General features: G+C 39.9%; 44 protein-coding genes and 1 pseudogene (1 of these 45 running past the window's edge). 26 read left to right on the top strand and 19 right to left on the bottom strand.

What is annotated here, in order from left to right:
• Positions 1–1,084: the 5' end (the start) of a nitrate reductase subunit alpha gene (locus IEW93_RS05455; protein WP_188737753.1), read on the bottom strand. 2,642 nt of this gene lie to the left of the window's left edge; the window shows 1,084 of its 3,726 coding nt (coding positions 1–1,084); the start codon lies at positions 1,082–1,084; its stop codon lies off the left edge, out of view.
• 288 nt (positions 1,085–1,372) lie between these two features.
• Here IEW93_RS05455 and IEW93_RS05450 point away from each other — a divergent pair, with 288 nt between their 5' ends.
• Positions 1,373–3,187, top strand: a complete 1,815-nt coding sequence (locus IEW93_RS05450) for an ATP-binding protein (RefSeq protein ID WP_188737751.1) — start codon at positions 1,373–1,375, stop codon at positions 3,185–3,187.
• 201 nt (positions 3,188–3,388) lie between these two features.
• Here the strand turns inward: IEW93_RS05450 and narL are convergent, their stop codons facing one another.
• Positions 3,389–4,036: a two-component system response regulator NarL gene (gene narL / locus IEW93_RS05445; RefSeq protein ID WP_188737749.1), complete on the bottom strand. Its 648-nt coding sequence runs from the start codon at positions 4,034–4,036 to the stop codon at positions 3,389–3,391.
• 306 nt (positions 4,037–4,342) lie between these two features.
• Here narL and IEW93_RS05440 point away from each other — a divergent pair, with 306 nt between their 5' ends.
• Both IEW93_RS05440 and IEW93_RS05435 read left to right on the top strand, forming a co-directional pair.
• On the top strand, positions 4,343–5,956 hold the full coding sequence (locus IEW93_RS05440; RefSeq protein ID WP_188737747.1) for an MFS transporter: 1,614 nt from the start codon (positions 4,343–4,345) through the stop codon (positions 5,954–5,956).
• Between the two features lie 82 nt (positions 5,957–6,038).
• The gene (locus tag IEW93_RS05435; protein ID WP_188737745.1) at positions 6,039–6,410 is read left to right on the top strand and encodes a ribonucleotide reductase subunit alpha; all 372 of its coding nucleotides are present in this window, start codon (positions 6,039–6,041) and stop codon (positions 6,408–6,410) included.
• Between the two features lie 402 nt (positions 6,411–6,812).
• On the opposite strand, the gene IEW93_RS05430 is transcribed toward IEW93_RS05435, so the two are convergent.
• Both IEW93_RS05430 and IEW93_RS05425 read right to left on the bottom strand, forming a co-directional pair.
• Positions 6,813–7,319: a hypothetical protein gene (locus IEW93_RS05430; protein ID WP_188737744.1), complete on the bottom strand. Its 507-nt coding sequence runs from the start codon at positions 7,317–7,319 to the stop codon at positions 6,813–6,815.
• A gap of 27 nt (positions 7,320–7,346) precedes the next feature.
• Positions 7,347–9,068: a bifunctional protein-serine/threonine kinase/phosphatase gene (locus IEW93_RS05425; protein ID WP_229706615.1), complete on the bottom strand. Its 1,722-nt coding sequence runs from the start codon at positions 9,066–9,068 to the stop codon at positions 7,347–7,349.
• Between the two features lie 309 nt (positions 9,069–9,377).
• On the opposite strand from IEW93_RS05425, the gene IEW93_RS05420 reads away from it, so the two are divergent.
• The 3 genes from IEW93_RS05420 (at position 9,378) to IEW93_RS05410 (ending at position 12,946) form a co-directional block, all read left to right on the top strand.
• Positions 9,378–10,664: an MFS transporter gene (locus IEW93_RS05420; protein ID WP_188737740.1), complete on the top strand. Its 1,287-nt coding sequence runs from the start codon at positions 9,378–9,380 to the stop codon at positions 10,662–10,664.
• Positions 10,661–11,035: a putative zinc-binding protein gene (locus IEW93_RS05415; protein WP_188737738.1), complete on the top strand. Its 375-nt coding sequence runs from the start codon at positions 10,661–10,663 to the stop codon at positions 11,033–11,035. Before IEW93_RS05420 ends, IEW93_RS05415 begins: the two co-directional genes overlap by 4 nt.
• A 435-nt stretch (positions 11,036–11,470) precedes the next feature.
• Positions 11,471–12,946 (top strand): NarK family nitrate/nitrite MFS transporter, encoded by a 1,476-nt coding sequence (locus IEW93_RS05410; RefSeq protein ID WP_188737735.1) that lies wholly within the window; start codon positions 11,471–11,473, stop codon positions 12,944–12,946.
• 92 nt (positions 12,947–13,038) lie between these two features.
• On the opposite strand, the gene IEW93_RS05405 is transcribed toward IEW93_RS05410, so the two are convergent.
• The 7 genes from IEW93_RS05405 to IEW93_RS05375 form a co-directional block, all read right to left on the bottom strand.
• Positions 13,039–13,995 carry a Gfo/Idh/MocA family protein gene (locus tag IEW93_RS05405; RefSeq protein WP_188737733.1) on the bottom strand — a complete coding sequence of 319 codons (957 nt, stop codon included), beginning with the start codon at positions 13,993–13,995 and terminating at the stop codon, positions 13,039–13,041.
• 90 nt (positions 13,996–14,085) lie between these two features.
• Complete coding sequence (locus tag IEW93_RS05400) at positions 14,086–16,179, bottom strand: two-component system response regulator (RefSeq protein ID WP_188737731.1); 2,094 nt, start codon at positions 16,177–16,179, stop codon at positions 14,086–14,088.
• A complete protein-coding gene (locus IEW93_RS05395) occupies positions 16,179–18,530 on the bottom strand; it encodes an ATP-binding protein (protein ID WP_188737729.1) in 2,352 nt (783 codons plus the stop codon). The genes IEW93_RS05400 and IEW93_RS05395 overlap by 1 nt, the downstream gene beginning before the upstream one ends.
• On the bottom strand, positions 18,527–18,985 hold the full coding sequence (locus tag IEW93_RS05390) for a YfiR family protein (protein ID WP_223417405.1): 459 nt from the start codon (positions 18,983–18,985) through the stop codon (positions 18,527–18,529). Before IEW93_RS05390 ends, IEW93_RS05395 begins: the two co-directional genes overlap by 4 nt.
• A gap of 81 nt (positions 18,986–19,066) precedes the next feature.
• Positions 19,067–21,103: a TonB-dependent receptor plug domain-containing protein gene (locus IEW93_RS05385; protein WP_188737725.1), complete on the bottom strand. Its 2,037-nt coding sequence runs from the start codon at positions 21,101–21,103 to the stop codon at positions 19,067–19,069.
• A gap of 608 nt (positions 21,104–21,711) precedes the next feature.
• Entirely contained in the window at positions 21,712–23,136 is a 1,425-nt protein-coding gene (locus IEW93_RS05380; RefSeq protein ID WP_188737723.1) for a LysM peptidoglycan-binding domain-containing protein, read from the bottom strand.
• A 144-nt stretch (positions 23,137–23,280) separates the two neighbouring features.
• On the bottom strand, positions 23,281–24,645 hold the full coding sequence (locus IEW93_RS05375; RefSeq protein ID WP_223417406.1) for an MATE family efflux transporter: 1,365 nt from the start codon (positions 24,643–24,645) through the stop codon (positions 23,281–23,283).
• Positions 24,646–25,146: 501 nt separating this feature from the next.
• On the opposite strand from IEW93_RS05375, the gene IEW93_RS05370 reads away from it, so the two are divergent.
• The 3 genes from IEW93_RS05370 (at position 25,147) to IEW93_RS05360 (ending at position 28,779) form a co-directional block, all read left to right on the top strand.
• Positions 25,147–25,860 carry a FadR/GntR family transcriptional regulator gene (locus tag IEW93_RS05370; RefSeq protein ID WP_188737721.1) on the top strand — a complete coding sequence of 238 codons (714 nt, stop codon included), beginning with the start codon at positions 25,147–25,149 and terminating at the stop codon, positions 25,858–25,860.
• A 340-nt stretch (positions 25,861–26,200) separates the two neighbouring features.
• Positions 26,201–28,066: a putative nucleotidyltransferase substrate binding domain-containing protein gene (locus tag IEW93_RS05365; protein WP_188737719.1), complete on the top strand. Its 1,866-nt coding sequence runs from the start codon at positions 26,201–26,203 to the stop codon at positions 28,064–28,066.
• The gene (locus IEW93_RS05360) at positions 28,066–28,779 is read left to right on the top strand and encodes a 3'-5' exonuclease (protein ID WP_188737717.1); all 714 of its coding nucleotides are present in this window, start codon (positions 28,066–28,068) and stop codon (positions 28,777–28,779) included. Before IEW93_RS05365 ends, IEW93_RS05360 begins: the two co-directional genes overlap by 1 nt.
• Before the next feature lie 143 nt (positions 28,780–28,922).
• Here IEW93_RS05360 and IEW93_RS05355 read toward each other — a convergent pair whose 3' ends face one another.
• The 3 genes from IEW93_RS05355 to IEW93_RS05345 form a co-directional block, all read right to left on the bottom strand.
• Positions 28,923–29,327: a PaaI family thioesterase gene (locus tag IEW93_RS05355; RefSeq protein ID WP_188737715.1), complete on the bottom strand. Its 405-nt coding sequence runs from the start codon at positions 29,325–29,327 to the stop codon at positions 28,923–28,925.
• Positions 29,328–29,451: 124 nt separating this feature from the next.
• Positions 29,452–31,602, bottom strand: a complete 2,151-nt coding sequence (locus tag IEW93_RS05350) for a heparinase II/III domain-containing protein (RefSeq protein WP_188737713.1) — start codon at positions 31,600–31,602, stop codon at positions 29,452–29,454.
• A gap of 1 nt (position 31,603) precedes the next feature.
• On the bottom strand, positions 31,604–33,757 hold the full coding sequence (locus IEW93_RS05345; protein ID WP_188737711.1) for a heparinase II/III domain-containing protein: 2,154 nt from the start codon (positions 33,755–33,757) through the stop codon (positions 31,604–31,606).
• Positions 33,758–34,059: 302 nt separating this feature from the next.
• Between IEW93_RS05345 and IEW93_RS05340 the strand changes: the two genes are divergently transcribed.
• The 7 genes from IEW93_RS05340 to IEW93_RS05310 all read left to right on the top strand — a co-directional run bounded on the left by IEW93_RS05340 (position 34,060) and on the right by IEW93_RS05310 (position 42,984).
• A complete protein-coding gene (locus tag IEW93_RS05340; RefSeq protein ID WP_188737709.1) occupies positions 34,060–34,395 on the top strand; it encodes a cupin domain-containing protein in 336 nt (111 codons plus the stop codon).
• Between the two features lie 25 nt (positions 34,396–34,420).
• Positions 34,421–35,353, top strand: a complete 933-nt coding sequence (gene kdgK / locus IEW93_RS05335) for a 2-dehydro-3-deoxygluconokinase (RefSeq protein ID WP_188737707.1) — start codon at positions 34,421–34,423, stop codon at positions 35,351–35,353.
• Positions 35,354–35,370: 17 nt separating this feature from the next.
• On the top strand, positions 35,371–36,000 hold the full coding sequence (locus IEW93_RS05330; RefSeq protein WP_188737704.1) for a bifunctional 4-hydroxy-2-oxoglutarate aldolase/2-dehydro-3-deoxy-phosphogluconate aldolase: 630 nt from the start codon (positions 35,371–35,373) through the stop codon (positions 35,998–36,000).
• Positions 36,001–36,097: 97 nt separating this feature from the next.
• Positions 36,098–37,533 (top strand): IS66 family transposase gene (gene tnpC / locus IEW93_RS05325; protein ID WP_188737702.1). Its coding sequence is split into 2 segments (ribosomal slippage): positions 36,098–36,290 and positions 36,290–37,533, totalling 1,437 coding nucleotides; the frame shifts between segments, so codons are not numbered across the junction.
• A 130-nt stretch (positions 37,534–37,663) separates the two neighbouring features.
• A complete protein-coding gene (locus IEW93_RS05320; protein WP_188737700.1) occupies positions 37,664–39,436 on the top strand; it encodes a sodium:solute symporter family transporter in 1,773 nt (590 codons plus the stop codon).
• A gap of 308 nt (positions 39,437–39,744) precedes the next feature.
• On the top strand, positions 39,745–41,820 hold the full coding sequence (locus IEW93_RS05315; protein ID WP_188737698.1) for a M13 family metallopeptidase: 2,076 nt from the start codon (positions 39,745–39,747) through the stop codon (positions 41,818–41,820).
• A 261-nt stretch (positions 41,821–42,081) separates the two neighbouring features.
• Complete coding sequence (locus tag IEW93_RS05310; RefSeq protein WP_188737696.1) at positions 42,082–42,984, top strand: homocysteine S-methyltransferase family protein; 903 nt, start codon at positions 42,082–42,084, stop codon at positions 42,982–42,984.
• A gap of 79 nt (positions 42,985–43,063) precedes the next feature.
• Here IEW93_RS05310 and IEW93_RS05305 read toward each other — a convergent pair whose 3' ends face one another.
• Positions 43,064–43,426 (bottom strand): hypothetical protein, encoded by a 363-nt coding sequence (locus IEW93_RS05305; protein WP_188737694.1) that lies wholly within the window; start codon positions 43,424–43,426, stop codon positions 43,064–43,066.
• Positions 43,427–43,862: 436 nt separating this feature from the next.
• Between IEW93_RS05305 and IEW93_RS05300 the strand changes: the two genes are divergently transcribed.
• From IEW93_RS05300 to IEW93_RS05285, 4 genes are read left to right on the top strand one after another with little or no spacing between them, the layout of a single operon-like run.
• Entirely contained in the window at positions 43,863–44,504 is a 642-nt protein-coding gene (locus IEW93_RS05300) for a peroxiredoxin (protein ID WP_188737692.1), read from the top strand.
• A gap of 59 nt (positions 44,505–44,563) precedes the next feature.
• A complete protein-coding gene (locus tag IEW93_RS05295; RefSeq protein WP_188737690.1) occupies positions 44,564–45,433 on the top strand; it encodes an MBL fold metallo-hydrolase in 870 nt (289 codons plus the stop codon).
• Between the two features lie 16 nt (positions 45,434–45,449).
• Complete coding sequence (locus IEW93_RS05290; protein WP_188737688.1) at positions 45,450–46,199, top strand: sulfite exporter TauE/SafE family protein; 750 nt, start codon at positions 45,450–45,452, stop codon at positions 46,197–46,199.
• A gap of 15 nt (positions 46,200–46,214) precedes the next feature.
• Entirely contained in the window at positions 46,215–46,619 is a 405-nt protein-coding gene (locus tag IEW93_RS05285; RefSeq protein ID WP_188737686.1) for a rhodanese-like domain-containing protein, read from the top strand.
• Positions 46,620–46,810: 191 nt separating this feature from the next.
• Here IEW93_RS05285 and IEW93_RS05280 read toward each other — a convergent pair whose 3' ends face one another.
• The 3 genes from IEW93_RS05280 to IEW93_RS05270 all read right to left on the bottom strand — a co-directional run bounded on the left by IEW93_RS05280 (position 46,811) and on the right by IEW93_RS05270 (position 49,821).
• Positions 46,811–47,677 carry an MBL fold metallo-hydrolase gene (locus tag IEW93_RS05280; RefSeq protein WP_188737684.1) on the bottom strand — a complete coding sequence of 289 codons (867 nt, stop codon included), beginning with the start codon at positions 47,675–47,677 and terminating at the stop codon, positions 46,811–46,813.
• Between the two features lie 225 nt (positions 47,678–47,902).
• Complete coding sequence (locus tag IEW93_RS05275; RefSeq protein ID WP_188737682.1) at positions 47,903–48,538, bottom strand: Tll0287-like domain-containing protein; 636 nt, start codon at positions 48,536–48,538, stop codon at positions 47,903–47,905.
• The gene (locus IEW93_RS05270) at positions 48,535–49,821 is read right to left on the bottom strand and encodes an NAD(P)/FAD-dependent oxidoreductase (RefSeq protein WP_188737680.1); all 1,287 of its coding nucleotides are present in this window, start codon (positions 49,819–49,821) and stop codon (positions 48,535–48,537) included. The genes IEW93_RS05275 and IEW93_RS05270 overlap by 4 nt, the downstream gene beginning before the upstream one ends.
• A gap of 240 nt (positions 49,822–50,061) precedes the next feature.
• On the opposite strand from IEW93_RS05270, the gene IEW93_RS05265 reads away from it, so the two are divergent.
• Entirely contained in the window at positions 50,062–51,384 is a 1,323-nt protein-coding gene (locus IEW93_RS05265; protein ID WP_223417410.1) for a sigma-54 interaction domain-containing protein, read from the top strand.
• On the opposite strand, the gene IEW93_RS05260 is transcribed toward IEW93_RS05265, so the two are convergent.
• Positions 51,381–51,905: a NifB/NifX family molybdenum-iron cluster-binding protein gene (locus IEW93_RS05260; protein ID WP_188737678.1), complete on the bottom strand. Its 525-nt coding sequence runs from the start codon at positions 51,903–51,905 to the stop codon at positions 51,381–51,383. The genes IEW93_RS05265 and IEW93_RS05260 overlap by 4 nt on opposite strands.
• Before the next feature lie 551 nt (positions 51,906–52,456).
• Here IEW93_RS05260 and betI point away from each other — a divergent pair.
• From betI to IEW93_RS05235, 5 genes and pseudogenes are all read left to right on the top strand, one after another.
• Positions 52,457–53,053 (top strand): transcriptional regulator BetI, encoded by a 597-nt coding sequence (gene betI / locus IEW93_RS05255; RefSeq protein WP_188737676.1) that lies wholly within the window; start codon positions 52,457–52,459, stop codon positions 53,051–53,053.
• On the top strand, positions 53,053–54,519 hold the full coding sequence (gene betB, locus IEW93_RS05250; RefSeq protein WP_188737674.1) for a betaine-aldehyde dehydrogenase: 1,467 nt from the start codon (positions 53,053–53,055) through the stop codon (positions 54,517–54,519). Before betI ends, betB begins: the two co-directional genes overlap by 1 nt.
• Before the next feature lie 14 nt (positions 54,520–54,533).
• The gene (gene betA / locus IEW93_RS05245; RefSeq protein ID WP_188737672.1) at positions 54,534–56,216 is read left to right on the top strand and encodes a choline dehydrogenase; all 1,683 of its coding nucleotides are present in this window, start codon (positions 54,534–54,536) and stop codon (positions 56,214–56,216) included.
• Between the two features lie 214 nt (positions 56,217–56,430).
• Positions 56,431–57,393, top strand: a pseudogene (locus tag IEW93_RS05240) (BCCT family transporter); the annotation flags it as partial.
• Between the two features lie 76 nt (positions 57,394–57,469).
• Positions 57,470–57,671: transposase family protein (locus IEW93_RS05235; RefSeq protein ID WP_188737669.1), on the top strand; the 202-nt coding region annotated here is incomplete at its 3' end.

Here is a 57,671-nt window from a genome sequence, read left to right as displayed (position 1 = left end):
CTAAATCAGATGCACGTAAAAAGGCACCTTGGACTAAACCAGTGTCATTTTTATCTAACTTAACCAACATTGGCATATCGGTATAAGTGCGCACATAGTCAGCAAAATATTCACTCGGTTTTTCAATGTGAAATTCTTTTAAAATGACATGGCCAAAAGCCATCGCGAGTGCAGCGTCGGTTCCCTGCTTTGGTGATAACCAAATGTCAGACAATTTAGAACATTCAGAATAATCTGATGTGATAACGACAGTTTTAGTGCCTTTGTAACGCACTTCAGTAAAGAAGTGGGCGTCAGGTGTACGAGTTTGAGGTACGTTTGACCCCCAAGCAATAATGTAGTTTGAGTTATACCAGTCTGCCGATTCTGGTACGTCTGTTTGTTCGCCCCATACTTGAGGAGATGACGGTGGTAAATCACAATACCAGTCATAGAAACTTAAACAGTTACCACCGATTAGCGATAGATAACGAGAACCTGCGGCGTAACTCACCATACTCATGGCCGGAATAGGAGAAAATCCCATAATACGGTCTGGACCATATTCTTTAGCCGTATAAATATTTGATGCTGCAATAATTTCGTTTACTTCATCCCATTCAGAACGAATAAAACCGCCTAAACCGCGCTTCGTTTTATAGCTTTTAGCCTTAATTGGGTCATTAACAATTGAAGCCCATGCATCAACAGGATCGCTAAATTGAGTTTTAGCTTCACGCCAAAGTTTTAATAAGGCTTGACGTACTTTAGGGTATTTTAAGCGATTGGCACTATAGATGTACCAAGAGTAACTTGCACCACGTGGACAACCTCTAGGCTCGTGGTTTGGTAAATCTGGGCGAGTTCTTGGATAGTCAGTTTGTTGTGTTTCCCATGTGACTAACCCATCTTTAACATATATTTTCCAGCTACACGAACCTGTACAGTTTACACCGTGTGTTGAACGTACAATTTTATCATGTTGCCAACGACGACGATATCCATCTTCCCACTCGCGACTTTCATCAGTAGTCACGCCATGTTCATTGGAAAACGATTGCTTATTTGTCTTAAAGAAGCGCATTTTATTTAAGAAATGGCTCATGTTTACATCTCCTCACCTACTCGGTAGTTGGCCTGTTACTCTTTTTTCTTATGCCAAAACAAGTTTGTATTATGCTCAGCGATAATCTGTAATATATGATTACAAAGCAGACTTTAATTTGACTCAGATCACGTCAAAATCAGTAATAAAAGTGATGCAGAACAAGAAAATACCCTCTTGTGAGTATATTCTGGATAGTGTTTTTTTGCGGCAATACAGGCTTGTGTAACCGAATGTGGCTATTGATATGTCACATTATTGAGTAATCAATTCTTTGTGGGTAATTAGATGAAAAAACGTTTTATGGGTTCAGTGATGCTTTACATCACCCTGTCGTTAACCAGCATTATCGCTATTGCAATAATGACGATGTTTGCGTCTTATTGGATAACAGAACAAGCCGACATTGATGCATATGCTATCAATATTGGTGGTTCACTCAGGATGCAAACATACCAGATAGGATTTTATACCAATGCAGGGCTAACAGAAGAAACTAAACAAACAGTATCCTTATTTGAAGCAAAATTAGATTCACCAATCTTCAACAAGTTAAGACAATCACCGGATGTGATAACTGTATTACAAGATTTATCAGTATTTTGGTATCAAAAAGTCAAACCTAATCTTGTTGCCAATAATCCTCAGTTAACACAACTTCTCGCTACTCAGGTAGAAAAAGCTAACCAGATCGTGAGCCTTTTGCAAAAAAACGCCGAACATAGAATTGTTTTATTGAGAACAATACAACTTGTTGCCGTATTTATTACCCTAATATTAGGTGTGTTAATTATATATTTGATGAAATTATGGGTACAAATACCAATGGCACAACTCACCAAGGCAGCACATGCAATAGGTAAAGGAGATTTTACGCAGAGAGTACAAATAAAAGGAGACGACGAATTAGCCTTGCTTGCTGCTACATTAAACCATACTTGCGATGCAATAGCGGCAATGTATGGACAGCTTGAAAAAAGAGTCATTGAACAAACACAAGAACTAAAAAGAAATAATAAAGCGTTGATGTTTTTGTTCACCACGGTAAGGACAATGTTAGAAAAACAAGAGCATAAAATTGACTATCAAAAACTACTCGATGAACTAGCCGATTTAATTAACGTTGATAATATTGAACTGTGTTTGATGACTGCCCAAGGGGATAATCCCTATTTACAGGTTCAAAACCATCAATTAACCAGTCACTTATGCACGACAAAAAACTGTAATAAATGCCATGGAGATGCAGTATTTATAAATATTTCAGAACCTCAAAATACTCTGTACCCTCTAGTCTACAATGATATAAACTATGGGGTGTTAGTCGTAACAAACGATTTAACCATGAGCCCGCATAGTTGGCAAAATCAGTTAATTCAATCTGTGGCAGATCAAGTCGCTCTATCTCTTAATCTAGCGGACCAACACAATAAAGAAAGACGTATAGCCCTTCTGCAAGAGCGTACTGTGATTGCCAGAGAATTGCATGATTCGTTAGCTCAAGCCCTTTCGTATTTAAAGATTCAAGTTACGCGTTTAGATTTTAGTCAAAAAAGACTGCAATACGAGCAACAGCAACCGATTATTGACGAGCTACGATTAGGGTTAGACTCCGCCTATCGACAATTACGAGAACTGCTCACGACATTCAGATTAAAAGTACTTGATGAGGGCTTACACCCTGCGTTGAACAAAACATTGGAATTACTGACAGAGCAAAGTGAAATGCAATTCTATTTACATTTTGCTATTCAGCAAGTTCCTTTGTCACCCATGGAAGAAATTCATTTATTGCAAATTGCACGAGAAGCATGTCAAAACACTGTTCATCATAGTCAGGGGAAACACGTTTGGATAGACATAAAACAATCAGAAAATAACAAGATAGTATTGACGGTTAGCGATGATGGTATTGGTATCACTCAGTCTGCCAAACTTAATCATTATGGCATGGCTATTATGCAAGAGCGATCAAAACAATTAAACGGTGAACTGAAAATAAGAGACCGTTTAGGTGGCGGTACAGAAGTGGAGCTAACATTTATGCCACAAAGTACGTTATCGCAAACCAGCGTAAAAGCTAATAATAATGATGCGGAATAAATAGCATCTTTGAATTATAGGATTTGATATAGAGTAGATCTGATTTACATTTGTACTTAAGTTACAGTTAATGATGTATTACTCATTAAATATCATCATTAACTGTACACAGTAACGTAATTCAGCATTTGATTGTTAATTAACTTATGTAAAACCAACCGATTGCAAAAAATTAAACGTATAATTAGTAGATATTTTTATTTATTTTTGTTGGTGCAACATCCACACGGCAGCTTCAACACGAGAGCGCATTCCTAATTTTTTTAATAAATGTTTTACATGTACTTTAACAGTGCCATCGGTAATATCGAGATCTCGAGCAATTAATTTATTCGTCAAGCCTTTTGCAATAAGCTTTAATATTTCAAATTCTCTACTAGTCAGTGAATTTAACATCAACGCTTTTTGTGATACATCTGGCTTACGGATAGCTTTAGCTAATATAGCGGCCAATTTTTCAGATATAACCATCTTGCCTGTCACTGCTTGTTTAATTTTTTCTAGGATTAACACAGGATCCATATCTTTAAGTAAGTAACCATCTGCGCCAAAACTGATCGCTTGAATAACATCTTCATCATTGTCAGAAACAGTTAACATAATAATACGTGAGGTTACCCCTTCTGAACGCATAATACGTAACGTTTCGAGTCCATCAAGTCCGTGCATATTCAAGTCTAAAATAATTAAATCAGGATCTAATTCCTTCGCCAATTCAATGCCTTTAGTACCGTTATCGGCTTCCCCCACAACTTCTAAATCGTCTTCTAAGGCAATGAGTTGTATCAGGCCCTTTCGTAAAAGTGGATGATCATCAATCAAAATAATCGTCGCGATATCCTTGTTCATTTTGTAGCCCTTAAATGCATAAAAATAAAACCCAGGTCATATTAAGTAACATACCCGAAACAAAAATTGATTTACATCATGAACTGATCAGAATGTTTTCACGGCGGTATGAAGCTTAAATACTTAGCTGGAGTAAAATCAACTAACAATAAAAACTATAATTAACAGTAGATTAATGCAAACGCATACCTACTGGTAGGTACACCAATCTGTAATTTAACCTATAAAATTACCCACGAATGTGCATTGTCTATAAGACGGTCTGTCACCATAGTGATGCTAAATTTAACCCAATGGATGAGTATCATGACAGATCTAAACAAATGGGAACCAGAAAATGAGCAGTTCTGGCAAACCAGTGGCAAATCAATTGCTCGAAGAAATCTGTGGATTTCTATACCCAGCTTATTATGTGGCTTTGCCGTTTGGCTTTATTGGGGCATTCTGACCGTTCAAATGATGAATGCTGGTTTTGACTTTACTTCTGACGAACTATTTACTTTGACAGCGATTGCTGGTTTGTCAGGGGCAACCTTACGAATTCCTAGTAGTTTTTTTATTCGTTTTTGTGGTGGTCGAAACACTATCTTTTTTACAACATCATTATTGATTATCCCGGCATTTTTTACTGGGGTCGCGCTACAAAACCCGGATACACCATTATGGCAATACCAGTTACTAGCATTATTATCAGGTTTTGGCGGTGGTAACTTTGCTTCTTCGATGTCTAACATCAGTTTCTTCTTCCCTAAAAGCCAACAAGGGTTAGCATTAGGCTTAAATGCAGGGTTGGGTAACTTTGGTGTTACTTCAATGCAAATACTTATCCCATTATTTATGACCTATGGTGTCTTTGGAGCATTTGGCGGCGATCCTGTGACGTTAGTCAGTCCATCAGGTAGTTTGATTGGTAAGGTGCCTGCTGGTTCAGAGACTTGGATCCAGAATGGCGGTTACTTGTGGTTGCTCATATTAGTGCCACTATTTTTTGCGACTTGGTTTGGTATGAACAATATTCGAACTAAAGAAGTATCACCTGATGTTGGTTCTCCACTAAGCGCTATCGCTATGATTAGCGTTATGTTAAGCATAGGCTTAGTGATTGCTGCAGCAGGCCTATGGTTAATATTGCCCGAAGCGGCAAATGGCTCTGGATGGGGTATCCCCAAAGAATTAGTCTTAGTGTTAGTCGTGGCATCAACGGTATTTTGTTTAAAAATGCTACCAGGAGCAATAGGTGATAGCCTATCAAAGCAATACCAAATCTTTAATAACAAACATACTTGGGTTATGAGCGTTATCTACACTATGACATTTGGTTCATTCATTGGTTTCTCTGCTGCATTTCCATTAGCCATTAAAGTGATTTTTGGTTTTCAACATGTACTGGTTGATGGTCAAATGACACACGATACAGTTAACCCTAATGGTCCAAGTGCACTAATGTATGCTTGGATGGCACCATTTATTGGAGCCCTAATTCGCCCCGTTGGTGGTTGGATTGCAGATAAACTGGGTGGAGCTTTTGTTACTCAATTGTGCTCAGCAGTAATGGTGATTTCAAGCTTTGGTGCTGCTTATTACATGGAGCAGGCATATAATTCTGCAACTCCAGAAGAGTTTTTTATGCCGTTCTTCATCATCTTTTTAGTTCTGTTCGCTGCTACCGGAATTGGTAATGGCTCTACTTTTAGAACGATAGCAATGGTATTTCCAAAAGAACAAGCGGGTCCAGTATTAGGTTGGACTTCGGCTGTTGCTGCTTATGGCGCATTTTATATTCCTATGGTTTTTGGCCAGCAAATAAAAGCAGGTACACCTGATGTAGCCCTAATTGGCTTTGCCATATTTTATGCCGTTTGTTTACTTGTTAATTGGTGGTTTTATCTTCGTAAAGATGGAGAGTTTTACAATCCATAAATAATAGTTTGCCCCAGGCTTACTTCAATAGTGAGCCTGTAACCATATCGATTCAAAAGTTGTCTAGATAAAGAGTATTAATATGAGTGCATTAAAAGAATTAATTACCATGGCTGGCTATCAAGGTGAACCGGTAAAATTGTTATTTTTGTTCGCTAAAGCGGATTATGAGCAATTGGACAATGGTGAAAATAAAGGCCATATGATGCCTGTTATGTGTGTTGACAAATCCCCTACTGAACTCACTACTTTCACTGAGTTATGTAATGAAGCAGATAATATAAACACTGATTGGGAATTTATTTTTGTCACTAGCATGCTGGCAGATGTTGACAAAGAAGCATTAGATAATGGGTTAAAACGAATGGCAAGTGATATTGAAAATGGCGAAAATACGGCTATGTATGTTGTATTAGACAGAAAAGAAAATGTCATCCAAATGATGCGCAGTTGACCTGTATTTATCGACATTTTTACTAAAGGATTCCCACCTTATGTTAGGTCGGGTTTATCTAAACTAATCAATAATCTAGTCGGATAATTTTCTGTTAGGCAATCTCAAATTAGCGCTAATTAGCCGACTAAAAAAGTGAAGTTGTAGGTAGTAACTGAAAATTGCCGTTGCCTGCCGGGCTGAGACTAACATGGTTTATAACCCTGAAATCTCGACGTTGGCAACTATGCCCGCAATGATAGGCCTTGAGTAACACTCATTTTATCTCTCAACATAAAAAATATGCAAAGATAAACCCGCTCTAGCCTGCATTGATGATAAATTACTGGCAGATTGTAGAAGTTCACCCCGATTAATCACTAAAAGATGTTGCACAGAACACTCATACCATCGGTTTTATCATTATTTTGCTGCGGCATAATGTGCCAATGTCAAAAATAAATCTGCTATATCTTCTTGCTTCAAAGTTTCGTCAATCGTAGGAAAAAAAATACTCTCACTCTTTATATTGATCGCTTTCAACAAACTTTCTAACTCATCAAAAAAAGTGATTAAGTCAGTTACCTGTTGCTTCACATTCATTTGAGCTCCTTCATAATTTGATTGAATTAACAGGAGTATTTGCTCAAACTCTTTATTAATGTGTTCAATTAATATTCTGCAGTGTTGAAACTCTAATTGTAATGAATACGTTGGGTAAGTCTCAAACAGTGGACTATTTCTATCTTCAAATAGTGGCAATAAAACTTTTTCTTCCCAATTAATGTAAAATGATATGTCCTTTTTTACGTGATTAAAGACATGTTGTGCCTTGACGATATTTGTTGTTAGTAAGCATTTGGCATAAAAAATCATTAACAGTTGTTTGTCGTGAGTAGCAGAAAAATAATTAGTCACTAATCCATGCATTACGGTACTCCTTTAACAATCCGGGCATTATGCTGTTTGGCTGAAGAGATAGATAACAACCACCAAGGTCACAAACCAAAAGCCACTCACTAACTTCCAGAAAAAAAGACTATTAGATTGTTTTACTTCAGGTTGAGGCTTTAGAAAATTGGGATTAGGTTGAGTTAAATCGGTCATGAATTCGGAAACAGTATTATAACGTTCACTCAAATCAAACTTGACCCCTTTCTCTAATGCCTTATCAAACCATATTGGTATAACTGGATTGATATCGGATGCTGTTATGTACCTTAGTTTGTCGTAATCTCGCATGCTTTTACAATCTTCAACCTGTTTACCATAAGGCAAACAGGCTGTGAATATTTCATAACATAAGGTTGATAAACTATAAATATCACCCTGGACGCCAGGATTTTTACCTTGTAGATAGTTTGGGTCAGAATAACTCGCTGTACCTAACACGCCTTGAAATTCAATAGGACTGTAAAGTTCTGCGATACCTGCAACAAATACCGAACCAAAATCGACAATTTTGACTAAATCTTGGTCCATAATCATGATGTTCGCAGGTCTTAGATCTTGATGAACAGCATCCTGTTGATGAAATGCTTCGAGTGCCGAGGCGATCTTTTTTACTATCTGAATAGCCCTTTTAGGTGAAACAGGATAATGCTGCTCGAGCCATTTATCTAAACTTTCTCCTGGAAGCCATTCCATAAGGTAATACAACCCCGTTCTTGGCCTATGATGCTGAATAATCTTGACCACATACTCTGAATCAATACGACTACCAACCCACTGCTCTCTGATAAACCGATCAATATAATGAATGTCATCAATAAAATTCTTGGAGGGAACTTTCATTGCAAATTGTTCATGAGTCTCTTCGTCTTCAACAAGATATAAATGACTTCTGCTCGACGAAAAGACTTCCTTTATTACGCGGTATCCATCAAGTTTCATACCCGATTTTAAAATTGGGGGAAAAGGTAAACGCGTTAACTCCAGATTTAAATCATCTATATGTTGCTCAGGTAGCGATCTCAAATGCAATAAAAGGCAACTCATGTTGTCATCACTATTACCATTGACTGATGCCGAAATGAGTTGTTTGCAAATCTCAGACATGGGTATAGGTTGATTGATCAGCCTGAGTAATTCATCTTCAACGATAAAATCATGTATACCGTCTGTGCAAAGCAAAAATCGATCATCTTGTTGTAAATTGAATCGACTAAAATCAATATGCAGTTTATTGTCCATCCCAACCGCGCGAGTAAGAAAGGTTTTACCTTTTTCAATACTTGCAAAATGGTCCTGTGTTAACTGAGTTAATTTATTATCTCTAATAAGATAAATTCTGCTATCACCAACATGGAAAAAATAGCCGCTATGGCCTTTTAAGACTAAAGTGCTTAGTGTTGTGAGATAGCCTTTATGATCATTTTTATATTGATGACTTTTACGAAACAAACGCAAATTTATTGCGGAGAGAACTTGTTCGCCGCTCTTACTCACTGACCACATGTCCGGTGTTTGGTAATATTCAACTAAAAATCGTTCTACCGCAATTTGACTCGCTTCACGCCCTGCTTCAGCAGAGCTTACACCATCTGCAACAACAAAAGTGTAACCTTTAACTTGTTGTAAATACGGGTCATGAGGTAATAGAAAATCTGCGGCATCTTCGTTTATGCTTTTTATACCAGCATCTGTTTTATAGGCTACATCTATGTCAAACCCACGCATAGGCATAATAAACCTTCCAAGTAGATTTATTGAGTTAATGACAACAATAACCGACTTATTAGACTATCGATATGGTACAAAACAAGATCTACGATATATAAGCAAAACCTTTCAATTCAGATCTACCTACCCCAACCTATTATAAGCACATGTAATTATCATTAATAACAGAGACATAAATTCAGGAACACCTAAAAGTAGGTAACTAATACAACAAGAATTTATTTCAGTAGGATATTAAAGAGTAGTTTGATCATTTACCGATTAACTTGGTTAAACTCTATAAAACAAGTTAGAAAGTGAGTGGTCATGGCTGTTCTTCAATCTAAAGCTTGGCAAGCATTATTATTTGCGACATTGGCCTTTGCAGCTAACTTTTCTGTGTGGACACTGTATGCTGCCGTTGTAATCCCTTTTGCAGACCAACTCGGGTTTTCACTCACTCAGTTAGGTATATTGTTAGCATCACCAATGCTTACAGGGGCATTAAGTCGAATCCCAGCAGGTCTATTAGTTAATCAATTTAATACTAAAAATTTATTCTGTTTACAAATGCTGTTGTGCATACCTCCATTGCTATTATTACCTTTAGCTGATGATTACAATAGCTTGCTGATTATTGGTTTTTGGATTGGATTGAGCGGAAGTTCATTTACCTTCGGTATTAATTATATTAATGATTTTTTCCCTAGTAAAAACCAAGGCACAACAATGGGTATATTTGGTGTTGGTAATGCGGGAGCCGCTATCAATTTAGTGTTTGCGCCAATAATAATTGAACTTTGGGGGTGGTCCTATTTGGGGCCTGTATATGCCATCGGATTAATTATTATTACAAGTCTATTTTTTTGGTTTGCCCCAAACTCTACAGTAAAAAAACAACCCATTTCAGTTAATCTCAATATGCAATTCAATCATTTGTTTGAAACAATAAAAAACCTACATGTATGGGCTTTGGGGTTATACTACTATTTTGTATTTGGCTCCTTTCTGGCGTTATTAATGTGGTTACCTTATTACTACATGCATGCCTACCAATTAAATATTATGCGAGCTATGGCCTTTACTTTATTTTTTGTCGCTACATCATCCGTTGTTAGAGCTCTCGGCGGTTGGTTTGCAGACAAATATGGTGGAAGAACTGTTAATTGGAGCGTGTTCTGGGTCTGTTTAGTCTGCTTATTCTTTTTAAGCTATCCACCAACCACTATGACAATTCACGGTGTCCATCAAGACGTTAATTTAACTATTTCAATCAATGTATGGCTGTTTACGGCCCTACTATTCATTATCGGTGTCGCTCAAGGATTTGGGCGAGCCAGCGTATTTAAAGTTATTCACGATCAATATCCCAAAAATACAGGTGGTGTCGGTGGTGTTGTTGCGGCAATTGGTGCTTTGGGCGGTTGTACGTTACCCATTCTCTTTGGTATATCCGTGGATATTATAGGTATTTATAGTGCAAGTTTTATGGTGTTGTATGGTGTTTTAGCTCTGTGCATGATGGCGATGTATTTGGCAATCCAAGCAGAAGAACACCAAAAAAGAATTGTTGAAGCAAAAAGATATAATTTCCTAGAGGATGATAATTTATGAATCAGATAATTAATGATGGTGATTTGCCCTTAGTTTATTCATGTTCTGGTTGCTCTAATGTTGCACAATTAGCCAATGATTTAGCAATCGAACTTACTGTTTTGGGCATTGCAGAAATGTCTTGTATTTCCGGTGTAGGAGGACATGTAAGGCCTTTGGTTAAATTGGCTAAATCAGGTAGGCCTATCATCGCAATCGATGGTTGCCCATTAAGTTGTGTTGCATCATGCTTAAATCAACACAATATCAAAGCGACACATCATTTTGAGTTAACTAACACTATGAACTTACAAAAGCGTCAATATAACCAATGCACAAAAACCGACTTGCAAAGTGCTTTGGCAATGATCATCTCAAAAATAGGTGATTAATTATAAAATAAATATGCATTTGGATATTTTAAGTCAATTAAACTATATATTTATCATATTTAAAACCATCAAAACCCCTAAAAAGAGCATTTTAAATATCACACACAAAATGCTCTATTCCACCTGTTTTTCTTAGCAACCTTTAAAAGGTTTTGAATTTATTTCGTCTATAATTTGACTAAAATAGCGAACAGTTATTTTCATCCATCACAGATCTATTCCTTTAAAGTTAACTTTCACCAAATACCAAATAACACATACTCACTTGTGGATACAATATCAGTAACACCAACAGCTCAACATTATATCAAAATAAAAATAGTGAGTAGTTTATTTTTAAGGCTAAAGTAATGCTTTTGAATTAAATGACATACATCAACTTTTTTATTATTTAGTCAGCCAGAATACCTTATCACTGCATGATTGGAGTTTAATATGGCTACTGAAAAATTTAACCTTTTTGCTTTCAAAGACAAGATGAAAATTTTGCATCTTAGTTGGATGGCATTTTTTATAACCTTTTTTGTTTGGTTTAACTTCGCCCCCATGTTAATGGCAGTTAAAGAGTCGCTTGGATTAACTACGGATCAAATTAAAACGTTATTAATTTTGAATGTTGCCTTAACAATCCCCGCACGCGTGATTATTGGGATGTTGACGGACAAATATGGTCCCAAAATTGTTTATTCTGCCTTACTGATCTTTTGCTCAATTCCTTGTTTCATGTTTGCGTTAGCTGATGATTTTATCCAAGCCGCAATAGCTAGATTCTTACTAGGTTTTATAGGTGCAGGGTTTGTCATTGGTATTAGAATGGTATCCGAATGGTTTCCGCATAACGAACTGGGAACAGCTGAAGGGATTTATGGAGGTTGGGGGAACTTTGGTTCTGCTGCAGCAGCATTTACTTTACCGTCCATCGCACTGTTATTTGGCGGTGATGATGGTTGGCGTTATGCTATTGGAATTACAGGTATAATTAGTTTTTTATTTGGTTTTATATATTATTTTAATGTCACAAATACACCAAAAGGCTCTACTTATTTCCGTCCTAAAAATTCATCCGCAATGGAGGTTACTTCAGTTGGTGATTTTTATTTATTACTACTAATGAAAATCCCTATGTATGCCGCATTGTCACTACTCACCTGGAAACTATCTCCATATGGCGTAAATCTGCTGAGTCACCTTATCACTTACTTCATTTATAGTGGTTTATTTGTGCTTTATTTATTTGAAGTTTATAAAGTATGGAACGTTAACAAACATATTTTTAGAGAAAAAGTACCTGAAATACATAGATACAGTTTCAAACAAGTCGCCGTTCTCGATATTCTCTATTTTACGAATTTTGGTTCTGAGCTTGCTGTTGTTTCCATGTTACCATTGTTTTTTTCAGACATTTTTTCATTGGATCCCGTTTTAGCTGGACTGGTTGCAGGTGCGTATGCATTTATGAACCTTATGTCTCGACCTGCAGGTGGATTTATTTCAGACAGATTTGGCAGAAAATCAACACTATTAATTCTGACAGCTGGATTAGCTGTGGGTTATTTCCTGATGGGCCAAGTCGATAGTGGTTGGCCACTGTGGTTAGCTGTTGTGACAGCGATGGGTTGCTCTTTCTTTGTTCAATCTGGTGAGGGAGCTGTATTTGCTGTTGTACCATTAATTAAAAGAAGACTTACAGGGCAAATCGCTGGTATGACCGGTGCTTATGGGAATGTTGGAGCAGTAACCTTTTTGACCGTATTATCTTTCGTTGATTATAAATCGTTCTTTTTAATTATCTCAGCGACTGCTTTAGTGGGTTTTATTACGCTATTTTTTATGGAAGAACCTCGCGGCCAAATCGCTGAAATCAAGGAGGATGGAACCGTAGAATTAATCAATGTTTCTCATAAAGGTTAATTTTTATAAGCCACGAACACTATGGTGTTTGTGGCTTTCATAAACCTTAATATAGTTCAACGCCTTATAATCTTTAATTTAGAGGGTTTGGGTTAAATAAGTGCTTTTACCCTAGCTAATTGAGACTGGAACAGCAAACTGCAATTATGGGTGACAACTTGGCTTTCAATGTCACCTCGTAGTATGAGTTTGCAGGCTTCATCTGCTTCAAAATTATATCCTAGCGTTTGCCGTTTATCTGTAAAGCTATCGACAAGATCTTCAAGATGATACAAATGGCATTGTGATGCTCTAAATGCATCAGGAATAACAATATAACCTTTATCGCCGATTAAATAAGCGTTGTTACTTAATCGACATTGAAACGATGTGGCTAAACTAACCATAACGTCATCACTTTTACCAATGATAATAACATCGTCTTCAACACCGGTTTCACACACGTTAGCTTGCACGTAGAGGTTGTTGATGTCTGATGTTAAAAAGTAATCGGCTATGGCTAACGGGTAAATCCCCATGTCTAATAAGCAGCCACCTGCAAGTTGCGGGTTATATTCTCTGCCCTGTGCGTTAAAGGGAATAGGATAACCAAAATCAACTTTGACATGTTTTAGCTGGCCGATCCGCCCTTCGTCTAACCATAATTTTGCCTGCTGTATAGCCGGTAAAAAATAGGTCCACATCGCCTCCATTAGTAACAGACCTTTGCTTTTGGCTAATGTGGTTAATATTTGGCATTCATCCAGAGTGACTGTCATCGGCTTTTCACACAACACGTGTTTTCCTGCCATTAATGCAGCATAAGTTTGCTTAAAATGAAAATTATGCGGTGTTGCAATATAAACAATGTCCACTTTTGGGTCGTCAAATAATGTTTGGTAGCCTTGATAGGCTTTTTCGATCTGGTGTTGTTCTGCAAACCTGTCTGCATCGGCTTGCTTACGCGCGGCGACTGCATACAAATGACTGTGAGTAGAGTGAACTAAATCTTGGCAAAATAACGCTGCTATTCGACCTGCGCTGACTATTCCCCAATTTAACTGCGTCATTTTAATTTCCTTATTATGTTTTATACAACTGAAACTAGGCTAAAGCCATTATCAACTATGTAGAACACCTGATAATACAGACTGTGTCAATCAAAGCTTGTCAGAGGAAATGGGTTTACTGAACAGATACCCTTGAAGACCATCGCAGCCCATGGTTTTTAATAATTCATGTTGTTCTGTGTACTCTACCCCTTCGGCAATGGTACTTAAGCCTAGATTAAGTGCGAGTTGCACTATTGTACGGGCAATGGCTGCATCTTTTGGATTGTTGACGATGCCGTCAACAAATGATTTATCAATTTTCAGGGTATCAATAGGAAAGTTTTTTAAATAATTTAAAGAAGAATACCCGGTCCCAAAATCATCAATAGCAAGCTTTACACCTAACTTTTTAAGTTTGTTTAATAAAACAATTGCATCATCCACATTGTCAATAATTGCCGACTCGGTTATTTCAAGCTCGAGTAAGTGTGGTGGTAAACTTGTTTGCTCAAGTGCTGTTTTAACATGATCAAAAATGCTAGCGTGATTAAATTGTAACGCTGATAAGTTAACCGCCATTCGAGTAAAGTGTTGATGAGATACGCTTAATGTTTTAGCCTGTTTACACGCTTCAAGTAATGCCCATTCACCTATCGCAATAATTAAACCACTTGTTTCTGCAATATGAATAAAATCATATGGGGATAACATTCCTTTCGTTGGGTGTTCCCATCGCATTAATGCCTCATAACCCACAACGTCACCATGAGATGAGGATATTTGAGGTTGATAATATAATTTGAGTTGGTCGCCTAATGCTAACGCCTCTCTCAGCTCTGCTTCTATTTGCAGCCTGTGCATTAATGACTGATGCATTTCATGAGAAAAAAGCTGATAACCGTTCTTACCATTATTTTTAACTTCATACATTGCAGTGTCGGCATGTTGTAGCAATATGTCACCGGTCACACCATCGTCAGGGTAAAAAGAAATACCCACACTTGCTGAGATAAATGTTTTTTTACCCATTACAAAATATGGTTTTGCCAACTCATTAATAAGTCGCTGGGCCACATTGGCGACACAGTCAAAAGACTCAAGCTCGGTCAGTAATAAGGTAAATTCATCTCCACCTAGTCTGGCTATATGGCTATTTTCATATTCTGCGTTTTCACAGTTAATGGCCATCAAATCTGTTTGCCGTATTGTGGTTTTAATGCGATTTGCGGCTTCACACAACAGTTCATCGCCTGCTTTGTGTCCTAATGTATCGTTTATGCGCTTAAAATGGTCTAAATCTATAAAAAGTAGTGCTAATTTGTTTGCACGTCTTTTTGCGACAGCAATGGCTGTATCTAACCTATCTAAAAAGTTACGCCGGTTTGGTAGATCGGTTAATGTATCATAATAGGCATAGTAGGTTATTTCTTGTTCAGATTTTTTACGGGTAGAAATATCGTGTAAAGTGCCATTTAATATTGGTTGGCCAAAGTCTTCTGATATATCGGTTCGATCATGCAACGTAATGATCTCACCATTTTCGCGTAAAATACGGTATTCAATGTCATAACCTTGCCTTGTTTTAAGGGCGTGGGTTACAGTTTGAGATAACATTTGTCGATCATCTGGGTGAACAATTTCTATCAAATTGCTAAAGGTCAGTTCACGTTCTTTAGGTTGCATGCCTAACATGCGATACACTTCGTCTGAACAATCAAGGGTTTTATTGTTAAAGTCCCATTCCCAAGAACCTAAATGAGCAATACTTTGCGCTTTAGCAAGTTTGTTTTTACTTTTAGTTAGCTCTTTAATGGTTTTATTGGCTTTTAGTACGTAGTGGATACGGTGACTGAGTAAAGGCCACTTTACTGGTTTGGTCATAAAATCTGTAGCGCCAACATCAAAAGCCTTTTGAATATCTTGAGGTTGATCCAGAGCGGTAACCATAATAATGGCTACATTTTCACCTTCAGGTAATGCGCGAATAGCTGAGCAGCAGGCAAAACCATCCATTTTATCCATAGAGACATCTAGCAAAATTAAATCAGGTAAATACTGAGTAAAAAGTGCTATAGCTTCTTCTCCAGAGCTAGCTTCAATAATGTTGGTCATCGATGGATGTAAAGCACGGCGCATTAAAATGCGAATAACAGGATCGTCATCAACAATTAAAACAATCTCTCCTTGAACATGTTTTGTCATTAAACAAGCTCCTGTATTTTACGCTGTAATGCATGTTCAGTTTGCTCAAAAACATGGTTCAATGGACCTGTTAATTTACTAAGATCGCTCAGTTGATTTTTACGTGCTGAATGCTCAATTTGATTGGCTAACGATTGCATTTTAGCGGCTCCGACATTGGCAGAGCTCGATTTCAATGAATGAGATGCTTTAAAAACCTGCTCAGCATTTTGAACGGTTATTCCATTAGTAATTTCTGTCAATAATTCTGGAGTACTTTTTAGGTACATTTCAACAATGGTTTTAACCAGTTCATTGGTATTTTCAGTTGATATTTGCATGATGTCATTTAGCGGGCCTTCAATGAAAATAGGGGGTTCGTTATCTTGCGAAATAACAGGTTCAATAAGGCTAGTATCAGAGACAAATACCCACTTGTTTAAACATTCACTGATATTTTGCCTGGTAAAGGGTTTCAGAAGTGTGTCTTTTGCCCCAGCATCTCGAAAACGGCGTTTAACATTAGGTTGTATATCGGCTGTAAGCGCAATGATAGGCGTTGTTGCATTAACACTATTAGGCCCAAGCTTAACGATTGCTTGTGTGGCTTCTATACCATCGGCAACAGGCATGTGATAATCCATAAAGATGATGTCGAATTTTTTTTCACCAGCAAGTTTTATCGCTTCTTTACCGTTGTCTACAATTTCACAATCATGCCCTAATGATGCTAATAGACTTTTAATAACCAGCTGATTTACCACATTGTCTTCTGCAACCAACACCATGGTTTTACGGTATATGACATTATTAGTATTGTGATGCATGACAGGCACATTGTTTACATTAGCCAGTGTTTTATCAATTGGGACTAATGGGATACTGAACCAAAATGTACTGCCTTGGCTAATGGTGCTATTTACGCCATATTTTCCATTCATCAACATAATAAGTTGTTGGCATATGGCTAAACCTAGCCCGGTACCACCATATTCGCGTGTTATCGAATTATCAGCTTGAGTAAACGGGGTAAATATAGACTCCAGTTTATCGTTTGAAATACCAATTCCAGTATCATTAACGGTAAATTTTATTGTTGTATCTGAACCTTCAACATGTTCACTCACCTCAATGTTTATCGTTCCTTTGTGAGTGAACTTAATCGCGTTTGATACCAGATTATTAATAATTTGACGGATCCTAACAGGGTCGCCTAAAAAATGTTGGTGACTTAAAGAAGAGATATTAATACTAAAAAGTAACTGTTTTTTTTCAGCGACGATTTGATGAGCTTGACACGCTGAGCGAACTAAATCCTCCAGCTTAAACTCCCGTATGTCTAGATCGAGCTTATTGGCATCTATTTTAGAAAAGTCTAGCACTTCATTAAGCAGCACGAGTAGCGTTTGTGCAGACTCATTTATCATGTCTACGGTGTTTGATACATCACTATGTAAATCATAAGACTTAAGCAAATCAGAAAAACCTATAATTCCATTCAAAGGTGTTCTTATTTCATGACTCATTACCGCTAAAAATTCTGATTTTGCAAGATTGGCACTCTTGGCCATTTCTAGTGTTTGTTGTAACTCGAATGTACGCTCATTGACACGATTTTCAAGCTCTTGATTAATCCGTTCAAGTTGTCGCCCTCGAGTATCTACCTCGGATATCATGGCATTAAAGCTCTCAGCTAATTGTGCAAATTCATCGTGAGAATCAATACTGACACGTTGGGTATAATCTTTGTTATGAGATATACCTTCAATAACATTTACTAGTGTATTCATTGGTTTAGTGAATAATGACTGCAACCAAAACATCACTAACAAACTTGCCAAAAAGGCTGAAATACTGGCCATGATAACCAGGACTAAATAATCTTCTAATTGCTTTGACAGTGTGTTCATGTTGTCAGTGATATGCAATATGCCAACGAGCTCACCGTCTGAAACCAAGGGGGTATAGGAGTGAACCCCATTATTATTAAAGGTAGTTTGCTTTTTATGGCTAACAAGACTCTCAGTAACATGCTCAGGGTTTCGAGTCACTTCGCTTATTTGTGGATTTAAGTAAGATGCAAAAATAGTATTGGTGGGGTCATATATATCTGCATTAACAATATCGGGTTGAGCAACCAATGCAGATAAGGTTTTTTGTGCCGAATAAGGATCTTTAAATATAACGGCGGTTAGACTATTACTTGCGATAACATCACTTAATACGGTTAAATTTTGTTCGGCCTTTTGTTGAGTGATAACGTATTGTTGTTTAATTAGCGAAGTAGAAATAATGGTTATTACAATGATTGCAATGGTCATCATTGAAACAATCAATTTAGTGCGAATGGAAAATATATTGATTTTTTTCATCGTTTTACCTCAAGCGCGAGTTTTAACACTTGAGAACTAATGTTTAGTCCCGATTTTTCTAACACTTGTGTGTTTACTTTAAAGTATAAACGTTGATCTTGTTCGACAATTTCAATCATGCCACCTTGCGCTGTAAACCCAGAAATATCAGACACAGTTAAAATAGGCTTATCGTCAACGGCTAAAAATAACCGACGCGTTAATTCACGGTAATTTGAATCAATAAATATCACATCACATTGTTCAACTTGATTAGTTTCAGTCAATTCTATGGGTAAAATAAATTGGTTCTCGATTTGCTTTTTAGACAGCGACATAAAGCTGTCGCGATATTGCTTACCAAAAAAACATATCTTCCAAGCTGACTGCTGCGCAACCCGGGGTTGTGGCCAATGTGTGAATTTAGCAAAGTTATAGGTGAAAGCCGCTTTCAACGATAAAGCGTCTTCTGCCATAGATGAACCTGAAAACAGGACAAATATAACCATTAACCTATAGATAAATTGCTTATAAAAAGTCACTTTTTTCATCGTAATTTAAAAATCAACGCTGACTTTAACAAAATAACTAGGGCCAACACTATAAGGCAGTAAAATGCTTTCGGCTTCATATTCTAGGTGGGCTGGGTAAAATAAGTTTTTACCGTAAGCCGATAACATAATATCGGGCGACACAGCCCAATTTAGCGCAATATCAACCCCTTTATAACTATCGATGGTTTTGTAACGAGTTCCTTCACCCGTGAGCGATTCTGTACTGTCAATAAAGCGCCAAACAACATTAACCCCCAGCGTTGTCAATGGTTGCCAATCAATAATGCTTGATACCATTTGCTCAGGGGCTTTAGTGTTTTGACCAAGCACATCATCGAATTCATTGCGAATATAGCTGTAGTTAATGCGCATTTGCAGCAAATCAGTAACAGCCCACATTGACGATAGCTCTGCACCATAGTTATATCCATCGTACTGGTTTTCAAAATAGGTATATTGGCTGACATAATCTGGATATGTACTAAAGTCGGTGATCCCTTCAGATGTACTACGTAATTTGTTATAATCGTTAAAGAACATCGCGACATCAAAAGACAAGGTGTTCATTGGCATGAAGCGATAACCCATTTCATATGAAATAATCTCTTCAGACTCATAATCCTCACTGCCTACCACAAAGACTTTAACTAAAGGCGATACCTCACTTGGTGCGATATTGACGGCGTTGACTGAAGTATTATTCTCAACTCTTGCTGGGGTTCTTAATGCCCTACCAACCGATCCCCATAGATTGTTTTGGTTATCAATCTGCCACATTAGCCGAACATTGGGCTGGATTTCAAACCCCGTATAATCATTGTGCTCAAAACGAGATGCAAAGGTAAGCCATAACTGGTCATCAACTATTGAAATTTCGTCACTAATAAATGCACTCCATAATTGAGTACTAGTTGAAGGTGACTCTGAGCTGGTTAAAATCGTCGATGAAGTTAAATCATCTTGAATAACGCGGTATCCTAAGCCCCAGAGGATATTATGGTCAGTGCCAAATAAAAATTGATGTTGAAAATCAATATCAAAGGTATTGGTTTTTAACTGATACAGTTCCTCTTCTCTATCGGCATAATCAAAATAGGCTTGCAGGCTGTATTCTGAGGTTGCAGTTAACGCTTTTGTGTATTTAGATAACAGATTCACACCTTCGCTTTTAAGCTCTTCATGATAAAAATCACGATAAGCAGGCCCCTCTACAGATGCAACATTTGATGCCTGCTCCATATTTGCCGTATAGGCGTCACTACTTAATGTAAAACTGGTGTCGGCTTCGAGCTGCACATCTATACGCCCACCCATTTGCAGGTGATTCCAGCTATTGTCTTTACTCACCGAGGCGGCAGATTCAACCAGATTACTATCTAAGTCTTGTGACTGATGCGCTAAGGAATCTCTTTGATTTGCTTTGATATAAACTCTTGATGTTGCACTGTCTGATAAGTGCGAACCATAACGAGTACCTGCAAAACCTTGTTCATAATCACCCACACCAAGTTCAGCATAACCACCTAGCGTATCAGCACTGTGCTTGGTAATGATGTTAATTACACCGTTAACTGCGTTCGCGCCCCATAGTGCAGCACTTGGGCCTCGAATCACCTCAATACGTTCAATATCGGCCATTAGGGTGTCTTGCACTTCCCAATATACGCCTGAAAATGCGGGGGAATATAATGTTCGGCCGTCCATCATCACTAACAATTTATTATTATAACGGCCATTAAAACCACGGCTACTGACTGCCCATTTTTGTGAGTCTAATTGGGCGACATGAAGCCCTGGTACATCCCGTAAAGCTTGAGGAATCGATGTTGCACCAGAATGACGGATAGCTTCATTTGTGATCACATATATCGCGGCGGGTGAATTTGATAAGGGCTGTTTTTGCTTTGAAACCGATGTAACCTCGACGCTCATCAATTCTTGTAAACTAAGATCTAATGAATCTGACTCATTTGCTATAAGTGGCAAGCTGGTAAACGCAGTTACGATTGCAGAGTAAGAAAATAAATTCAACTTCACCATGTTAACAAAGCCCTCAAATGTTATGCACAACTTACGAAACATTAATTCCATTTAAGACAAATTTACACGAACAAATAATAAAAGTATGCCATATTGATTGGATTTTTATAAAATTTTAATTTAGTGTTTATTTATTATATTCAGAGATAAAGTGAGATTAAGCAAGACGGATAATTGCGGGGATAGTTGTTGCAAGAATAGCTATTGTGGACCTAGTTATTGTGGACCTAATTCTTATCGGCATACGTTGATGTGAATGTAGTTGTTGTGGGCATTTCAGCCCTACATCAACGTTTTTACGCGGCATAAAATAATGTTATAAACCATGTTAACCAGCAAGAATGATCACATTCTTGCGTTGATTGGTATTAACCTCAACCCGACGGGCAGAGGCTTTTTGTAGTTTATGCTGCCCACAAATTTATTAATTTAGGGGGCTAAACGGTGCTTATATTCGATTTTCTGACAAAATAGAGTATGACTTATCAACAAAGTGAACACGTCAAACATAATCCGTTATACAATGTAGATTATTGTAATCTTTGCACAAACAATCTGAGCAAATAATATACAAACAACCCACCCTCGGACGGTCAAATAATAACCAACTAAAGTTGTCTTTGTTTATTATTAGACTGAGGATAAAATCTTAATGTTTTCCCCACTGACAATTTATCTCTATCGCTCATGTTATTCCAGCTGATAATTTGTTCAACACTGACTTTATATACTCTGGCAATACTCCAGAGCGTATCACCATACTGTACAGTGTGAGCAACTTTAGCGCCGGTATTAGTGGTAACTGCAATAGCTTTGCTATTAACTTTGGATACCGAAGGTTTATTGGCAGTTTGTTTTGCCGCAGACTGCGTTGCAGCACGTTCTACATCTAAAATAACTTGTGAAGCTGTGTGAGGCATATACAAAATATCGCCGGCAATAATTTTATCACCTTGAATGTCATTCATGGCTTTGATTTTTTCAACGCTGGTTTGGTGGCGCTGAGCAATCACAGTAATATTGTCACCATTTTGGATAAGATATTTATACCATTTTAGCCTTTCGTTAATATCGGTAGCGGCGAGTGCTTGTTTAAATTTATGAGCCTTACTCACAGGCACAACTAATTGATGGGGACCTTGTGGTGACGTAGCCCAACGATTAAAACCGGGGTTTAACTTTTGCAAACGCTTAACAGGGATCTTGGCTAACTTAGCTGCAACAGCCAAGTCAATTTGACTACCAACATCAATCACTTCAACCAACGGTTTATTGGGGATGGAATGTAAGGTAATACCATAACTCTCTGCGTTTTTAACTACATCGGCAATCGCTAATAATTGTGGCACATATTGTTTGGTTTCTGTGGGTAAAGGCAATGACCAAAAATCAGTTCCTAGTCCCTTTTCTTCGTTGTACCGTATTGCTTCTCTTAATCTGCCCTCACCTGCGTTATAAGCAGCAAGCGCATAAAGCCAATTGTCGGTTTTTTTATACAAGTATTCGAGCATATCAAGGGCAGCAGACGTTGCGGCAGGAACATCTTTACGGCCGTCGTACCACCAGTTCATGTCTAATCCAAAATGGCTTGCCATTGGCGAAGTAAATTGCCACAACCCGGATGCGTTGGCACTTGAATAAGCAAGCGGATTAAATGAACTTTCAACAATAGGAAGTAATGCAAGCTCTATGGGCAAATCACGATGCTCAAACTCTTGAACAATTAAATACAAAAATGGCCGAGCACGTTGAGATATTTGCTCTAAGTGCTTAGGGTTATCGATATACCATTGGCGATAACGGTTAACTAAGTGCTGGTCAGGTATGGGCATATCCATAGAAAAGCGGATCCGTTCCCATACATCACCAGACTCTTTGTATTCACGGCGTACTATCGATTTAGGGATCTTGTATTGCGTTGCATTTTGAGCGTTTTTTGCGGGTTTATGTGCTTTTACATCGTTTACTGCTGTAGTTTGACAACCACTTAACAGCATAAATCCCGTTGTTAAAAGGAAGAGTGATGTTTTCAATTATGGGTATTCCTAAACATTGACGCTGGTTGATTGAGTAATGCGTCTAACGCAAAATAGGATTAGTATAATTGAGAATTGTAGGCCTTACTATTAAATTCAATTGCTTGATATTTATGCTCAACGTTGTTAATTACTATCGTGTTAAATGAGCTTATCAGCGGTTTGACTATCAAATTCTGATAAGGTTTTTCTAGCAAGATATCGAAAAGGTAATGCTTTAACCGCTTCTTCAAATGGCATCACAGCAAAAGCCCAAAATAGTGAAGCATCAAAGTACAGTATTAACAATGCACATAGCGGAATAGAAATTAACCATTGCCCGGTAAAATTGATTTTAAACACTGCGGTCGTTTTGCCTAATGCACGCAATATATGACCATGTACTGTGTTATAGCCGCGGATAAACGGCAATAATATATAAAGCGGAGCAATGGCGGAGAGAGCTAAATAGGTTTCAGGGTCTAATCCTGGATAAATATCTGCAATAACAAAACTTAATCCCCAGAATAGCCCACAAGAACATACAGATAACACCACTGCCATAATAATACTTATATCAACATCTTGAGTTAAGTTGTCGAGCTTTTTAGAACCAATCGCCTGGCTAATCGTGATGGCAGAGGCATGCGCCCATGAGGTAATAAATTGTGTACCTCCTCGTATCCAGGGCATTAATAGTGTAATGGCGGCATAGGCATTAATAGACAGCTGCGAATACAATAATTGGTAGACTGTCGCACCAATTGACAACATAGTCACGTTAGCAGCGACTGGAAATATTTCAACGAAATGCAATTTAATATTATTTATGAACAATGCCATTTTACTGTTAAAAGAAAGGTCCAAACCTTGTTTATACTTTAAACATACAGTTAAAAAGACCATTCTTAAGCTAATCGCAATCACACTGCCTATCGCTGCACCAACGACCCCAAGCCCATGCCAATCAAAAACACCATAAATTAATATATAAGATGCGCAAGCATTAATAGGCAATTCAATTAAATAACTTTTAAAGGGTATTTTGCTTTGACCGAGTGCATTAAACATGGCCGTTATCACCTGAGTGATTGCAGTAAATAACACTAAATACTTTGCAACATTAAGATAGGCCGCTATTTCATTATACAGGTTAGCATTATCAGTAAGCCATTGAATAATATCGCCATCTAAAACTGTTAACATCACCCAAAAAAACACAGCAACAAGCATATTGATTAACATGCCAGACCAAAAACTGTTTGCTAATTTTTGGCTATTGCCTGAGCCCACCGCCCGGCTCATAACCAGTTGGGTTCCATTAGCCAGTGCCATCTGAATACCCAAAATAAATGCCACTATGGTTGTGGCTATCCCCATTGCCGCTAATGACACCTCCCCTAACGGGCTAACTAACAGCGTATCAATCATTAACATCGACTGCATTAACAAGGCATTTAATGCCAAAGGCCAACCTAGGGAAATATTGCGTTTAATATAAGCGTTCGATGTTAAAGGTAAAAACACAGTATTTCCTTACACAATAATGACAATAAACACAGTGAGTGAATCACGTCAGTAGGGCCTATTGAAGTCAAGGCGACTTCGGTTCGGTCATTAAAAGACAGGCATTAATGTCAATGCAATTTAGGTTTATCTATTTCCTTACAGCCTTGTAGATTACACATTAAGTAATACAAATGCATCTGATAATATAGTAAAAAACAGTCATGGTAATGTGCTTTTTTGCTCAAAAAGCACAAGGTGGCACACAAGAAAGAAAACAGAAAACTGATTTTAAACGCCAAAGATAGACGGATCAAAAATCAAACAACAACGACTTAAAAAATATAATCCATTAATAAGATAGAAGAAAATACAAACAACACCATCAAACACGACTCATTTTTAAATCGATACATTTAACATAGCCATGTTAAGTCGACAGTAAAATATTACGCATTTATATCGTTGGTCTTTAGGTGTATAGTTGTCATTAAATAGTATTTATAATAAATAGAGATGATTATGATCGGTGATTTTGATTCGATTGCGGGCTCAAAGAGAAGTTTACATGTACAAGTCGCTCGTGAAATTGCGAGAAAGATATTGTCTGGCGAACTTGCTCAAAATTCGGTTATTCCGAGTGAAATCGATCTCTGCGATCAATTTGGTGTCAGTCGCACGGCACTTAGAGAAGCCGTTAAATTGCTCACATCAAAAGGCATGCTTAAATCAAAACCGAAAGTTGGTACTAAAGTGGTTGAGCGAGCCTACTGGAACTTTTTAGACTCGCAACTCATTGAATGGATGGACGGTATTTCTGATAATGACGAATTTTGTTGTCAATTTCTTGGATTACGTATTGCAATAGAACCTGAAGCCTGTGCCCTTGCCGCTCGCCATGCCACCGTAGAGCAACGAATGCAGCTGTCGGAAATCTTTGAAAAAATGTGCGACATTGCCAAAGCTGATGTATTTGATCAAGCAAAGTGGACCTCGGTTGACACCCAGTTTCATAGCTTAATTTTTAATGCCACCGGCAATGTATTTTACCTGCCCTTTGGTAACATCTTAACCACCATGTTTGCTAACTTTATCCATCACACGTCTGAAGATGGCAGCACATGTATTGAAGAACATCGTAAAATTTACAGCGCTATCATGTCTGGAAACAGCGAAAAAGCTCGCGCAGCATCGGCAGCTCACTTACTTACTGTTAAAGATAAATACCCAGCTTAATCATAAAAGTTATAGTCGTGTGTTTTATTAGGACAACAACAGCCTTTAATTGACTAAGTATGACAATGTTGTCGGTATTTTATTAATAGAAACATGTGTTAATACCAAAAATGTTTGCCTTCACGCATGACAACTGTGTGTTCATAATTTGTGTTATACCAATCAGGATAAAATACGTATTCAGAGATTGCGTAGCAAAAATCGCTTAGAATAACGCATAAATTGCAGCGAGCGAGTTGTTCTACCTTCAACATGGCTAACGACGTTATAAGAGATGTTAACCAGTAAGAATGATCACATTATTGTGCTGATTGTTATTAAGTACCAGAGGTTTTATGTTATGCCGCAATCTTTACTGCCTAATATATTGTCATTTATTAACCAGATAGACCCTTTTGATAAAATCGATAAAACAGAGTTAAGGGAGCTTTGCGGTCACGTTAAGATCTGCTACTTAGGCAAAGGCGAAAAAATTAACCTGGCAGAAAAAGATAAAGAGAAGTCGCTTTATATTGTTCGTACAGGTTCAATGGAGCAACGAAAAACCAATGGTGTGCTGCGCGCAAGGCTTGGTGCGGAAGATCTGTTTGGATTTACGTTTTTAGATTCTAACGTCAATGAAGACGAAGGGTATTACGCCACCGCAATTGAAAATACGCTGCTTTATTTAATTCCACACTCCGCACTGCAAACCTTATTTACACAATCACCTCATATTGCTGAGCATTTTGCCTCACAAGCACAAGTAAGGTTAAAGTCTGCTTTAGATGTTGTCTGGTCAAACAAAGAAAAAGGCTTATTTTTACGCCGTGTGGGTGATATTGCCACCGGCCGTATTGCTATTGTTACTGCTGACATGAGCATTAAACAAGTCGCTCATGAAATGCGTAATGTACTAAGAACATCTTGTGCTGTGATTTATAAAGACAATCACATCGTTGGCTTAATTACCGACCGCGATATGACCAAAAGAGTCATCGCAGATGGCGTTTCAGTGGAACGTCCCATCGAAGATGTGATGACCCTCTCGCCACACATTATTAAACCAGACGATCTTGTTTTGCATGCCGCGTCCTTAATGATGCAAAATAATATTCGTAACTTACCTGTGGTTAAAGACAATAAAGTCATTGGTTTATTAACCACGACACACCTGGTGCAAAATCACCGCATGCAAGCCATATTCTTGATTGATAAAATAAAATATGCAGGCAGCACCTCGGTTTTAGCCAGTTTTACCCCTGAACGACAAGCTATATTTGAAGCGTTAGTCGAAGGCAAAGTTGCACCAGAAACCATTGGCAAAGTAATGACCATGATTATGGACGCCTATACTCGGCGATTGATACATATCGCCATTGATAAGTTAGGCCCACCGCCCTGTGATTTTGCATGGATAGTGGCAGGCTCTCATGCGCGAAATGAAGTGCACATGTTATCCGACCAAGACTGTGCTATCGTGCTGGCCGATGATGCCACAGACAACGATAAAATCTACTTTAAACATTTAGCTAACCTGGTTACTCATGGATTAGCCAGCTGCCACTACCCTCTTTGCTCGGGCAATTATATGGGGTCCACGTCAAAGTGGTGCCAACCTGTGTCAATTTGGAAAGCCTATTATAAAAAATGGGTAGCAAACCCAGAATACGAATGCTTACTCAACATTAGTGTTTTTCTTGAAATTCGTACCATATATGGCAATGCAGAGTTTGAAACTGAACTGAGAAATGCACTGCACAGCAACATTAATAATAACCGCGAATTTTTAAGTAGCTTAGTCAAAGACGCCGTAAACACTAATCCCCCTTTAGGGATTTTTAACAAACTGGTACTTGAAAAAACCGGTGAAAACAAAAAAACTCTCGATGTAAAAAAATACGCGATTAACTTAATTATTGATCTTGCCCGTATCTATGGCCTCGCAGTTGAGTGTGATTTATCTGCCACCGATGAGCGTTTTAAAACCGCTAATGAAAAAGGCATACTCAGTGATGACTCATATAAAAATATTATTGGCGCGTATAAATTTATTTTATCGTTTAGGTTTAATCACCAATTAGTGGCTTTAAAACAAGGTGAAGAACCCAATAACAACATTAACCCCGACCATTTTGGTAGCTTTGAGCGTAAACATCTAAAAGATGCGTTTAGAATTATTGCTGACTTGCAAGAGGCGGCAAAAGTCAGGTTTGGGAGCCGTTAATGACATCATTTATTCATTACTTTCATCCCTTAATGCGCATAATGCGTGAACGTCAGCAATTTTTACTCAGTAATAAACTGCCTGACTTTATTCAAGATAACTTACTTGAAACCGTACCCACTCTATATGACACCGCAGAGTCATTTAACTATCTGGTGTTAGACTTTGAAACCACGGGATTAGACGTTGATAATGATTTAATTTTATCGATTGGCTGGGTTGAAATTATTGACTCACAAATTGATCTGGCATCGTGCAAACATCTTTACATTAACTCAAAATTACAAATCAACCCTGTAACAGCGGTAATTAACCATATTACCCCACAAATGCTAAACGAAGGAGATGCTATCCATGATGCAATTAAGGCATTATTTAGTGCATCAAAAAATAAAATTCTTGTAGCACATGGCTGCTTGGTAGAAGCACAATTTTTGCAAAAATACATGTTACGCAATTTTGGCTTATCAAGGTTACCTTTGCTCTGGTTAGACACGCTAAGTATCGAAAAACATATGGCAATGTCAGTCAATAACCCAGACATCGATTTAACACTAGCTGCAACCAGAGAGCGTTATAATTTACCCCAATACAATAGCCACAATGCCTTAGCTGATGCGGTATCGACTGCTGAGTTGTTTTTAGCCCAGCAAAAAAAATTACAACCGCAAAATAAAATGCGCTTTGCACAGCTGTACAAAATGAGTCAGTAAACTGATATAGCACACAATACTTAGGTGAAATAATAGCGATTAATAGCGACAGTGTGTATTGCAGTAACTCATTGATTATTTTGCAATGTATGTCAAACCAACAAAAAATTTACACCCGATAAAAATTAAAAATCAATAATGGTTTACACCTTTGGTATCGAGTAAGTACCAACAGCGTGAGCAATAGGTTCTAACTTACCTTCAGAATATAAAGTCACTTCGCCCACAACCAGTGTAGTCCCTAATTTTAGTAAATTGCATTTTGCAATAACATCCACCTCACTCGATGGCTTATTAAGAAAATTGATAGTTAAATTAGTGGTGACTGCAGACACCAATAAGCCTAGTTCGCCAAAAATAGTGGCATAAAGAGAAGCATCAATCAGTGCCATCATAAAAGGACCCGATACCGTGCCACCTGGCCTTAGATCTCGCTCAGTGACAGAGCGTCGAATAGTAGACTGTCGCGGTGAGATGCTCTCAATAACGATATTTGAATGAGCAAACTCTGTATCAAAAAAGTGCTGGATCTGTTCTATTGTCGCCATTCTACTGCTCTCGTTTTATTTTTATATATAAAATCTTACACATATTTAAAGTCAGTTGTCACGCTAACAAAAAAAGGTTGAACATCATATTCAACCTTTTTATACACTCACAGAACGTTTGGCTTTAGATTATCGCAAAAGCGCCCTGCCATTGATAAGTTTGACCATTAAACTCAACAGTATGATGAGCCTCTAACGCATCGCCACTGAGATTTGAAATCGCAACCGTATAGAAATGACCATTAGTGGTGCTAAAACTAACCACAGTGGCAATTTCATTGTGACCAACCACATCTACCTTGTTAACCAGGCCTCGCGCGCCAACAGAGGCTTCGATCGACTCATTAAAATAGCCATGTGTTTCTAACACTGAGGCAAATACATGGTTTTGCCCAGATTGGCGTAAAATAAATGCAGGTTCGCTGCGAAGATTAAAGTCTGGGTCATTCGCGCCGGTACGTGCAAAGATCACTTTGCTGTCTGGTGCCGCACTCGACACTAAACTGTAATAGCTATTGCCGTGCAGCCAGCTGAGTAAGCTGCTACCGCTGACATTACCTGAGCCAACATTCCATAAATGTTGGTAACCGTTGTCGGCGCCCAATGGCGTTAACCTTGACTCGGTTTGATAATCAAAGTCAGTGCGGATTATTTGCCCAGAATAATGCACAGGTAAATCGTATTGATGTGGTCTATCTGCCACAATCCGATACACATCGATAATCAATGGTTTTTCAAATTCAGCAATATCGGCAACAATGACAGTTCGTTGCATTTGTGTGCCATCGTAATAATCTGCAATACGGCCGCTCATCCCTTGTAAACTTGAGTCATCAGCCTTAAAAAAGTGTTTTTGGCCAAACTTAGATTCAGCAAGGGCGGTATCAAAATTGTTTTGCGTTTTTTGGTCAACAGTCACCGTATTGTGAGCGACGGTTTGCTTACAATAAGACTTGTTTTCAGGAATGTAACGCCCACCAAATTTAGGCTCAACGTTTACCCAACGGCCAAACCCATAGTCGTGTAATACTTCTTGGCCACGGTTAAACACACTTAAATGCAAACCATCGTAATGGCCGTGGTCAAGCGCAGAATGATATTGATGATCGCTACCGTGTTGGCCAAACCAGATAAGTGCCATGGTATCGTCATTTTTAGCATCGCGATGACGTAAAATACCTACGCCGCCCTTTTCACCTTCTGGCCCGTCTGTTACAAACAAGCTGCCCCAGCTAAAAGGTTTAATGTTATCGGTGTCTTTAACCGCGTTAGATAAAGTTAACCCAGAAATATGTACCCACACATCTTGCTGATGATTAGCCATACTCAGTAAGGTGTCATTTTGCTCATAACGGTGATAACACACGCTGGTGGCCATGATCACACCTTCATCATTAATGCTGATGGTTTTAGATGAATCATTTAGTGCTGGTAAGGTGCCGTCAGGAAACGCCGTCGACATTACCGCATAAGAGGTGGTTTTAATCACTGAGTTGTTAAATTGGTAAATGCCGATATCTGGTTGACGACGCTCAATGGCTTCGGCAAACAAGTAAATAGGCCGTAGCGAAAAGCGGTGATAATAAGGCCCTTCCATGTAATAGCCGTCTGGCGAGAACAATTGATCTAACTGCGCTAAAAATCCGCCACTGATTTTATCTAACTTAAGGCCAAACAGTGCTTTGTCCACTGATGCTTGATCGTTTATCGCATAACCACAAATACCTACGGCAGCCACTGCCCACAAGCCATGATTATGAATAATATCAAAATCATGCGCATAGGTAACAACAAACATATCAATCATTTGTTTAAGTAAGTTGTCTTCAATATGACGTTTTTGAGATTCATCTAAGGTGTGATAAATACAGCTATACGCGCACGATGCATAGAGCATCCACATGTTTTCATTGAGTGTTTGGTGAAAGAGCTTACCCGGTGGATTACTGTCACGGCTGACATTGCTTTCAAGTGTTGGGTACACAGTGGCGTAGGCGGTTAACATATTCACAATGTAATTGCGGTATTTATCTTCTTGAGTAATTAAAAATAACCGGCCAGCTAAATCCATGTGAATGTAATTTTGCTTATGGCGGTTATGCTCGTAACCGCCACCTTCACCGTGTCCTGGCACTTCAATGCCTACCGTAGCCATATAGTTGTCTGTTTGGGCAATGTCACGCGATAGGGCTTTGCCCAAAAGGGTGTCGGTATTGAGCGACTGTCTGAGCTGCGCTGCTTCTTCAAAATTGAGTAATAAAGGTTGGTAACTCATGTTATTTCTCCTGCTTAATGGCAGTAATGTCGACAGCGTAAGGGCCAGTCCATTGATAGTTTATCTGATTAAAAGTCACACTGTGTTGACTTGTTGCTGTGGTTAATTGATTACAAACCATAAGAATAATAAGCGAGTTACTGGTGAATATTTGCACCACCGAACCGACATCATTGTGACCTAAGACTTTGATGGACGACACTTTACCGCGAGCGTTTACCGACTGCTCAAACTCTTCATTAAAATATCCGTGAGTTTCAAGCACTGATGCTAACAAGGTTGTTTTACCTGCAGTGCGATAAATAAAAGCAGGTTCGCTACGTAAATTGAAACTTGGGTCATTAGCGCCTGTGCGCGTAAAAAACACTTCACTTGAGTCATTACTGCTGGTGCCAAGCCATGTGTAATAGGTGTTGTTTTGTAACCAACTGACTAAAGCGGTCTCACTCGGTTTACCGCTGGCGATATTCCACAAATGTTGGTAGCCATTGTCAGCACCTAACGTAGACACTTCTTGATGGCTTTGATAATCAAAGCTGGTGCGAATAATTTGCCCGGCATATTGATGAGAATAGTCGTATTGATGCTCACTCTCGCCCGCTAAACGATATAAATCGATTAACAGAGGCGATTCAAGCTCATCTAGCGCCAACATAAACACGCTACGCTGCATCGATAAACCATCATAATGTTGGTTCGCAAAAGCACTCATGCCGCTAATCACATCGCTGTCGACACTAAAAAAGTGCGGTATGCCGTGTACACTGTCTGCTCGGGCGACGTCAAAGTTGTTTTGGCACTTTTCATCAACGGTAACAGCATTATGTGCAATCGTTTGCCGTGCATAAGATTTGTTTTCGTCAAGATAACGGCCGCCAAATTTAGGCTCAACATTAACCCAACGGGCAAAACCATATTCACGTAGTACTTCCTGGCCACGGTTAAAGAAACTGATCCCTAAGGTGTCAAAATTACCGTGCCCCATACCATGCTGGCCGTAATTCATCACCAGTTGCGACACATCACCGTTTTTATCCTGCATGCGGATAAAACCTTGTGCGCCATGGGTACCATCAGGGCCTTCGTTTAACTCTACACTTGGCCAAAATGGCATGCCAACACTGGCCTTTTGCTCTGCTTGTTCAAGTGCACGCGACAACACTAATCCACATGGATGCATCCAAACTCTGTCTTGAATTTTAGCCATGCCTAATAAGTTATCGTCAACACCATAATGTTTGCTATACACACTCACAGCAACTTGTACGCCCATGTCAGTAATCGACATAGTACGTGACGCATCATTTAATGCTGGGAATTCGCCATTAGGATAGGCAGTCGACAATAAGGCTTCAACTGTATTACCAATCACTTTGTCTTTGTAGTTGTATATATCCACTTCAGGCATATGGCGATGTAACACTTCAGCAAATAAACAGGTTGGACGGATGGCGTAGCGATGATAATAAGGCCCTTCCATGTAGTAACCAGATGGTGCAAACAATTGCGAAATTTGCGCAAGAAAACCACCGCTGTCATTACGCTCTATGCCGTAAACCGCCATATCTAAATATTCTCGCTTACCGATTGCTAAGCCACAAATGCCTACCGCAGCGACGGCCCAAATACCGTGATTATGGATACGGTCAAAGTCATGGGCATATTTAACCGTAAACATCTCTAACATAGGTTCAAATATTTGGCTTTCTATGCGGTTACGTTGCGCTGGGGTCATCACTTGTGACACGCAAGAATAGGCAAGGCTTGTGAATAATAACCAGCAATGTTCGTTTAATATTTGGTGAAATAAACGCCCTGTTGGGTTCGTGTTTTTTTGCACATGAAAATCAAATGTTAAATACTTATCTGCATACTCGTCTAATAGCGCAATAACAAAGTCTGCATACTGTTGCTGCTCAGTGATTAAAAACAACCGACCGGCTAAATTCATATAGGTGTAGTTTTGCTTGTGTCGGTTATGTTCATAACCACCCGCCTCACCGTGCCCAGGCACATCGATAGGCAAAGCCATAAAATTTTGCAGTTCATTGATATGGGCAGCTATTGTTTTCCCCATCAAACTTGTGCGTCCAAACTCTTTACGTAAATCGGCTATTTCTGCCTGCGTAAGTAAGATGGGCGTTGTTATGGTCATAGTATTTACCTTTTGGCTAATAACTTATCTTCATCGCATCTAAATTTGTATGACAATATTGTCATACAAATTAGCTTTTTTACAATGATTTTTATCAAATACACCTAAAATATACGCTTTTATTTCAATTTATCTAAACTTATTCAAAAATATTTTAAATAATAAGCACCTGTATTTAAATGGTTTTATTTCTATATTACCGATTTACACACCATTGGTAAGAACTAATTGTATTACAATATGTATTTAATGTTTATTATTTGTATAATGAAGGCAACATATAATGCAGTTGGAGAACGAACATGAATCCTTTTTTTATCGCTGATGATCACCCCTGGGAAAATTTAGGTGATGGTATAAAACGTAAAATCGTTGGATACACTGACGAATTAATGGCTGTGCATTTAAATTTTGATAAAGGCGCCATCGGTTATGTGCATGCACACGAGATCCACGATCAAATAGGTTATGTCATTCGTGGCAGCTTTGAAGCTGAAGTCGATGGCAAAAAGCAAGTGCTTAAAGCCGGCGATGCCTATATTGCTCGCAAACACCTTATGCACGGAGCTGTCGCCCTAGAGCATGACAGTGTGTTGCTTGACATGTTCTCTCCTGCCCGCGAAGACTTTTTAAAGTAATCGATACTCATTATAAGGTAACAGCATGAAACCATTGAAAATTGCAATTATTGGCGAATGTATGGTTGAGCTTCAAAAGAAATTGAGCGGCTTAAAGCAAGCTTTTGGTGGCGACACACTCAACACAGCATTGTACCTTGCTCGTTTAACTCAAGCTCAGTCAATTACCACCAGCTATGTAACGGCTCTCGGTTATGACTCATTCAGTGAGCAAATGTTAGCCGCCTGGCAGGCTGAAGGCATTGACACCAGTTTAGTATTGCAACTAGCTCATAAAAACCCTGGTTTGTACTACATTGAAACCGATGACACTGGTGAGCGCAGTTTTCATTATTGGCGTAATGATTCAGCGGCAAAATACCTGTTTGATCAGCCAGAATCTGAACATCTTACAGAGCAATTGCTCAGTTACGATTATCTGTTAATTACTGGTATTACCCTGGCAATATTAACTGAGTCAGGCAGAAGCACATTATTTTCGTTACTCAGTGAATTTAAGCGCCGTGGCGGTAAAGTGATTTTTGATAATAATTACCGCCCCAAATTGTGGTCAAACCCACAGCAAACAATGGATGAATACGCTAAAGCATTAGCCTTAACAGATATTGCCATACTCACCTTTGATGACGAAATACAATTGTACGGTGATACAGAGGTTACACAATGCATTAGCCGTACACAAACAGCAGGCGTAACAGAACTCATCATTAAAAGAGGCGCTGAGGATTGTATAGTCATTGAAAATAATCAAACCAGTTATGTAGCAGCAACCCCTGTAAGCAACATTATTGACACCACAGCAGCTGGCGACTCATTTAATGCTGGCTTTTTAGCTAAACGCCTCAGTCAAGGCAGCGCAGTACAAGCCGCATTAGCAGGACACATTATGGCCAGTACCGTGATCCAATATCCCGGAGCCATTATTCCCATGGTTGCCATGCCAGAAATCCAATTATAAATAGCCTCGAGAATACCATGATTTTGATGAACGATTTATTAGCTAAACATAAACTCATCCCTGTTATTGCCATTAATAAGACCTCAGATGCGGTCCCGCTAGCAAAAACACTGATTGATAACGGCATGCCAAGCGCTGAAGTCACCTTTAGAACAGACTGCGCAGCCGATGCCATTAAAGCTATGCGAGACGCATTTCCTTTAATGTTTATTGGTGCGGGGACCATTTTAACCACAGAGCAAGCCGATCAGGCGATAGATGCTGGAGTCGACTTTATTGTTAGCCCAGGGTTTAATCCACGTGTGGTGCAACACTGTCTTGATAAAGGCATGCCAATTGTGCCCGGCGTCAACAACCCAAGCCTGGTTGAACAAGCCATGGAAATGGGGCTCAGAACACTTAAGTTTTTCCCTGCTGAGCCCTCTGGTGGCGTTAACATGCTTAAGGCTTTAACTGCCGTTTATCCGGTAACGTTTATGCCAACGGGTGGGGTGAATTTAGACAATATTGATTCGTATCTTGATATCCCTGCTGTGCTTGCTTGTGGCGGCACCTGGATGGTTCCCACTAACCTGATTGACTCAGGACAATGGGATGAAATTGGCCGTTTAGTGCGCGTTGCTGTATCACATATTCATAATTCGTAACTGTTCACCAGCCCCTTATTGACACGATCAATTGATGATCGATAAGGTTTTGTCATATTGCTATTGAACGATCGATTTACGGTGCCAAAATGGCAACATGAAAAAGAAAAAACAATTTGCAGCAGAACCGCCAACAGTTGCTGAGCTAGGTGTAAACAAAGCCGATCTGCTCATTCAAGAGTTGTGGGGGAAATTACGTGAATATGAAGACCGTTTAACGATGAGCTCTCGTAATTCATCCAAGTCGCCTTCATCTGACTCCCCTGCGGATAAGGCCGAGCGAAAAAAGCTCAAACGCCTCGTAGCGGAAATCAGGTTGGCGCTCAACCTGGACATACGGGGCACAAAAGACCGCTAGCGTCACTCGGTGAAACCGATAAGCAAATCGCTTGCTTGCCGGATGCATGTTGCCCAGATTGCGGTGGAGAAGTGACACCCAATCCGTCTCCAAGCTATCGCCATCAAGTGTTTGAACTGCCTAAACCTAAACTCGATATCACTGAATATCAGTTATTTCATGGCCGTTGCCAGCAATGCAACAACGTGAGCAAAGGCGTTTTACCCAAAGGGGCACCTGATGGTCAGATGGGGCCAAGGTTGCTCAGCTACGTATCGGTGCTAAGTGGGCTATATCATCTGAGTGTACGTAAAATACAACGTTTGCTACAAGACCAATACGGCACTCACTTCTCTACAGGGCTGATTTCAGAGGCGCAAGGGCGAGTGAGTAGCATGCTGACTCCAATACATCAGGCACTGCATCAACATATAAAGCAAGCACCATTAGTTCACGTTGATGAGACAACCCATAACCGTAATGGTGAAGAACATACCCGTTGGATCTGGCTTGTGTCGTCTAAAGATGCGGTGTTTCAACAGGTGAAATACTTTCGTAATAAGGATGCCGCTAAATCTGTGCTCGGCGAGCAAACTCAAGCCGTTGTTGTCAGTGACCAATGTCCAAGCTATCACTGGATAGAGCCAGAGCGTCACCAGTTTTGCCTTGCTCATATAGAGCGAAACTTACAACAAATGGCAGATTACTCAGGCAAAGGCCTCACCGAGCATATCGGTAATCGACTCGTTTTACTTTTCAAATCCGTTTTTCGTACTCAGCATAAATATGAAGCGGGCACACTTGACGAAGTCAATTGGCGTCGGCGAATGCATCGCTTGCGGCGCAGTATCATTGACTGGCTTGAACGCGGCACGAAAGTGCCTGCCTCACGCTATGCAGGTCGTTGCCGCTACATCCTCAAATATGAAGTGGGTTTATGGGTATTTCTCAATCATCCAGATACGCCGTTAACCAATAACGAGGCTGAGCGCTGTCTGCGTGGCAGTGTGATTATGCGGAAAATCTGTTACGGCACCAGCTCGGATAGAGGTGAGAAATTCCGCTCTCGGGTTTTATCGGTGGTTGAAACGTGCAAGAAACGCAAACTATCGCCAATCACAGTGATCAGCCAAATCATTACTGCCGTAATTGGCAAGAATGAGTACCCAGATGTTTTTGGGTTAATGTCGACCTAGTCAATCCCCCTCTGGTGAACGGTTACCATAATTCAAAATAAATACTATTTGACCATACAGGCTATGGTCTTTTTTTCGCGGTTAACATTGTTAACACAAAAATGAGCTTTTTATTTATCGAGGCTAAATCATGACTATTGATATGCTTGTCGTACTTGCCTATTTTTTCTTCTTAATTGCCATTGGGTGGATGTTTAGAAAATTCACTACATCTACCAGTGATTACTTTAGAGGTGGCGGCAAAATGTTGTGGTGGATGGTTGGGGCCACCGCATTCATGACTCAGTTTAGCGCATGGACCTTTACCGGTGCTGCGGGTCGGGCTTTTTCTGACGGGTTTGTCGTTGTTGTGTTGTTTTTAGCCAATGCCTTTGGCTATTTAATGAATTACCTCTACTTCGCACCTAGGTTTAGACAACTTAGAGTCGTCACCGCGATTGAAGCGATCCGCCAACGTTTTGGTAAAACATCAGAGCAGTTTTTTACCTGGGCGGGCATGCCTGACTCATTAATTTCCGCAGGTATATGGCTTAATGGTTTAGCGATTTTTGTATCGGCTGTGTTTGATATCCCAATGGAAACCACCATCATAGTGACCGGTGCAGTACTGGTTATTATGTCAGTCACGGGTGGGTCTTGGGCGGTTGTCGCCTCTGATTTCATGCAAATGATTGTCATTATGGCCGTGACCATTACCTGTGCAATAGCAGCTTATTTTTATGGTGGTGGGATCGGCAATATCATCGACAAATTCCACGGTAACTTTGTGTTGGGCAATGACTTAAATTACGTCAGCATATTTGTACTCTGGGTAGTGTTTATCTTTGTTAAGCAATTTGGCGTGATGAACAACAGCATTAATGCATATCGTTATTTATGTGCCAAAGACAGTGAAAATGCCAAAAAGGCCGCTGCCCTCGCCTGCATATTAATGGTTGTTGGCCCATTAATTTGGTTTTTACCGCCTTGGTATGTAAGCGCATTTATGCCTGAATTTGCCTTGCAATATGCTTCAATGGGCGACAAAGCGGGCGATGCAGCCTATTTAGCCTTTGTACAAGAAGTGATGCCTGCCGGTATGGTCGGCTTGTTAATGTCGGCCATGTTTGCCGCCACCATGTCGTCAATGGACTCAGGCTTAAACCGTAATGCAGGCATCTTTGTCTGTAACTTCTATTCACCGATATTACGTGAGCATGCCTCGCAAAAAGAGTTAGTCACCGTGAGTAAAATCACCACTGTCATCATGGGCGTTATCATGATTTTGATTGGCTTGTTTATCAACTCTCTTAGTCACTTAAGCTTGTTCGATATTGTATTAAACGTTGGAGCATTAATCGGCTTCCCGATGTTAATTCCGGTATTACTTGGCATGTGGATCCGTAACACACCAGACTGGTCTGGTTGGACAACCTTAATTGTGGGTGGTTTTGTGTCTTACGTCTTTGGTATTGCGCTAACAGCTGGACAATTTGAAGCTATATTAGGTTTAGAAACGCCACTTACCGATCGTGAATGGTCTGACTTAAAGATTGGCCTAAGCTTAGCGGCGCACGTTATTTTTACTGGTGGTTTCTTCTTTACGACCATGCTGTTTTATAAAGGCTTAACCCCTGAACGAGAAAAAGAAGTCGACCAACTGTTTATTAACTGGAACACCCCTGTTATTGCAGACAGTGAAGATCAGCAAACCCTAGACACTAAACAGCGTTCAATGCTCGGTAACCTCATTACCGTTGCAGGTTTTGGTGTGTTGATTATGGCGTTAATCCCTAATGAACCTACAGGTCGATTAATGTTCTTACTTTGTGGTTCGATTGTGTTAATTGTTGGTGTATTACTGGTTTATGCTGCACGTTCTGGCAATGGAAGCGTTAAAAAAGCTGTGGTACAAAACGCGTAGATGACATCGGCATTGCATCATATAAAAAGGCCTTATAGAAATATAAGGCCTTTTTACCTCAAACTGACTAAAAAATTCAAACCGTGATAGCAAGCAATTGAGCCTGCAGCAATTCAACTTAATTTAAGGTTATTGATTTATAATCAATAATTCATCTTGTTGTTAGACTGTCTATACGAATTAAAACGCAACAGATATAAATTTACTAACAATTCGTTGATTGACAATTTTTGCCAGTTTTAGATGATATAACCGCAAACAACAAATAAATCATAAAAATGAGAATATAAAAAGGAAATAAGCTCACAATGAATAAATCCTTAATTTCTATCGCATTAACAGCTGTAATGCTAACGGCTTGTAGTGATAATGACACACAAAAAACCACCGAAGCCACACCTGCAGTACAACCAGCCCCAGTGGCTAAGGCTGAACTTGGTACTTTTGGCATTGACTTATCTGCGCGTAATGAAGCCGTTAAACCCGGTGATGATTTCTTTATGTATACCAGCGGTACCTGGTATGACAATTTTGAAATGCCAGCAGATAAAACCCGTTACGGTGCATTTGCTGTATTAGCTGAGCGCAGTGAAGATCAAGTAAAAGCCATTATTGATGATATCGCCAGTCGTGAAAATCTAACCGCAGATGAACAACTTATTGCTGATTTTTATCACGCATACATGGACACAGACACCATTAATAAACGTGGTATTAGCCCAATCCAGCCCGTATTAGATGACATCAACGCGGTTAACAGCACAGACGATTTAACCAAAATTTTTGGTCAAGGCTGGTTAACAGGTGCAGCGTCACCAATTGGTGGCGGCATGTGGTTTAACAGACTGGATCCAGACCAATACGAGCTGACCATTGGTGCGGGTGGCCTAGGTTTACCTGACCGTTCATATTACCTAGAAGACGATGAGCGTTTTATTACCATTAGAGCGGCCTATCTTGAACACATTGCTACTATGTTGGCCTATGCTGGCATAAAAGACGGCAAACAACGCGCCGAAGCGATTTTAGCCTTAGAAACCCAAATTGCAGAAGGCCAATGGCCTAGAGAAAAACGCCGCGACCGTGATTTAACCCTGAATCAATTAAATCGTAGTGAGCTAGCTACCACATATCCTGGCTTTAATTGGGATCTGTTCTTTGAACAAATGGGCTATCAAGTTCCACAACTTAACATTGCTCAACCAGACCCAGTCAATGCAATGATTAAATTGGTCAATAATAGCCCTATCAATGTATGGAAAGACTATTTAATCTTCCACACTATCACCAACAATGCTGAACTATTATCTGACGATATTTTTAACAGTAACTTTGCCTTTTTTGGAAAAACCCTAAATGGCCAAGAAGAACCTCGCCCACGTTGGAAACGCGCAGTTGAGCAGATGTCAGGCACGCAATCTTTAGGCTTTGCCATTGGTAAAGTGTACGTTGCCCGTTACTTCCCTGAATCGTCTAAGCAACAAATGGCAGAGCTGGTCGAAAACCTACGCACCGCGCTTGGTCAACGTATTGATGGTTTAGATTGGATGGGCAAAGAAACTAAGGTTAACGCACACGCAAAATTAGCTGCGTTTACCCCTAAGATTGGTTATCCCGATGTCTGGCAAGAATACGATGGTCTAACCCTAACCAAAGACAATTTAGTCAGTAATATTCGTTCATTACGTGAGTTTTTCCAGGCTGATAGTGTGGCTAACGAGCTGAAAAAAACCGACCGTAACCGTTGGGGTATGACACCGCAATTTGTGAATGCATATTACAACAGTTCATTTAATGAAATCGTGTTTCCTGCTGCTATTTTACAACCACCGTTTTTTGACCCCAATGCCGATCCAGCAGTGAACTACGGCAGCATTGGTGCGGTTATTGGCCATGAAATGGGCCACGGATTTGATGATCAGGGCTCAAAATCAGATGCCCACGGTATTCAGCGTAACTGGTGGACAGATGAAGACCGTGCAGCATTTGAAGCAAAAGCAGACATGCTGGCGCAACAATACAGCTTGTATGAGCCAATCTCTGGCAACTTTGTAAATGGGCGTAATAGTTTAGGCGAAAACATTGGTGACGTAGGCGGACTATCAATGGCCTACCATGCATATAAATTGAGCCTTAATGGTAAAGAAGCCCCCATCATCGATGGCACCACGGGTGACCAACGTTTCTTTATGGCTTGGGCACAAGTCTGGAAAGAAAAACGCACTGAGCAAAGCATGTTAAGCCAACTGCGTGCTGGGACTCATGCTCCTGGTCGTTACCGTGCACTTGCGCCACGTAACCACGATGCATGGTACAAAGCGTTTGATGTTAAACCGGGTGACAAGCTGTATTTACCTGAAGATCAACGCGTACGTATTTGGTAATTAAATATCGACTTAGATATTTGCGTTATCAATCAAAAAAGCCAATCAGATAATGATTGGCTTTTTTACATTCGTAGTTATATTAGCACTGTGATGCTGTCAGCCATTAAATGCCAACCTCATCAATATCATTGGTATAATCTCGCGGATATCCACAATAGCGAAATGTTATCTTATCGATAATGAGAAGATTTCGCTTTGAGTTGGAGGATATTATGTTTGAATAGCCCGAGTAGATATTGAGTAGTACGGAAGTCCATTATGAAAACACTGACAATTTTAGACGGCGGTATGGGGCGTGAACTCAAACGTATCGGCGCGCCTTTTTCTCAACCACTGTGGAGTGCGCAAGCACTGATTGAATCCCCACAATTTGTAGCGCAAGCACATCAAAACTTTATCGAAGCTGGAGCGCAGATTATTACCGTCAATAGCTATGCCTGTGTACCGTTTCATTTAGGTGAAGGACTGTATGCCGAGCAAGGAGCAAAACTTGCTGAAAAAGCGGCAAATATTGCGCGTGAGGTTGTGACTCAATCTCAACAAAAAGTGCTTGTTGCTGGCTCAATCCCTCCCGCTTTAGGATCCTACCGTCCCGAGTTATTTGAGGCAAAGCGGGCCTATGAGATCTGTTCTACCTTATTTAACGCTCAAGATAAGCACGTCGATATCTGGCTTGCTGAGACAATTGCCAGTATTGCTGAAGCACAGGTGATAGCTAAAGTGCTAGCCAATACCGATAAACCCTGTTATTTCGCTTATACTCTGATTGATGAAGTTGACCAGCCGATTCGACTACGTTCAGGAGAATTGCTAACCGATGCTGTTGCGGCATTGTTAGTAACAAATGCAACGGGGATCTTGTTTAACTGTTCTATCCCAGAGGTTATCGAGCAAGCCATTAAGGATGTGTTACAGGTATTAGCGCAACACAATAACTCGCTCGCGATTGGTGTCTATGCAAATAGTTTTACCCCAATCAAATCAGGCCATCAAGCCAATGGCACTTTGCAAACGTTGCGTCATGTTTCTGAGGACGAATATCTTGAGTTTGCCAAGCGCTGGCATCAATTAGGAGCGACCATTATCGGTGGCTGTTGTGGTATTTACCCAAGCCACATTAACGCGCTGGCCACATGGCGAGATAGCCTGAATAAATGCTAACCACAACCTTGATTAGGAATGAATCGCCGCTAGCAGGGTTGCATGTGGCTGGACGCTAATACCTCCAGCTACCCTATATTTAATCTACTTTAGTTGCTTCAATAACGATTGAACGACAATCTCCAGTGACATAGGGGCCAAGAGCAAGCTTTAATGATGAAAAATGATATGCTAAATCACAATGTTGGTATATTGATGCTATTGGGGAACCTTTGGTATTAAACCTTGCAACAATAAGGTTGTCACTTTGTTGAAGGATTAACGCTGAATTTGATGATATCGCATTTTTAACGTCTTCTTGTAGCGTCCCTACTTGTGGCTCTGGCGCATTAACGAAAGTGGCAATTAATGCATCCTTTACCTTCAAAGGATTATTTTGTTCAACTTTCGCCACTTCTTTGAGTTCTGACTTGTCAGTAGATGAACATCCACTGATTAACAATATTAATATCGCCCCTAAGCCAATTCCAATTTTTGCACTAAATACTCCTTAAAACAAAACGTTCAAAAACAGTGGTTAACCAAATCAATAATCTAAACTTCTATGATTAGTCACCATTTTGCGGTTCATCTCAGTAACGTTTGCATCATTGATGAATGTAAATCAACTTAATGCCATATATGACAGTCAAATAATACAGTAATTGACATTTGTGACAAACACTATGCATTACCTATTGCTAATACATTACATCAACAATGACACCAATAAAAAAACGTAAAAACATTATCCATATAAAACAGTTGGTTAGATATTTAATTAACTCATTTGTTGAAAAAACCCAAAGTTGGCCCAGCCATTGCTATTACAAAGTATGTTTGTAATCTAGTTTTCAGATTTAAAACATCCTTAATTTAATACCATTTGGAGTAATAACATGACTGAATCAATCGTTTCGTTTCCACAACTTAACCGCCCTGCACCTGCGTTCAATACTAAAACAACGCACGGTATGCGTTCATTGAATGATTATAAAGGTAAGTGGTTAGTTTTATTCTCTCACCCTGCTGACTTTACCCCAGTATGTACTACTGAGTTTATGGGGTTTGCACAACGAGCTGAAGAATTTGCGCAATTGAATACCGAACTATTAGGCCTATCAATTGACAGTATCCATTCTCACATTGCCTGGGTACGCAACATTGAAGAAAACTTTGGTGTTGAAATTACTTTCCCAATCATTTCTGACTTATCAATGGAAGTGGCCAAAGCATACGGCATGATCCAACCAGGTGCTAGTGATACCGCTGCAGTAAGAGCCACATTCATTATCGATCCAGAAGGTGTACTGCGTGCGATGGTGTACTACCCAATGAGTAACGGCCGTTCAGTCGATGAATTTGTACGCCTAGTTAAAGCACTGCAAACAAGCGATGCCAATGCCGTAGCAACCCCAGAAAACTGGCAGCCTGGTGACGACGTGATTGTTCCACCACCAGCAACAACAGCCGATGCAAAAGCACGTTTAGGCCAAGGGTTCGACTACGTTGATTGGTACTTCAGCAAAAAGTCTCTTTAATCCATTATTGCACAGGGGCTCCCCCGACCCCTGTGCATCATTTGTAAAGGAGGTTTGTAATGAACTCAACATTTAGCGTTCATGAATTTTTAGATGATGACAGCGAAACATTTACTTACGTGGTTGCAGATAATGCCACCCGTTTTGCGGTCATTATTGATCCGGTTTTAGACTTTGATTATAAGTCTGGGCGCACAGACACACGCAGTGCTCAACGAGTCATGCATTGGGTTAAACGCCAAGAGTTAAGTGTTAAATGGATACTTGAGACTCACGCACATGCCGATCATTTGTCTGCTGCCAGTTATATTCGTGAACAAATTGGTGGGCAAATTGGCATTGGAGAACATATCACTCAAGTACAACAAACATTTAAAAAAGTCTTTAATTTAGAACGTGATTTTTTACCCAATGGCAGCCAGTTTGACCGATTATTCAAACATAACGAATTATTGCAAGTCGGCAATATGGCCATTCGTATCATGCATACCCCTGGGCACACTCCAGCCGATCTCGCTTATGTCATTAATGAGCAAGCTGCTTTTGTAGGTGACACTATATTTATGCCAGATGTCGGCACGGCACGTTGCGACTTCCCTGGTGGTGATGCCAACACCTTATATGACTCGATTCAATCATTGTTTAGTTTACCAGACTCAACCGATATTTATGTTTGTCATGACTACCCTACAGAGGGTCGTAACCATCAATTTAAAACTCAGGTCGGCGAACAGAAAGCACACAACATCCATGTCAAAAATGGCATAAATAAAGCAGATTTTGTCGAACTTCGTCAAAAGCGCGATGCCACCTTACCCATGCCAAGACTGATATTGCCATCAATTCAGGTCAACATTCGTGCAGGTAATATGCCCGCACCTGAAGACAATGGCACCGTGTACTTAAAAGTACCAATCAACTTACTTTAAAACTAAGGTTGTCAATATGATACAAGCTGTTTTAGGTGCGTTAGTGATTGGCTTAGTATTGAGCATGCTAGGCTCTGGTGGCTCAATACTCACAGTGCCAGTACTGTTATACCTTGTGGGTATGCAGCCCGAAGTCGCTATTGCATCGTCTCTTTGTATCGTTGCCGCCATCAGTTTATTTAGCAGTATCAGTTTCATTAAACAAAAGCGGGTTTCTTGGACGCATGTATTGATGTTTGGCCTTCCTGGAATGGCGGGTACATATCTCGGCGCTTGGATGAGCACCTTTGCAACAAGCCAAATTCAACTCAGTGTATTTGTTGCGTTAATGCTGATTGGCGCTGTGATGATGTGGCGCAAACAAACTAACAGCCTCACTCAAGGGAAATTGGTTCTCACAAATGTATTACTGCAAGGTTTATTAGTAGGCGTAGTAACCGGATTTGTAGGTGTTGGTGGTGGCTTTTTAATTATCCCTGCTCTGGTGTTATTAGGCGGTATTGAAATGACATTAGCTGTGGGCACCAGTTTATTAATTATCACCATGAACTCTTCTATCGGGTTTATTAAGTATTACAACTTATTTTCAGCTCAGGGCGTGCAATTTGATTGGCCGGTTATCGCCGTCATGATTGCCGGTGGCTTTATTGGCAGCCTGGCTGGAGGAAAATTCACTCGATATCTCCCAAAAGCGATTTTACAAAAAGTATTCGCCGTATTTTTAGTGGTAATGGCGACGTTTATTACCACTCAATCCATTATTTAGTTTCACGAGGTACACATGAAAACTGCACAACAATATATTAGTGAAGTTAAAAGCAACATTATTGAAGTCTCAACACAACAATTGCTGTCAGCAATGTTAAACCCAGAAGTGATTATTATTGATGTGCGTGAACATGAAGAGTTTTTGACTGGACATGTAGATGGCGCAATTAATTTGCCGCGCGGGGTGTTAGAAATGAAAATTCATGAGCATCCATCAGTGAGTCATCATTGTGAATGGGTGTTAGCCTTGAATGAATTAGCAGATAAAGAGATATATCTTATTTGTCGTACCGGTGGACGTTCGGCATTGGCTGCTGCCTCATTACAAAATATGGGCTTTACCAAACCGTTATCGGTTGCTGGTGGCATGATGCAGTGGCAACAAGATGGTTTTCCTGTAGTACCGCATAAAATATGATTTACTGCTTGAAATCTTAACAAACCTTAACTCAAAGCGATAAACAAAACCTATAAAGTTAAGACAGCATGAAGATGGAAAAATCTATATCAGTGAGTCAGTATTAGTGCATATAAAATGAGCCATTTATGGCTCATTTTTATTGTTGAATTGATTATTCATCGTTAATAACTGAACATTTAGCAGTGCCTTTACCATTGATTGAGTGGAATTTTTAGAAAATAATTATCTTCGCCTTCAGGCGGCGGTAGGTGACCCGCTCTAATATTGAGCTGTATAGCAGGCAATAATAATTGCGGCATGACGGCATCGTTATGTTGCTGTTGATGTAACTTAACAAACTCTTGTAAATCAACCTCGCCACCCACCACTTTATTGGTGCGTTTTTGCGCAATAATTGAGGTTTCATATATTGTTTTTTGAGTATGAACTAAATTCGGATTATGACCCACAAACACACGTGTACTATTAGGCAAAGCCAATATTTTTTGTATAGATTGATATAAGGTTGTCACACTGCAATTAGGAAAGTCCTGATGAACAGTCCCCACCTCAGGAGGTGCAAGCACGTCTCCTACAAATACTGCATCTTCAATTAAATAACTCACACACGCTGGAGTATGTCCAGGAGTGTGCATCACATGGACATCTAGGTGACCGAGTTTGATCAATTCTTCATCGATAAATAAGTGATCAAACTGATCACCATTACAATGAAAGTTATCATCTAAGTTAAGAATACGCTTAAACATATGTTGAACTTTTACGATATGCTCACCGATCCCCGTATTTCCGCCTCGTTGTTGCTTAATATAACAAGCAGCGGAGATATGATCGCAATGGGCATGAGTTTCTAAAATCCATTCAAGCTCATAATCATGTTTATCAAGGTGGTCTATGATACTGTCGGCAAACTCAGTGCTAATTTTACCTGAACTGATATCAAAATCTAAAACAGGATCAATTATGGCGCTTTGTCTCGAGGCGGGGTCTGTTACTACATAACAGATTGACTGGCTGCTTTGATGATAAAATGGATCAATTCGGATTTTACTCATGTTTATACACTCGCAATAAAATACACAATGATTTTGCAAGTCCTCATTAGGCCTATTTATGGAACCTATTGAGGTGATGCTAACGTCAGTAAAATAGTAAATGATAATGCATCAATAAACTGCGGCTAACTTCGCAACAAAGAGTCTGCATAACCGCAAAATATTGATAAATGCTCTATGGGCCAAACATTTTAATCCCAGCCCGATAATAAATCGTAAACCTTGTTAAGGTTTTGCGGTGATACTGTGCTCTTGAGTGCCAATGACTTTTTGCAATGAAAATGCACCGCGTATATCGCCCAATTCAAAGTTTATCGCTTTATCATCTGGATAAGCTTGCTTAATCAATGTACTTAGCTCGGGAGTAATATTGCTACCATGGCAACCTAAACAAAGTTCTTGTGTGGGGATGGCTTTCATATACCTAAAGGTTGTGGTATCCCCCTTAGCAACATATTCACTAGACACAATGGGAGTTTGTGTTTGCGGCACACTAGCAGCTTTTATTTGCTCAAACTGATTTAATTGCGCTAACTCCCATGCATCAGGGCTGTTATTACTGTTTCTCACGCGTAAACTGGTACGTTTTAAGACCCAACCATCAGTTGAATTCTGTGCTGCAATAGAAGGAGCAACAGATTGACAAACTGACACGCCTGCAGGGAGTCCACCTTGTTTAATTGCCGCTTGTAATTGCCCTTTTAATGCCTGGCTAAACTCTGCAATTTTTTGGTTTGCTTGTTGCTCAAGTTGTTGTTGCTCAGTAAATGACTCAGCATTTACGGTTGAACTCAAACTTGCCAATAATGTCACTGTACTTAGCGTCATTAACTTAACCTGTGAACAGTTTATGTTTTTCATTTGTCATCTTCCTCTTCTAGACGTGTTATTCCCATTAGTTTTAGTGCGTACTTTTCATAAAGTGGTTCGCTACTTCCACTCTTCATTTTCGATAAGAAGTATTTTTCAAAGCCAATCTTGGCTAAGTGTGCCCATTTGCCTGTTGCAAACCAGGACACATTACGTGGAGCAATTTGTGGCATGGCAATAAACACTGCACCCGTATCTCCCATGTCGGCAATACAAATAGCATTCCAGGTGCCTTTACTTGTAGGTTCGCTCTTTTTCACAATAATGTTGTGTAAGTTATGTGCTATTGCAGTCATCATCGATTCAATCATATAACCGGTTTTCGGCATTCCTGTTGGCACGGGGGTCGTTGAAGCCGGAGGAATGGCAACACAAACGCCACCAGCAAAAATATTGCCATATCGGATAGAACGCTGATGCTCATCGGTAATCACAAAGCCTTTTTTATTACACAGGCCATCAACATTTGCCACAGCATCTATACCCACAAACGGCGGGATAAACATCGCATGCTTAAAGGGGAGCGCGTGATTAAAATCAATATTACCTTTGCGATCTAGCTCATCAATATGCATTGTGTCTTTCTCGATGTAATCAACGCTGGCATTGCATATCCATTTTATATCTCGTTGGCGTAATGCTGATTCCAGCATCGATTTAGAATCACCCACACCATCAAGCCCCAAATGCCCGATATAAGGTTCGCTGGTAATAAATTGGATGGGTACGTGCTTTCTTATGCCGGCATCACGTAATACCTTATCGAGGATAAACACATATTCATAAGCAGGGCCAAAACAACTCGCACCTTGAAATGTTCCCACTAAAACTGGACCAGGGTTAGCAATAAGTGCATCAACATTTTCTTTACAAGATAAAGCATGTTCAAGAGAACAAACTGACTGAGTAAAGTGCTCTGGACCTGCCCCAGGAATTGTATCAAATGCCAATTTGGGCCCAGAGGCAATCACCAAATAATCGTAATCGATAACGTCATGTTCAGCGGTGATCAATTGGTTGTTGTCAGCATCAATTTTAGTGACAAAAGCACAGATAAAATCAATGTGTTTTTTGGCTAAATGTTTAGCAATAGGAATGCTTATCGCATCAGGCTCACGCCAACCAACAGCCACCCAAGGGTTAGAAGGAATAAAGCGAAAATGCTCTCGTTCATTAACCATCAACACTTGATGCTCTTGACCCAGCAGGTGTTTAATTTCATAAGCTGCAGGCATGCCACCTGTACCAGCACCTAGTACTACAATTTTTGCCATTGCATTACGCTCCATTGACCTTCTCTATAAACGTGATTATTTGTAGAGATATGTAAACTATTGCTATACAAAGCTTGTGCCATGTCACAAATAAATATTAATAGCAACATTTACAATAAGTTAAAAAGTGTTGCTAGAAATAATCTAAATCTGCTAGGGAAAGCAATTGACAAAAATGACACTAAATGTCATTTTTGATGATAAATATGACACTTTATATGTAAAAAAGATCCTATCCTTATGAAAAACACCACCGTAGTACAGTCGATGATCAATGCAATTGATAAACCTGCCATCTTTATCACGCCTGATTATGTTATACATGCGGTAAATAAAGCCTACCTCGAAACCTATGACACTGAAGTCACATTAGGACAAAGCCGTTGTCATCAGATATCGCACCACAGTAATGAGCCTTGTGACAAACACGGAGAACAATGTCCCTTGCAGCAATGCCAAAACACTGCGCGAGCTGCAAATGCTGTGCATATTCACAATACAACTGATGGCAAATCGTATTGCGATATTTTGATGAAACCAATTAAAGGCGATAACGGCAAAATCATGGGTTTTCTTGAGATTTTAGATGCCATTGACTATGCATCCACCGAGTCTAAAAAAGACACAATGATCGGCCAGTCAGCGCCATTTAAACAGATGCTCAATAAAATTAATCGGGCATCTCAGTCTAATATCGCCGTGTTATTACAGGGTGAAACAGGCGCAGGTAAAGAGCTAGTGGCAAAAGCGGTTCATGCCGCAAGCAATAGAAAAGAAAAACCTTTTGTAGTGATTGAATGTACCGGTTTGAACGAAAGTTTATTTGAAAGCGAACTTTTTGGTTATGAAAAAGGCGCGTTTACCGGAGCAACAACCACTAAAAAAGGCTTAATTGAAATCGCACATGGCGGCACAGTGTTCTTTGATGAAATTGGTGATATTCCAATGAATATGCAGGTTAAACTGCTCAGGTTATTAGAAACACAATGTTATCGTGCCGTGGGGGGATTAAAGCAAAAACGTTCGGATTTTAGATTAGTCAGCGCCAGCCATAAAAACTTACTCGATTTAGTTGAAAAAGGTGAATTTCGCCGCGACCTTTATTATCGAATAGCGGGTTTTCCTATTTACCTGCCCTCACTGCGTGAACGTCAGGAAGATATTCCAGTCCTCGCCAATCACTTTATAAGATTATCAGAATACAAACATAAGAAGTTTTCCAACAATGCATTAACGCTATTAAGCCAGTATCCGTTTCCAGGCAATATTCGTGAACTCAAAAATATCATTGAACAATCTGCGTTAATAGCAAACGAAGATATTATCCACAGAAGTGATCTGCCCGAGAGCATTACCCATTCTAAAACAACAACAGTTAATCAGGCCCAGGCTGTCGACACTGCAGTGATCAGTTTAGATGATGTTGAAGCAGAATATTTGTCCAAAGTTTGCCAACAATATCAAGGTTCGCCTGCTGAATTAGCCATCATGCTTAATGTGAGCGTACGAACCTTATACCGAAAATTGCAACGTTATGGCTTAAAGCTGCCTGTAGCAAATTAGTTGTGTCGTAATAAAGAATGTTTTTTCTGGCAACACCGCTTCATGTGTATGCCCTCTGGTCGCTCAATATCACTTGCATGATGATCGTGGGAGTCGCAATGTCCACCATGACAACCACCTTCACCATGTTCATGATCGCAACAACCACCATTGGCTTGTTTAGCTAAATGCTTCATTGATGGTCTGCCTTGTATCGCATCACTAAATTGCTCACATTGTGGTAAATGATTATGTGCTAAATCTTCAATGGTTGTACGGCCATTTTTTACATGAAACACTTTCAGTTGATGATTGAGTATTTTAGACAGTAATTGCTGACCAATATTTCGCACAATAACCCGCTCTGCGCCATGGGCCACAATCAAATTCAATAGTTGTTTTTTACCATCACAGCCAGCAGCTAAAGCTGGGTTAGCAAAACGCGTTATCACTTCTGCCTGTTCATTAATAATAAGCATGCTATCTGCACGGCTAAAATGGCTGGCAATATGGTCATCTTTTATTGGTATGGCTGTAATCATTTTATTCTCTCTTGCAGTATTGGTACTGCTTTATTCAGTGAGTGTTATTCAGTTTGTCAGTGATCGCTGGCTCATTAGCATGATTGTTAACTTGCCCTCAATTACCTGTAAAGCAATTTACATACCCATTAATAGCCTATGCCAATTATATTTTATTAAGTGTGATCTTTGCCCGAGCCTACTGTCTCACTAAGTCATAATTTAACGAGTCGCTTAACTGACTATGCCAACTAATGCTTCACAACTTAGCAGCCAGTGCCATGTTACTAAGTTAATGTCATTACCAGATTGACTTAAATAGCAACAGCCAAATCATTACAGCTAAAATGAATTAAAAATTAATTACTTTAGTATTTCGTTAAGTTCAATTTAAATAAATTATTTATTAACAATGACTTACTAACAACCGCACAATTTTAAAACCGTTTGTCAAGAGTGTTTTTTATGATCCAGATCAAATAAACACTTGATAGTTACAACTCTAATCATTAGGATCGTTATTAATTGAACGTTCAATTAATAACGTTCTAGCGATAAAAAGGGAGTTATTTATGCCAAGACCTGCAATGAAAAACGTCAGACAACAACAGCTCATCGATGCCACGTTAATGTCTGTCGAACGTCATGGATTACAGCACACCACTATCAACACGATCAGTGGGTTAGCGGGTATGTCATCAGGGATCATCAGTCATTACTTTGGTGGGAAACAAGGGTTAATCGAAGCCACGTTAAAATTCTTACTAGAAGAGTTAAAGCAAGCCTTACTGGCGAAAACGTCAGGCAAAACATTAACCGCACCAGAGCGCTTGTCGATCATAGTCGAAGCCAACTTTACCGAGCTGCAACGTTCAAATGCGGCCACCAAAACATGGCTAAGCTTTTGGTCTCAAGCCATGCACGACCCTGGATTGGCAAGATTGCAAAACATTAATAACCACCGTCTTTACAGCAATCTGCTCTACTCATTTAAACAATTATTGCCTAAGGCTGAGGCTGTAAATGCCGCCAAGCAAACCGCGGCAATCATTGACGGTTTTTGGTTGCGTAGTGCCTTAAGCAGCAACCCTAGTCAAGAATTTAAGCAAGCCCAGACGCTATCAAAAGCCTTTATAGAGGCAGTACTAGTGCAACACGGAGAAATTTAATGTCAGCGTTAGTCACTTATCAAAATTATGTACACGGTCAATATATTTCAAATGGCAGCGGAGAAACCTTCGAAGTCATCAACCCTGCTACTGGCAGTGTGAGTTATTTAGTTGAAGTCGCCACCGATAAAGTAAAACAAGCCGCCATCGACAGTGCAAAAGCAGGCTTTGCTGTATGGTCAAAAATGAGCCCAATGGCACGCAGCCGAATTTTATTAAAAGCCGTAGCCTTATTGCGCGAGCACAATGACGAACTTGCCGCGGGAGAAGTACTCGACACAGGTAAACCTTGGCAAGAAGCCTCCGTGGTCGACATTGTCACTGGTGCTGATTCAATTGAGTTTTTTGCAGGCCTTGCCCCCAGCATTGAAGGAAACCAGCAACCTGTTGGCGAAGACTTTTACTATACCCGCCGCGAGCCATTAGGCATTTGCGCTGGTATTGGCGCATGGAACTACCCATTACAAATTGCATGTTGGAAAGCGGCCCCAGCTTTAGCTTGCGGCAATGTGATGATTTTTAAGCCTTCTGAAGAAACCCCACGCGGTGCAATGCGTTTAGCCGAAATATTCACTCAAGCTGGCGTACCTGATGGCGTATTTAACGTGGTTCAAGGCGATGGCCGTGTGGGCGCATGGTTAACCACCCATGATGATATCGCTAAAGTGTCATTTACGGGTGAAGTTGGCACAGGCACTAAAGTCATGGCCGCGGCGTCTAGCACCTTAAAAGAAGTCACCATGGAACTTGGCGGTAAATCGCCGTTAATTATCTTCAATGATGCCGATGTCGAAAACGCAGTGTCTGCTGCCATGCTAGCCAATTTTTACACTCAAGGTGAGGTGTGTACCAATGGCACACGTGTGTTTGTGCAAAAAGACATGTACCCCACATTTATTGAACGCTTAAAGCAACGCACAGAAAACAATATTGTTTGCGGCGACCCAATGGATGCTGAAACCAACTTTGGCGCGTTGATCTCACGAGGTCATCAACAAAAAGTGCTTGAGTATATCGCTATTGGTAAAAAAGAAGGCGCAACACTACTGACTGGCGGCACAGCGTTACAACCCGATAACGCCCCACATGGCTTTTTTGTTGCACCGACCATTTTCACCGATTGCACCGATGATATGACCATAGTTAAAGAAGAAATTTTTGGCCCTGTAATGTCGGTATTAACCTTTGATGACGAACAAGAAGTCATTGAACGAGCTAACAATACTCACCTAGGCCTTGCCGCTGGCGTATTTACTCAAGACATTAGCCGTGCTCACCGCGTAATACACCAATTACAAGCAGGTATTTGTTGGATAAATGCCTATGGCGCATCGCCTGCAGAAATGCCTGTGGGTGGTTATAAAATGTCGGGCATTGGCCGCGAAAATGGCAGCGAAACATTAAAGGCATACACTCAAATCAAAGCGGTATACGTTGGTATGCAGTCGCTTGAAAGCCCATTTTAGGAGTGACGCAACTTATGTCTCATCAATACGATTATATTATTGTCGGTGCAGGTAGCGCAGGCTGTGTACTGGCAAATCGCTTAACTGAAGATCCAAAAAACCAGGTGTTGTTATTAGAAACCGGTGGTAGCGATAAAAGCATATTTATCCAAATGCCAACCGCGCTTTCTATCCCGATGAATACCAAAAAGTACGCTTGGCAGTTTGAAACTGAAGCTGAGCCACATCTTGATGATCGCCGTATGCATTGCCCTCGCGGTAAAGTGTTGGGCGGCTCATCGTCAATTAACGGCATGGTATATGTACGTGGACATGCCCGTGATTTTGACGAGTGGCAACAACACGGCGCTAAAGACTGGAACTATGCCCATTGCTTGCCGTATTTCAAAAAAGCAGAAACATGGTCATTTGGTGGCAACTCGTATCGCGGCGACAACGGCCCATTAGCGGTTAACAACGGTAACGAGATGAAAAACCCGCTGTATCAGGCCTTTGTTGATGCCGGTGTAGATGCCGGATATTTAGCAACCGCCGACTATAACGCTAGCCAACAAGAAGGTTTTGGCCCTATGCACATGACGGTTAAAAACGGTGTGCGCTGGTCAACCGCTAATGCATATTTACGCCCAGCAATGAAGCGTGACAATTTAACTGTTGTAACGCATGCACTCGTTCATAACGTGATAATGCAAGGTAAAACGGCTGTGGGTGTACGTTTTGAGCGTAAAGGCCAAATGCTAGAGGAGATGTGCAATAAAGAGATTGTGCTGTCTGCAGGCTCTATTGGGTCGCCACACATTTTGCAATTATCTGGTATTGGCGATAAGCAAACACTCACAGATGCCGGTATTGAGCCCATTCATCATTTACCGGGCGTGGGACAAAACCTGCAGGACCACCTGGAGTTTTACTTTCAATTTAAGTGCTTAAAGCCGATTTCGCTCAACGGCAAATTAGATCCATTGAATAAATTATTCATTGGTACCCGCTGGATTGTAAATAAATCAGGTTTAGGTGCGACAAATCATTTTGAGTCTTGTGGCTTTATTCGCTCAAAACCTGGGCTTGAATGGCCGGATCTTCAATATCACTTCTTGCCTGCCGCAATGCGATATGACGGTAAAGAAGCCTTTGCAGGCCATGGTTTTCAGGTTCACATTGGCCATAACAAGCCAAAAAGTCGTGGCGCTGTCACCGTGGTTTCAAATGATGCCAAGGTTGCGCCTAAGATCCAGTTTAATTATTTATCACATCAAGATGACATTGAAGGCTTTAGAGCATGTGTGCGTTTAACCCGCGAGATTATTAATCAACCGGCGTTAGATGAATATCGTGGTGAAGAAATTCAGCCTGGGCTAGCCGTTCAAACTGACGAGCAAATCGATGCAATTGTGCGCAGATCAGTTGAGAGTGCTTATCACCCATCTTGCTCATGCAAAATGGGCGAAGATGATATGGCTGTAGTGGACTCAGAAACCAAAGTCCATGGTATTAAAGGATTACGTGTTGTGGATTCGTCAATATTCCCTACCATCCCAAATGGTAACTTAAATTCACCCACCATTATGGTTGCAGAGCGCGCCGCCGACATAATTTTAGGTAACAAGCTATTAGCACCGAATTTGGCCAACGTGACGCTCGCCAATGATTGGCAACAGCAACAACGCCAGCAAGCGCCAAAGAGAGCGTTGAGTTAATTAATATCATCCGTTTTATGGGTAACTGGCCAACCTACATATTTGTAAATGGTCAATTTAAGCCAAGTTCAATCTATCAGGATTTAACTATCGACAGCGATATTTAAGGCTTGAGGGCGTGATTGTCTTTAAAAATTGTTCTATGGCGAAATATAAACATGCAACAAGGAGCTAACACTATGTTTGCACGCACAATAAAAGCAGGAGCTAAGTAATGACTACCTGGTTATCAATCGGCATTTTATTTACTTTTTCCGCCATCGCATTTGTGATTTATCGTTGGGGTAATATGCAATGTATTGGCGTCACGCCGGTGCGTAAATTTACTTTTATTGCGATTTTATTTACCTCTGGTTTAGATGTGGGACTGATTATGTTCCCGCTAACCGAATTTGCGGGGTATGCAGATTTAGCCGCCAGCCCTGAATACGGTTTTACTAATCCACTTGCCATTGAGTTTGGCTTTTGGGCCTGTTTAATTTGGGCATTTTACTTTTTAACCTGTTTCTATTTTTGTGTGATAGAACCAAGAGTGAAGTATTTTGAAATACCATTAATAAAGTTTATTAATAACCTAGTCATTATTGGTACCTGCGCCTTTACTGCGTATTTATTGCTAACCAACCTACCCTGGTATTTGCCCAACCTAGGTGATGGCGAATCGCTAGTGAGTAGCTTTTATTTAATCGTATTTATGGTGATTGCCGCAGCGGTATACTCAAGTACCAGCATTAAATATGTACGTTACTTAAGCCTTGCCAGTACTTGGTTATTCTTTGGCTTAATCGCCCTTATGTGGTCTGGGGCATTTTTGGGTGAAGACTCAAGCGTTGGCGAATTTTTTAACACCTTTGCATTAATTGGCGGCTACTTTGCCAATATGCATGAGTTTGTATTGCCAATGAATGATTACCACGAGTTTTATCTATTTTGGTGGTTTGCCTGGAGCATCATGATTGGCCAATTTACCTCACGTTTTGTTGGCGGCATGAAAACCTATCAAGTACTACTGGCGATGATGGTCTTCCCGTCTATTCCAATTGCAATTTGGTTTACTGTGCTTTATTACTATAGCGCTAATGGTATTGATACTACTGGATTTTATAACCTTGCAATGGTAATCGTTGGCATTACTTTTGTGATTAACTCATTAGATTCATTGGTTCGCTTGTACACCAGGGCAAGATCACGAAGCTTTACCTTGACTTGAGTTTGTGATCTTATACTTCTTTTTGTAAGAAGTAAGTTAATCTATGTCTCAACTACAGCTATTCAAATATTTTTCAAGCATTGATGACCCTCGTCAACAAGGTAAAGTTGTCCATAAGCTCTTTGATATCCTATTCCTTACCCTCAGCGCTGTGATTGCTGGCTGCCAAGGGTGGGAAGAAATTGAGGATTTTGGACACGACCGTCTCGATTGGTTGCGCAAATTTGTCTCTTTTGAAAATGGTA

It is taken from the genome of Shewanella inventionis (assembly GCF_014641855.1).
GTDB classification, from domain to species: domain Bacteria; phylum Pseudomonadota; class Gammaproteobacteria; order Enterobacterales; family Shewanellaceae; genus Shewanella; species Shewanella inventionis.
This window is presented reverse-complemented; position numbering and strand designations above follow the sequence as displayed.

Bases quoted from the DNA above. Each gene is read 5' to 3' on its own strand.
- IEW93_RS05285 (WP_188737686.1), top strand. From the start codon at position 46,215: ATGAAAACTGCACAACAATATATTAGTGAAGTTAAAAGCAACATTATT.
- IEW93_RS05275 (WP_188737682.1), bottom strand. From the start codon at position 48,538: ATGAAAAACATAAACTGTTCACAGGTTAAGTTAATGACGCTAAGTACA.
- IEW93_RS05420 (WP_188737740.1), top strand. From the start codon at position 9,378: ATGGCTGTTCTTCAATCTAAAGCTTGGCAAGCATTATTATTTGCGACA.
- IEW93_RS05395 (WP_188737729.1), bottom strand. From the start codon at position 18,530: ATGAAAAAAATCAATATATTTTCCATTCGCACTAAATTGATTGTTTCA.
- IEW93_RS05280 (WP_188737684.1), bottom strand. From the start codon at position 47,677: ATGAGTAAAATCCGAATTGATCCATTTTATCATCAAAGCAGCCAGTCA.
- narL (WP_188737749.1), bottom strand. From the start codon at position 4,036: ATGAACAAGGATATCGCGACGATTATTTTGATTGATGATCATCCACTT.
- IEW93_RS05295 (WP_188737690.1), top strand. From the start codon at position 44,564: ATGAACTCAACATTTAGCGTTCATGAATTTTTAGATGATGACAGCGAA.
- IEW93_RS05340 (WP_188737709.1), top strand. From the start codon at position 34,060: ATGAATCCTTTTTTTATCGCTGATGATCACCCCTGGGAAAATTTAGGT.
- IEW93_RS05260 (WP_188737678.1), bottom strand. From the start codon at position 51,905: ATGATTACAGCCATACCAATAAAAGATGACCATATTGCCAGCCATTTT.
- IEW93_RS05440 (WP_188737747.1), top strand. From the start codon at position 4,343: ATGACAGATCTAAACAAATGGGAACCAGAAAATGAGCAGTTCTGGCAA.
- IEW93_RS05410 (WP_188737735.1), top strand. From the start codon at position 11,471: ATGGCTACTGAAAAATTTAACCTTTTTGCTTTCAAAGACAAGATGAAA.
- kdgK (WP_188737707.1), top strand. From the start codon at position 34,421: ATGAAACCATTGAAAATTGCAATTATTGGCGAATGTATGGTTGAGCTT.
- IEW93_RS05350 (WP_188737713.1), bottom strand. From the start codon at position 31,602: ATGAGTTACCAACCTTTATTACTCAATTTTGAAGAAGCAGCGCAGCTC.
- IEW93_RS05435 (WP_188737745.1), top strand. From the start codon at position 6,039: ATGAGTGCATTAAAAGAATTAATTACCATGGCTGGCTATCAAGGTGAA.
- IEW93_RS05385 (WP_188737725.1), bottom strand. From the start codon at position 21,103: ATGGTGAAGTTGAATTTATTTTCTTACTCTGCAATCGTAACTGCGTTT.
- IEW93_RS05370 (WP_188737721.1), top strand. From the start codon at position 25,147: ATGATCGGTGATTTTGATTCGATTGCGGGCTCAAAGAGAAGTTTACAT.
- IEW93_RS05405 (WP_188737733.1), bottom strand. From the start codon at position 13,995: ATGACGCAGTTAAATTGGGGAATAGTCAGCGCAGGTCGAATAGCAGCG.
- IEW93_RS05290 (WP_188737688.1), top strand. From the start codon at position 45,450: ATGATACAAGCTGTTTTAGGTGCGTTAGTGATTGGCTTAGTATTGAGC.
- IEW93_RS05400 (WP_188737731.1), bottom strand. From the start codon at position 16,179: ATGACAAAACATGTTCAAGGAGAGATTGTTTTAATTGTTGATGACGAT.
- IEW93_RS05365 (WP_188737719.1), top strand. From the start codon at position 26,201: ATGCCGCAATCTTTACTGCCTAATATATTGTCATTTATTAACCAGATA.
- IEW93_RS05430 (WP_188737744.1), bottom strand. From the start codon at position 7,319: ATGCATGGATTAGTGACTAATTATTTTTCTGCTACTCACGACAAACAA.
- IEW93_RS05300 (WP_188737692.1), top strand. From the start codon at position 43,863: ATGACTGAATCAATCGTTTCGTTTCCACAACTTAACCGCCCTGCACCT.
- IEW93_RS05265 (WP_223417410.1), top strand. From the start codon at position 50,062: ATGAAAAACACCACCGTAGTACAGTCGATGATCAATGCAATTGATAAA.
- IEW93_RS05355 (WP_188737715.1), bottom strand. From the start codon at position 29,327: ATGGCGACAATAGAACAGATCCAGCACTTTTTTGATACAGAGTTTGCT.
- IEW93_RS05360 (WP_188737717.1), top strand. From the start codon at position 28,066: ATGACATCATTTATTCATTACTTTCATCCCTTAATGCGCATAATGCGT.
- IEW93_RS05390 (WP_223417405.1), bottom strand. From the start codon at position 18,985: ATGGCAGAAGACGCTTTATCGTTGAAAGCGGCTTTCACCTATAACTTT.
- betI (WP_188737676.1), top strand. From the start codon at position 52,457: ATGCCAAGACCTGCAATGAAAAACGTCAGACAACAACAGCTCATCGAT.
- IEW93_RS05320 (WP_188737700.1), top strand. From the start codon at position 37,664: ATGACTATTGATATGCTTGTCGTACTTGCCTATTTTTTCTTCTTAATT.
- IEW93_RS05345 (WP_188737711.1), bottom strand. From the start codon at position 33,757: ATGACCATAACAACGCCCATCTTACTTACGCAGGCAGAAATAGCCGAT.
- IEW93_RS05315 (WP_188737698.1), top strand. From the start codon at position 39,745: ATGAATAAATCCTTAATTTCTATCGCATTAACAGCTGTAATGCTAACG.
- IEW93_RS05415 (WP_188737738.1), top strand. From the start codon at position 10,661: ATGAATCAGATAATTAATGATGGTGATTTGCCCTTAGTTTATTCATGT.
- IEW93_RS05310 (WP_188737696.1), top strand. From the start codon at position 42,082: ATGAAAACACTGACAATTTTAGACGGCGGTATGGGGCGTGAACTCAAA.
- IEW93_RS05270 (WP_188737680.1), bottom strand. From the start codon at position 49,821: ATGGCAAAAATTGTAGTACTAGGTGCTGGTACAGGTGGCATGCCTGCA.
- betA (WP_188737672.1), top strand. From the start codon at position 54,534: ATGTCTCATCAATACGATTATATTATTGTCGGTGCAGGTAGCGCAGGC.
- IEW93_RS05450 (WP_188737751.1), top strand. From the start codon at position 1,373: ATGAAAAAACGTTTTATGGGTTCAGTGATGCTTTACATCACCCTGTCG.
- IEW93_RS05330 (WP_188737704.1), top strand. From the start codon at position 35,371: ATGATTTTGATGAACGATTTATTAGCTAAACATAAACTCATCCCTGTT.
- betB (WP_188737674.1), top strand. From the start codon at position 53,053: ATGTCAGCGTTAGTCACTTATCAAAATTATGTACACGGTCAATATATT.
- IEW93_RS05425 (WP_229706615.1), bottom strand. From the start codon at position 9,068: ATGCGTGGGTTTGACATAGATGTAGCCTATAAAACAGATGCTGGTATA.